This window comes from Bacteroidota bacterium (assembly GCA_018692315.1).
Taxonomy (GTDB): domain Bacteria; phylum Bacteroidota; class Bacteroidia; order Bacteroidales; family JABHKC01; genus JABHKC01.
The window spans coordinates 1-44,878 of the sequence record JABHKC010000004.1; the positions used below are offsets into that span (position 1 = coordinate 1).

General features: G+C 31.9%; 32 protein-coding genes and 1 tRNA gene. 16 read left to right on the plus strand and 17 right to left on the minus strand.

All coding sequences use genetic code 11. The features are described from left to right. The first annotated feature begins 253 nt into the window (after positions 1-253). Positions 254-2,149 (plus strand): hypothetical protein, encoded by a 1,896-nt coding sequence (locus HN894_00150; protein ID MBT7141716.1) that lies wholly within the window; start codon positions 254-256, stop codon positions 2,147-2,149. Between the two features lie 48 nt (positions 2,150-2,197). Here the strand turns inward: HN894_00150 and HN894_00155 are convergent, their stop codons facing one another. Next, positions 2,198-3,859: a S41 family peptidase gene (locus HN894_00155; protein ID MBT7141717.1), complete on the minus strand. Its 1,662-nt coding sequence runs from the start codon at positions 3,857-3,859 to the stop codon at positions 2,198-2,200. A 171-nt stretch (positions 3,860-4,030) separates the two neighbouring features. Here HN894_00155 and HN894_00160 point away from each other — a divergent pair, with 171 nt between their 5' ends. The 3 genes from HN894_00160 to amrB are packed head-to-tail and all read left to right on the plus strand — an operon-like array spanning position 4,031 to position 7,217. Further along, positions 4,031-5,509, plus strand: a complete 1,479-nt coding sequence (locus tag HN894_00160) for an MBOAT family protein (protein MBT7141718.1) — start codon at positions 4,031-4,033, stop codon at positions 5,507-5,509. A 37-nt stretch (positions 5,510-5,546) separates the two neighbouring features. Further along, entirely contained in the window at positions 5,547-6,362 is an 816-nt protein-coding gene (locus HN894_00165; GenBank protein ID MBT7141719.1) for a hypothetical protein, read from the plus strand. Between the two features lie 24 nt (positions 6,363-6,386). Beyond that, entirely contained in the window at positions 6,387-7,217 is an 831-nt protein-coding gene (gene amrB / locus HN894_00170) for an AmmeMemoRadiSam system protein B (protein MBT7141720.1), read from the plus strand. Between the two features lie 28 nt (positions 7,218-7,245). On the opposite strand, the gene recO is transcribed toward amrB, so the two are convergent. Then, entirely contained in the window at positions 7,246-7,980 is a 735-nt protein-coding gene (gene recO, locus HN894_00175; protein MBT7141721.1) for a DNA repair protein RecO, read from the minus strand. A 327-nt stretch (positions 7,981-8,307) separates the two neighbouring features. Between recO and HN894_00180 the strand changes: the two genes are divergently transcribed. After that, positions 8,308-9,684 carry a tryptophanase gene (locus HN894_00180; GenBank protein MBT7141722.1) on the plus strand — a complete coding sequence of 459 codons (1,377 nt, stop codon included), beginning with the start codon at positions 8,308-8,310 and terminating at the stop codon, positions 9,682-9,684. A 152-nt stretch (positions 9,685-9,836) separates the two neighbouring features. On the opposite strand, the gene HN894_00185 is transcribed toward HN894_00180, so the two are convergent. Continuing rightward, a tRNA-Ile gene (locus HN894_00185) sits at positions 9,837-9,910 on the minus strand. A 208-nt stretch (positions 9,911-10,118) separates the two neighbouring features. Here HN894_00185 and hypA point away from each other — a divergent pair. Next, positions 10,119-10,460 carry a hydrogenase maturation nickel metallochaperone HypA gene (gene hypA, locus HN894_00190; protein MBT7141723.1) on the plus strand — a complete coding sequence of 114 codons (342 nt, stop codon included), beginning with the start codon at positions 10,119-10,121 and terminating at the stop codon, positions 10,458-10,460. Positions 10,461-10,474: 14 nt separating this feature from the next. Here hypA and HN894_00195 read toward each other — a convergent pair whose 3' ends face one another. The 7 genes from HN894_00195 to HN894_00225 all read right to left on the minus strand — a co-directional run bounded on the left by HN894_00195 (position 10,475) and on the right by HN894_00225 (position 19,752). After that, positions 10,475-12,178: a peptidase M3 gene (locus tag HN894_00195; GenBank protein MBT7141724.1), complete on the minus strand. Its 1,704-nt coding sequence runs from the start codon at positions 12,176-12,178 to the stop codon at positions 10,475-10,477. A gap of 73 nt (positions 12,179-12,251) precedes the next feature. Further along, positions 12,252-14,381, minus strand: a complete 2,130-nt coding sequence (gene rnr, locus HN894_00200; GenBank protein MBT7141725.1) for a ribonuclease R — start codon at positions 14,379-14,381, stop codon at positions 12,252-12,254. Between the two features lie 105 nt (positions 14,382-14,486). Then, a complete protein-coding gene (locus HN894_00205) occupies positions 14,487-15,842 on the minus strand; it encodes a GHKL domain-containing protein (protein ID MBT7141726.1) in 1,356 nt (451 codons plus the stop codon). Beyond that, positions 15,832-17,199 carry a sigma-54-dependent Fis family transcriptional regulator gene (locus HN894_00210; GenBank protein MBT7141727.1) on the minus strand — a complete coding sequence of 456 codons (1,368 nt, stop codon included), beginning with the start codon at positions 17,197-17,199 and terminating at the stop codon, positions 15,832-15,834. The genes HN894_00205 and HN894_00210 overlap by 11 nt, the downstream gene beginning before the upstream one ends. Before the next feature lie 383 nt (positions 17,200-17,582). After that, the gene (locus HN894_00215) at positions 17,583-18,503 is read right to left on the minus strand and encodes a calcium/sodium antiporter (GenBank protein ID MBT7141728.1); all 921 of its coding nucleotides are present in this window, start codon (positions 18,501-18,503) and stop codon (positions 17,583-17,585) included. Then, entirely contained in the window at positions 18,490-19,491 is a 1,002-nt protein-coding gene (locus tag HN894_00220; GenBank protein ID MBT7141729.1) for a sodium:calcium antiporter, read from the minus strand. Before HN894_00220 ends, HN894_00215 begins: the two co-directional genes overlap by 14 nt. 30 nt (positions 19,492-19,521) lie before the next feature. Next, positions 19,522-19,752 carry a twin-arginine translocase TatA/TatE family subunit gene (locus tag HN894_00225; protein ID MBT7141730.1) on the minus strand — a complete coding sequence of 77 codons (231 nt, stop codon included), beginning with the start codon at positions 19,750-19,752 and terminating at the stop codon, positions 19,522-19,524. Between the two features lie 374 nt (positions 19,753-20,126). On the opposite strand from HN894_00225, the gene HN894_00230 reads away from it, so the two are divergent. The 3 genes from HN894_00230 (at position 20,127) to HN894_00240 (ending at position 24,541) form a co-directional block, all read left to right on the plus strand. Continuing rightward, positions 20,127-21,632, plus strand: coding sequence for a glutamine synthetase (locus HN894_00230; protein ID MBT7141731.1), 1,506 nt, complete (start codon positions 20,127-20,129; stop codon positions 21,630-21,632). Between the two features lie 90 nt (positions 21,633-21,722). Next, a complete protein-coding gene (locus tag HN894_00235) occupies positions 21,723-22,904 on the plus strand; it encodes a PLP-dependent transferase (GenBank protein ID MBT7141732.1) in 1,182 nt (393 codons plus the stop codon). Positions 22,905-23,101: 197 nt separating this feature from the next. Then, positions 23,102-24,541, plus strand: coding sequence for a transposase (locus tag HN894_00240; GenBank protein ID MBT7141733.1), 1,440 nt, complete (start codon positions 23,102-23,104; stop codon positions 24,539-24,541). Positions 24,542-24,707: 166 nt separating this feature from the next. Here HN894_00240 and HN894_00245 read toward each other — a convergent pair whose 3' ends face one another. From HN894_00245 to HN894_00255, 3 genes are all read right to left on the minus strand, one after another. Continuing rightward, positions 24,708-25,661 carry a prolyl oligopeptidase family serine peptidase gene (locus HN894_00245; protein ID MBT7141734.1) on the minus strand — a complete coding sequence of 318 codons (954 nt, stop codon included), beginning with the start codon at positions 25,659-25,661 and terminating at the stop codon, positions 24,708-24,710. Positions 25,662-25,850: 189 nt separating this feature from the next. After that, complete coding sequence (locus tag HN894_00250; protein ID MBT7141735.1) at positions 25,851-27,134, minus strand: glycosyltransferase family 4 protein; 1,284 nt, start codon at positions 27,132-27,134, stop codon at positions 25,851-25,853. 182 nt (positions 27,135-27,316) lie between these two features. Then, positions 27,317-30,550 carry a peptidase S41 gene (locus HN894_00255; protein ID MBT7141736.1) on the minus strand — a complete coding sequence of 1,078 codons (3,234 nt, stop codon included), beginning with the start codon at positions 30,548-30,550 and terminating at the stop codon, positions 27,317-27,319. A 228-nt stretch (positions 30,551-30,778) separates the two neighbouring features. On the opposite strand from HN894_00255, the gene HN894_00260 reads away from it, so the two are divergent. Further along, on the plus strand, positions 30,779-32,146 hold the full coding sequence (locus HN894_00260; GenBank protein MBT7141737.1) for a GIY-YIG nuclease family protein: 1,368 nt from the start codon (positions 30,779-30,781) through the stop codon (positions 32,144-32,146). Positions 32,147-32,178: 32 nt separating this feature from the next. On the opposite strand, the gene HN894_00265 is transcribed toward HN894_00260, so the two are convergent. Next, positions 32,179-33,060 carry a radical SAM protein gene (locus HN894_00265; GenBank protein ID MBT7141738.1) on the minus strand — a complete coding sequence of 294 codons (882 nt, stop codon included), beginning with the start codon at positions 33,058-33,060 and terminating at the stop codon, positions 32,179-32,181. A gap of 68 nt (positions 33,061-33,128) precedes the next feature. Then, the gene (locus HN894_00270) at positions 33,129-36,092 is read right to left on the minus strand and encodes a serine hydrolase (GenBank protein MBT7141739.1); all 2,964 of its coding nucleotides are present in this window, start codon (positions 36,090-36,092) and stop codon (positions 33,129-33,131) included. 163 nt (positions 36,093-36,255) lie between these two features. Between HN894_00270 and HN894_00275 the strand changes: the two genes are divergently transcribed. After that, a complete protein-coding gene (locus tag HN894_00275; protein ID MBT7141740.1) occupies positions 36,256-36,807 on the plus strand; it encodes a hypothetical protein in 552 nt (183 codons plus the stop codon). Here HN894_00275 and HN894_00280 read toward each other — a convergent pair. Then, positions 36,799-37,860, minus strand: coding sequence for a hypothetical protein (locus tag HN894_00280; GenBank protein MBT7141741.1), 1,062 nt, complete (start codon positions 37,858-37,860; stop codon positions 36,799-36,801). The two genes, HN894_00275 and HN894_00280, sit on opposite strands and share 9 nt — an antisense overlap. Before the next feature lie 200 nt (positions 37,861-38,060). Between HN894_00280 and HN894_00285 the strand changes: the two genes are divergently transcribed. The 5 genes from HN894_00285 (at position 38,061) to HN894_00305 (ending at position 42,649) form a co-directional block, all read left to right on the plus strand. Further along, on the plus strand, positions 38,061-38,849 hold the full coding sequence (locus tag HN894_00285; protein MBT7141742.1) for a metallophosphoesterase: 789 nt from the start codon (positions 38,061-38,063) through the stop codon (positions 38,847-38,849). 63 nt (positions 38,850-38,912) lie between these two features. Beyond that, on the plus strand, positions 38,913-39,731 hold the full coding sequence (locus HN894_00290; GenBank protein MBT7141743.1) for a 2,3,4,5-tetrahydropyridine-2,6-dicarboxylate N-succinyltransferase: 819 nt from the start codon (positions 38,913-38,915) through the stop codon (positions 39,729-39,731). Between the two features lie 39 nt (positions 39,732-39,770). Continuing rightward, on the plus strand, positions 39,771-40,886 hold the full coding sequence (locus HN894_00295) for a glycosyltransferase family 4 protein (protein ID MBT7141744.1): 1,116 nt from the start codon (positions 39,771-39,773) through the stop codon (positions 40,884-40,886). A gap of 58 nt (positions 40,887-40,944) precedes the next feature. Beyond that, positions 40,945-41,256 (plus strand): MTH1187 family thiamine-binding protein, encoded by a 312-nt coding sequence (locus tag HN894_00300; protein ID MBT7141745.1) that lies wholly within the window; start codon positions 40,945-40,947, stop codon positions 41,254-41,256. A gap of 130 nt (positions 41,257-41,386) precedes the next feature. Continuing rightward, positions 41,387-42,649: a hypothetical protein gene (locus HN894_00305; protein MBT7141746.1), complete on the plus strand. Its 1,263-nt coding sequence runs from the start codon at positions 41,387-41,389 to the stop codon at positions 42,647-42,649. A gap of 89 nt (positions 42,650-42,738) precedes the next feature. On the opposite strand, the gene HN894_00310 is transcribed toward HN894_00305, so the two are convergent. After that, positions 42,739-44,658 carry a hypothetical protein gene (locus tag HN894_00310; GenBank protein MBT7141747.1) on the minus strand — a complete coding sequence of 640 codons (1,920 nt, stop codon included), beginning with the start codon at positions 44,656-44,658 and terminating at the stop codon, positions 42,739-42,741. Between the last annotated feature and the right edge of the window lie 220 nt (positions 44,659-44,878).

The following is a 44,878-nucleotide window of genomic DNA, read 5'->3' on the forward strand; positions in this document are numbered from 1 at the left end:
AGAATCATTCAAAATAAAATTCGGTAAAATTTAAAATTGAATAAAAAAATTAACTAAAACTCATCAATGTTAATATATTTGAGCATGAAAATTGTAGAAACGTTTATGAAAAAAAAGTTTATGAATTAATCAGGTTAGAAAGATTTTAATTGATTATAGAATAAAAAATAAAGAAGATTTAAAAGCAAACTCATATCTCAAAGAGGCTTTACCGAATATCTATTTACCAAAAACACAAGGCAATAGAGGTCAAATGGATGATAAGTCTATATTGTCACCGGCAAGTTTTGTTTCCACCGTCGGCGGCCTTAACGTAACCGACTTTGCTGATGGCCTGGCTCGTTTTATAGTTGAAAGAACAAAACAAGAATTAAGCATTGCCTTTTTTGAAAAATTCAAAAAAGAAATGAAAAAGTCGGAATATGACGACCTTAAAATTTTATTTCCCCAAACATATAATATTTTGAGTTTCTTGGATGAGGATATTTATCAGTTTAATGCTTACTTAAGTAGCATGAGAGAAGCATTTCAACAAGATCTGGCTAACTTATTTGTAAATTTAGAAGATGTTATTAATAGCGAAAAATATATGAGATATTTTAAAAAAAACGAAGAACTAAAGGCAATAATTCAAAGTTCTTTTTTTATTATTGACAACTTATCAAAAAATAAACATCCGGGAACTATATTTGATGAGTATTCTAAAAAGGAATATATTGATTCATTACATGAGAATATATCAGGTTCTGTTAAAACTCTTAATTTGTTTTCAAATTCATTAAAATCAAAATCAAAAGAGCATTATTGGATATCTCCTGATTCTTTGAAATTGCTTTTTGATAAAACAACTTTTAATATTTACCTTGGCCTGATATACCAACAAGCTAGCGATATTGAATTCAAAAAGACAACCCTTAGAATTATTCTTGACAAGTTGAAAAATCAGAATGATTCAATAGAACTATACAAACTATTCATAGAGGATTTTATTGATCACGCCAGCACTATTGAAGAATATCTTCACGAGATAACGAATAAAAAGAAAAGTGAGCGTACTTATAATGACTATTATAAATACTTCGATGCTACCCTTGACTTAATAGAGATAGCTGATCGTTTGAAAGAACTTCCTTATATTAACATAAAAGAATTTCCCGAATTTAATACTTATTGTTATGTCGCCAGAAGAATCGGTGATTTGTATTTAAATATAAATCAGAAAAACTACAGTTCAGCAATTGTTAATACTGTTTGTATTCTTGATACTTTATTTTCACAAAGTTTTACAAATGATATTAAAAAATACAATAAAATAAAAAGTGACATTCGAGCAAATAAAAAAACCGTAAAGAAAAATATCTCTTCTTTTGACAAAAAAAATTTGTATAAAATTACGAAAGAATCTAATGATAAAATTGACAAAAAAATTAGAAATCTTTCTGTAAAAGGAGAACCTTCTAAAGGTGAAATTAAGAAATATCATAATGAAATCATTAAAATAGTTGAAACTGAAATTAAAAAATACGAAAAATTAAATTATACAAGAGCCTTAATTTTCAAATATGGAACTTTTATAGCAAACATTGCTACGGCAGAAAATTCTCTGGAAGTACAAAATATTATTGAATCAACTGTTTTGCCTGCCGGTTCGGCAAGAATAAAAAGAGAAAGCAAATTCAATGTTTCATTAAATGCATACTGTGGATTATTTGTTGGTGGAGAAGTAATAAAAGATGTAGACAAACCTTGGACTTGTAAATATCAAAAAATAAATAGTTGGGGGGTTACAGCTCCAGTAGGATTAGCAATAAGCAAGGGTGCACTATTTAAAAAATGCAAAAACCATTCTTCCCATTCTATATTTGTTTCAATTATTGATCTGGGAGCTTTAGTCGCATTTAGGTTTACGGACACTCTCACTGAAAGTGTTCCAAATATTCAATTGAAAGATATTATATCACCGGGAATTTTTTATTCATTTGGTATTCCAAAAAGTCCTTTATCATTTAATATTGGTTATCAAATTGGACCATTATTAAGAGAAGTCAAGATGGAAGAAGGTACTTTTGGCGATAGTTATTCTAGATTTAGTATAGCATTGACTGTAGATATCCCAATTGTAAACTTTTACACTAAACCAATATATTAAACAAGCGAATTTGTTTCGCTATTAATACCAACACGGTTCAGCATAGTTCTATTTCAATATTTTATTATACTCATCATTATCACCCAACAAGCTAATTGCCTTTTTAATATCATTGTCATATTCGAAAGATTTCTGGATACGACCTTTTTGATAATAATATCTACTAACAATTTCTTCGCTTAAAATCTCAATAAGCTCATCTTTAAATATTTGAAGGTCTTTGTTTTTATCGTGCCTAATTTTTTCGTAAAGTGCATCAAATTCTTCTTTTGCCATATCAAAATATTTTTCCTGTTCGGCAATTTTTTTCAGCTTATTGAAATTATATTCGCTATTCGATTCGTAATCGAAATCTTTATCTGATATGTAATTCTTGAAATCTTCATAATCTTTGTCAGCGAAAACAAAATCTTTTGCAGATACAATAGAATCGTGTTTAAGACAATATTGTGTAGCAAAATCGAAAATATGATTTTTCAAGACAAGGCTGATACTAATATTGCTAATTGTTTTTGGCTCAGTAATAATATCTGGCATTATCCCACCGCCATCATATACTTTTCTGCCATTTTTTGTAGAAAATTGTGTTATTATAGAATCAGCAATTTTGCCTACACTTCCATCATCATTTCTGTTTGAATAATCAAGAGCCTGTATGCACCTGCCACTCGGAATGTAATATTTTGCAGTAGTAACTTTTAGTTTTGAATTGTAGCTAAGGTCTCTCGTTGCCTGAACTAATCCTTTTCCAAAAGTTCTTTGCCCAACAATTACACCCCGATCGAGATCTTGAATAGCGCCCGAAACAATTTCTGATGCCGATGCCGAACCGCTATTTACGAGAACTATAATTGGAATTTCTGAATCATAGGCTGGCATTGTAGATTTATATGTTTTGTTCCACTGCTTTACTTTTCCTTTTGTACTAACAATTTCCTGATCTTTTTCAACAAAAAGATTTGCAATTTTTACAGCTTCCATTAACAAACCACCCGGATTGCTTCTTAAATCGAGAATTATTGATTTTGCATTACGATTTTCTTTTAAATCAATCAATGCTTCTTTAACATCATTGCTGCAATTCATAGTAAACTGCGATAAACTTATATACCCAATCTCTTCGTTCAACATATCAAAATATGGAACACTTTTTATTTTAATTTCCTCTCTAATAAGAGTTTTCGTAAATTTATTTTCTTCGCCCGGACGTTCAATAAGCAAGTCAACCGGAGTATTTGGCTGCCCTTTTAGAACTTCGCTAATCTCGTCCGAGTCTTTACCCTTTATAGATTTTTTGTCAACTTCAATTATTATATCACCGGCTTTTAGTCCGGCTTTCATTGCTGGCGAATCTTCATAGGGTTCAGCAATTAATGTAAAATCACCGGAATTTCTAATTAAGGCACCAATTCCTCCATACTGACCGGTTGTCATAAATTTATAATCCTCAAGTTTCGATTCGGGAATATAAACTGTGTATGGGTCTAATGATTTTAGCATCTGGTCGATACTGGTTTTTACTAATTTGCCGGCATCGGTTTCGTCAACATAAATTAAGTTAAGTTCCCGAAATAGTGTATAATATATATCCAGATTTTTTACAATTTCAAAATCATCGTTATCGAAACTTACCAATACAAATCCTGAAAGGACCAGAACTATTGTTGCAATTCTGATTTTTGTACTCTTATAAATTTCCTTCAATCTCATAATCAAACATTTTAAATTTTCTTAAACTACAAAACTATATTTATTTTATTTGATTATATTTTTTATTCGATTTTTATAAAAATAAATGTGTAAAATTTTTTAATTTGTAAATAATCCGAAAGCTAAAATGCCACAATTTATATATTTGTAAGTTTTTTGTAAAAAGATAATATGTTATTTAATTCGATAGAATTTGCAATATTTTTGCCAATTGTTTTTGTTTTATACTGGTTTGTAACAAACAAAAACCTCAAACTCCAAAATATTCTTTTGCTGGTAGCAAGCTATGTTTTTTACGGATGGTGGGACTGGCGTTTTCTTTCCTTAGTTTTTGTAAGTTCGCTTGTCGATTACATAATTGGGATAAATATTGAAAAAACCGAAAAAAAACTAAATCGGAAAATTCTTCTTTTTGCTAGTTTGTTTGTCAACCTAGGCTTTCTAGGTTTTTTCAAATATTATAACTTTTTTGTTGATTCTTTTATTGATGCCTTTTCGTTTTTCGGAATGCAATTTCAAGCCCGAACTTTAAATATTGTGTTGCCTGTCGGAATTAGTTTCTACACATTTCAGACATTGAGTTACACATTAGATATTTATAAGCACCGCCTAAAACCTACCGAAGATATTATTGCTTTTTTTTCGTTTGTAAGTTTTTTCCCTCAACTTGTAGCCGGACCAATAGAAAGAGCATCTAACCTGCTGCCCCAATTCACGAAAAAACGAAAATTCGATTTGCTTCAAGCAAAAGATGGAATGAGACAAATTCTCTGGGGGCTTTTCAAAAAAATTGTAATTGCCGATAATGCAGCCACTTTCGTAAACGAAATTTTTGAAAAATCGGATACTATGCCCGGTAGTACGCTGTTTATTGCTGCAATACTTTTTGCATTTCAAATATATGGCGACTTTTCCGGATATTCCGATATTGCAATTGGCACAGCTCGTTTGTTTGGTTTCAAACTGATGAGAAATTTTGCTTTTCCGTATTTCTCAAAAGACATGGCGGAATTTTGGCGAACATGGCACATTTCCTTATCTACCTGGCTTCGAGATTATTTGTTCCTGCCAACAGCCTACTGGACAATGAACAAAATAAAAAATCCAAAATTCCTAAGCATAAAAGCCGAAGTTTGGGGCTATGTAGTTGGCATTTCGTTCACATGGTTTTTGGGCGGACTCTGGCATGGCGCAAAATGGACATTCGTACTGTGGGGTTGTCTGCATGGATTATATCTCGTTGTTTCGCATATTACTAAAAAATTCAGGAAAAAAACCTTACGAAAACTAAAAATTAAAAAGAAAAATCCAGTATTAGTTTTTATACAAACAATTGGTACATTTTTTCTTGTAACAATTGCATGGGTTCTTTTTAGAGCAGAGAATGTCGGTCAGGCTTTTTCAATTTTTAACACAATCTTATCAGAAAGTTTTTTTGAGACTCCAAATTTGAAAGGAAAAGTTTTACTTTCAGGCATTTTTATAATCTTTCTCGTTGTTTTTGAATACATTCAGCGAAAAAAAGAACACGCACTCGAAATTCAAAAGTGGAATTTAATTTTCCGATGGAGTTTTTATTTTTTCGTTCTTTTTATAGGTGTATTTTTTGGGAATTTTAACGAAGTCGAATTTATTTATTTCCAGTTTTAAGATGAAAATATTTCTAATTAAAATAATATTATTTTTTGTGCTCGCATTTATTATTCTTAGCACGATTGCAAATCTTGTAATTCCTTCAGGGAAACCGGCTATTTTATCGGAGCAATGGTACAATGTTTACGAACGAATAGTAAGAAGCAAAAAGAAAATAGATTCGAAAACAATTTACATAGGAGATAGTGTTGCAGATCAGATTTTTAACTTTAAAAAAACAAGAAATTCGCTGACTTGCAATGCAGCAATTCTTATGGCAGGACATTACATTCTTACTTACAATGCCATTGAAAACAATCCACAAATCGAAACCGTAGTTTTGGTAAGCGTACCGCAAGAAATAAATACAAAATTCGAAAGAAAGCAAGTTTATAATAATTTCACTTTGCCTTTTTTTACCTTTGAAAATCTGAAACATTTTGATTCCTTTCTTTATTCAAAATTTGACCAATTTCCGAGAAGTTATCTTGTGCTTCCAATGGCCAGCAAAATGCTACCGCTCTCCGATATTGATTATGCACAAGGTAAAAAACGTTCAGACCGAGATATTTTGTCGGATGTTTCAATTCATTATCTTCTAAAACTGAATGATTTATGCGTAGCAAATAATATTGAACTCAAAATAATTTCGCCTCCTGTTTCCGAAAAATTATATAAAAAAACAAATAACTGGAAAAAAATGAGAACCCAAATTAGAGAACTAAATTTGGATTATCTGTTTGTCGATTATTTTAAAAATATCAGATATTTAAGCGAAGATAAATTTAAAGATGGGCTACATTTGAAACGAAGATATCTTCAAGAGAGTTTTTTAGACAGATATAAATTTAATATGATTGAAGAAAAATAATTTTCGTTGAAATATATGCAAAATATGAAAATACGTGAATCTTATGTAGCTGGCAAATTTTATCCGGCAAAAAAAAATGCAATTATCGACCAGCTTGATAGCATCAATATGCTCGAACGAAATAATATTTTGACAGAATATTCAGAAAAATCAATAATTGGCGGCGTAGTACCCCATGCAGGATATATGTTTTCTGCCTATCAAGCTACTCATTTTTTTGAAATAATAAAAAATTCAAAGGAGCAATTCGATACTGTTTTTATAGTTAATCCGAATCACACTGGTTATGAACCTGAAATAGCTTTAGATGAAAATGACTTTTGGGAAACTCCTCTCGGAATTGTTGAAATTGATCAGGATTTTCAAGAAGATTTAAAGTTGCCAAAATCTGCAAATGCCCATAAATATGAACATTCCGGCGAAGTGATGCTTCCATTTTTGCAACATTATTTAAACTATCAATTCAAAATTCTTCCAATAACAATTTCAAATCAGAATCCTGAAAATGCAAAAAAACTTGCAGGCTTAATTTATGAGTCAAATAAAAAATTCGGAAAAAAAATTCTAATTATTGCATCATCAGATTTTTCTCATTTTGTTGAACCCGAATATGGAAAACAAATTGATAGTTTAGTAATTGACGAAATATTAAAGTTTAACTCTGAAAAAGTTTATCAGACAATTAGAAAACACAATATTTCTATCTGCGGCTATGGACCTATTATGACTTTAATTGAGTATTCGAAACTACTTCTGGAAAATCCTAAAAACAAAATTCTAAAAATTGGACATTCCGGTGAAATTACGCCATCTACTGAAGTTGTGGATTATGTTTCAATATTGTTTTATCGCTAAGTCCAGAAAAAAGAACCAAAACAAATTTTCAATCATTAAAAACTTGCTTGAAAATTTCCAGCGATTTAACTTCTTTGAAAGATGCAATATGCAAAGAATAATACTGAATTATTGTAGCCAAAAGATTGTTTCTCGTTTTATTTGAAATAACAAAATCTTCTTGCTCATTAACAGAAATATTCAACAATTTGTAAAAATCAAAACTTAAAGTTTCATTGAGAATATACAAATGAGTTGAGTTGTTTGCAACAAATTCACCGTTCATCAAATCGAAATATTTCAAAGGTTCAGAGAAATTATTATTTGGGTAAAAACCAAGATATTTGCTCAAATTAAGCAAAAATATTAAATGAAAGTTTAAAAATTTGTTTTCAAGAGTATCAAAAAGCTTTATTGAATTAAATAGGAAATCGAACAAGTTTTTATTCGGTTCTTCTTCTTTAATTGTTTTGAATAAAACCTCCGCAAGAAAAATAGCCATTGAATTTTTATATATATCGTAAGGAATTGAAGAAAATGGTGCAATATTCTTAATTTCTTTTACCATTTGTAAATTCCGGGAATCTTTAAAATAGATTTCCATATCGAGCAAAAAAAGGGGCTGAAATAGATTTGCCCGAATTTTTGCATTTTTGCCCCTCACACCCTTTATGATAAATGCTAACCTGCCGAATTTTTCAGTATATATCTGAACGATAATACTCGAACTCAGATACTTAATTTGATGTAAAACAATACCATGCGTTGAATGCAATGCCGCCATATACTTATTCAATTTTTTAACTCATTTTGCAGTAAAACTAAAAATGTTTTTTGAATGAAAAAAGAATAAAATACAATAAGATTTAATCCGGAAATAAAAATTACAAACAACGAAACATTGATTTACAAAAGCTTTTATCCAAACAAAAAAATCAAATTGCAATTTTAAAAATATTGTTACATTTGCAATAAATATAAACTATGAGAGAGATTGTAAAAGTTAAAAATAGATTTATAAATATTATTTGTCCTTGCTTCTAAATAATATTTATCATTCCCACTATTTATTTTTATTCAAATTATCATTTTACTTAAAGAAAACAAAATTATGAAATTACCATTTGCAGAATCATATAAAATCAAGATGGTTGAGTCTATCAAAAGAAGCACTAGAAATGAACGAGAGAAGTGGATAAAAGAAGCTAATTACAATTTATTCAATCTGAAAAGTGAACAGGTTTATATTGATCTTCTTACCGATTCTGGAACCGGCGCTATGAGCGATAAACAATGGTCGGCAATGATGGTAGGAGACGAAAGCTATGCCGGAGCTAGTTCCTATTATAAGTATAAAAACATTATCAAAGAGCTTCTTGGTTTCGATTTCTTTCTACCAACTCATCAAGGAAGAGCGGCAGAGAATGTTCTTTTCTCGGTGCTCCTGAAGGAAGGAAATTTAATTCCCGGCAACTCGCATTTCGACACAACAAAAGGACATATTGAATTTAGAAAAGCCGTAGCAATTGATTGTACTATCGACGAAGCTTTCGACACAGAAATAAATCATCCTTTCAAAGGAAATATTGATTTAGAAAAATTGGAAAATGTTTTGAAAAACAATCCCACAGAAAACATCCCAATCATATGCGTAACAGTAACTTGTAATTCTTCTGGAGGCCAGCCTGTTTCTATGCAAAATCTCAAAGATGTACATAGTTTAGCACAGAAATACGGAATTAAGATTTTGTTTGACTCTGCCCGTTTTGCCGAAAATGCCTATTTCATAAAAATAAGAGAAAAAGGTTATGAAAATCATACAATTAAGGAAATTGTAAAAGAAATGTTTCAGTATGCCAACTATGTTACTATGAGTAGCAAAAAAGATGGCATTGTAAATATGGGTGGTTTTATAGCATTTGATGACGAACAGGTTTTCAAAAATGCTTCACTTTTTAATATCATGTTCGAAGGCTATATTACTTACGGTGGAATGTCGGGACGCGATATGAATGCCGTAGCTCAAGGTTTAGACGAAGCTACTGAATTTGATTATCTCGAAACACGAATAAAGCAAGTTGAATATTTAGGGAATAAGCTCGACGCATTTGGGATACATTTCCAGAAACCAGTAGGTGGACATGGAATTTATGTGAACGCAAATCATTTTTTTCCAAATGTCCCTAAAGACCAATATATTGCTCAAACTATTGCGGTAGAATTGTATCTTGAAGCTGGTGTTCGTGGCGTTGAAATTGGGACACTTTTAGCCGATAGAGATCCAGTTACGCGAGAAAACAGATACCCATCAATAGAATATGTAAGGTTAGCTATTCCACGGCGTGTTTACACGAACAATCATATGGATGTAGTGGCAGTTGCTTTGAAAAACGTATTCGACAGAAGGAAAGAAATCTCAACTGGATACAAAATTGTTAAAGAAGCTGAAATTATGAGACACTTTACTATTGAACTGGAAAAGATTTAGCAGCTATAAAAATCGCTGAACAAGTATTTCTTGTCTGATTAAACAAACAACTTGGCTATTTGTGAGAGCAATGATATAGATTTATACAATCGCCAATAAAATACAGCAATAAAAAAAAGCACTACCGAAAATTTCAGTAAGTGCTTTTTTTGTGGGCCCACCTGGGCTCGAACCAGGGACCACCTGATTATGAGTCAGGTGCTCTAACCAACTGAGCTATGGGCCCAATCTTTATTCAATTACAAATTAGGGCTGCAAAGTTACATTTATTTCTAAAAAAATAAAATTATTTATTTAATTTGATTTTTTTATTTTAAAACAAGTTTCAAAATACTGCCCTCCAATGCTTTAACAATTTTTTCTAAAATAATTATTTTAGAACTTCAAAATTATTTATCAAAAAACTAATTTTGTCCTCAATAAAAAAACGAATTATGCACGAATTAACTTTAGCAATGAATGTAGTTGAAATTGCAGAGGAAGAAGTTCGCAAATCAAATGCGAAAATTGTCAACGAAATTGAAATTGAAATTGGAACTCTTTCCGGCGTGATTCCAGAAGCTATGGAGTTTGCAATGACTGAAGCCGTAAAAAATACGGTTCTACATAATTCAAAAATTACATACCGCATAATTCCTGCAAAAGCAAAATGTATGAAATGTTCTACTGAATTTGTAGTTGAAGATTTCTACAATAGTTGCCCTAAATGCAGTTCTTTTGAAAATGAAATATTGCAGGGTAGAGAGCTAAAGGTTAGATCTTTAGTAGTAAATTAGTGACACTAATTAGATTAATTCACAAACTGCTTAGAAAAATATTGTGCAGAAAGCTTCTCGCCTGTAGCTTTTTCAATCAGATCGTTCCAATAGTATTGGTTTCCGGGCTTAAAAATATTTTCGATCAAATATTCTCCAATTTTATTATTGTTGGTATAACACTGATTTCTATAATCGTCAGATTTTACTACATTTTCGACAATATAATAATGAAGCTGCGAAGCAAAAACTTCTCCTAAAAGGTAATTGTGATACGAACATGGTTGAAAGACAATATGGCTTTTAGTAACCCAATCGGGGCTATTTCGTCTTGCCGGACGTTTTAAAAGTTGGTATTTCTGAACCAAATCCCACCAAAGTTTATTTAATGCCTGATCTGGATTTTCATACATACGCTTCTCGAAATTATACATTACCTGAGCAAATCGGCTAAAAACAAATTTCTCTAAACGTAGATTATTGCAACTCGATTCTGAAATATTTTGATATTCCTCGTCAGATATTTCAACAACATCTTTTAACCAAAGTGGATGTGAAGAAAACCTACTGAATAATGTTGCTATGGCATCATTTGTAAAAAAATGTGCAGGAGTTTTTAAAACGTAGGGTAGCGTGTCTTCTATATATTTATTGTATGCTGCAAATCCAAATTCGTATAAGACAGTATTCATCCAATAGTAGTTCAATTCAACATTACATAGAACTCTAACATCTTTTCCTCGCTCAATTACTCTGCAATCAGACTGCTGAACTTTGCCTGGCTTTTCATACAAATCGCTATTTTCTACAATTTCATCTATATCTATTCCTAAACTTTTGTAAAATTTCTTGGCGAGGTAAACAATATCCTTCTTTTTGTAATATTCATCAAGGTTTATTTCGTAAATTTCAGGAGCAACCTGAAAAAATCTGTTTTGATAGTGCCATGGCATAAGGTCTTCTTTTCGCTTTTTGTACTTTTTTGCCAAATAAGAATCTATCTCATTTTTCAGTTGTGTATAAGGTCCTTTAGTTAAGATATCTAATTCTTCATATAAATCCTCAATCTCCTTTGGGTCTTGATCATTTAATATCAAAGTCATTTCAAAGAAATTTTTAAATCCTAAGTTTTTGGCAATTTTATTTCTTAGTTTAACTAATTCCACAAAATCGTCCACTACAATATCCCCAACATTTTTACTTGCAATCCAAACCTCCTTCAATTCCTCAGAATCAGTAGAAGTTTTAAGAATATCTTCAATTTGGTTAATCGTAATTTCCTGATTTCGATGACGCGGACGATAGGTTGAAAACTTCCGCTCAACATCATTATTCAACATAATTAATTCGAGCATATTCCTTTCGTCAATTTGATGCATCAAATATTTATTATAAAGAATATCTAATTGCCTTTTCAACAATTTGTCGGTAATGTGTCCCGAATCTCTAATTTTTTTAATTTTCTTAAAACTCTCTTGATTTGAATATAGATTCACTAAAAGAATTTCGAGTGTTGTTGATTTTCGGTAATCAACTTCTTTCCCGGTAATTGATGCATTAAATGATGCCAGATTATATTCTTTCTCTAATAGAATCACTTTAGCTTCATAATCAGATATAAAATCTTTTAATTCTTGATTAGTGTTTTCAATTTCGCGTTGAGTACAGGAAAAAAGAAGTAGAGAAACTAAAATTAGAATAGTGTTTGAAATGGCAGAATGTAAAATTAATTTTTTCATGACTATATATTTTAATTATTCAACATTTTCAAAGTTAATGCTAATAAATCATATTGTCAATATTTTGTTAAAATTATTTTAAAACAAAATCAATTTGTTTCTTAATTATGTCTGCTCTTACAATTTCAATTTTAACATTGTCGCCAAGTTGGTATTTTTTTTTGTGATATTGCCCTACGATGCAATAATTTGCTTCGTCGAAAATATAAAAATCATCTTCTAAATTTCTGATGGAAACCATTCCTTCTATTTTATTTTCAAGCAGTTCAACATAAATCCCCCAAGGCGAAACTCCAGAAATAATCCCATAAAATTGCTCACCAATTTTGTCTTGAATAAACTCAATCATTTTATATTTGATTGAAGCTCTTTCTGCATTTGCGGCACTTTGTTCCATTTCCGAACAATGATTACACTTATCTTCGTAGGTTTTTGAAGATAAAGACCTGCCATTTTCTAAATAATGTTTAAGCATTCTGTGTACCATAATATCAGGATACCTTCTAATTGGTGATGTAAAATGCGTATAGAATGGAAATGCAAGTCCGTAGTGTCCAATGTTTTGGGTAGAATATTTAGCTTTTGCCATTGTTCGAATTGCAATGGTTTCAATTAAATTTTGCTCCTTTTTTCCTTCAAGCTGTTTGAACAGATTGTTTAGCGAAGACGAAATATTATTTGCGGAATTTGTTTTCAAGCCATAGCCAAATTTTTTCAGGAATTTCGAAAAATTGCTTATTTTATCAGGGTCGGGCAAATCATGAATTCTATATACAAATGTTTTTGGTTTTTTGCCAGTATCAACTTTTGAAATTATCTCTGCAACCCTTTTGTTGGCAAGCAACATGAACTCTTCGATTAAGCTATGTGTATCTTCATTTTCGCAAAATGAAATTGAAATTGGAAAAGATTTTTCGTCTAATTCAAATTTCACTTCTGTTCTATCAAAAGAAATTGAATTGTTATTGAAACGATTTTTTCTTAATATTTTAGACAATCCATCAAATATTTTCAATTCATTACAAAAAACGCCTTTGTCATTGTCTATAATTTGTTGAGCTTCAGCATAATTAAATCTCCTATCCGAATTAATTATTGTATTTCCGAACCATTGCTTTTTGATATTTGCCGAACTATCCATTTCAAAAACTGCCGAAAAACAAAGCTTTTCTTCATTTGGCCGAAGCGAACAAATTTTGTTTGAAAGTTTTTCGGGAAGCATCGGAATAACTCTATCGACAAGATAAACTGAAGTTGCACGATTAAATGCCTCTTTGTCTAAAACAGATCCTTGTGATACATAGTGAGTTACATCAGCTATATGTACTCCAATTTCATAGTTTCCGTTTTCGAGTTCTTCAATAGAAAGGGCATCGTCAAAATCTTTAGCATCAATAGGGTCAATGGTAAAAGTAGGAATATTTCTAAAATCCCGACGGCTCGCAATTTCACTTTCGCTAATTTTTTCGGGAATAGAATTTGCAATTTTTTCAACATTCTCAGGATATCTATAAGGTAAATCGAATTCGGCAAGAATAGCATGAATTTCTACTTCATTGTCGCCAGCATTTCCTAAAAGTTCCACAATTTTTCCAAGTGGATTTTTGGCTCCCACCTCCCATTCAATTATTTCTGCTATAGCTTTTTGTCCGTTTTTTGCATTATTCAAAAGTTTCAGCGGAACAAAAATGTCGAATGGCATAAATTTGCTATCAGGTATCAAAAAAGCAAAATTTTGTGAAATTTCAACAGTCCCAACGAAATTGGTTTTGTTTCTTTTTATAATTTCAACTACCTCTGCCTCGTGTTGGGTTTTTTTTCGTTGTGCAAACAAATAGACTTTTACAAGGTCTTTGTGCAGAGCATTGTTCAAATTCGCCACTGACACAAAAATTTCTTCTTTTATTTCATTTGAATGTATAGTAGCCCTACCTTTTGCAGACATATTCACGGTTCCTACAAAATATCCTTCTCTCACCTTATTTCTATACTTGCCGCGATAAACTTCTTCGAGTCTGCCACTTTCCTTCAATTCAGAAAGCACAGCCATTATCATTTGCTTTTGAGATAAATCCCTAATATTTAGCTTGTTTGCAATTTGTTTGTAGTTAAAAGTTTTTGAAGGACCATTTCTAAAAATAGCAACTATCTTGTTCTTTAAATATATTTTTGTTATACTTTTTGTTTTTTTTTTCTTCGACATATTTGTCATTTATTGTTATTGAATTACAGCTTTTTGTTAAGAAAAACTGAAATGATATTTTCTACTACTGCTACACGAATTTTGATCAATCTCTACGAAACCTATTTAAAAACGTAAAATCATTGTAGTGCCCTCATTTGGCTGTGAATTTACGGAAATTGTGCCGCCATGTAGTTTCAGAATTTGCCTCGACAGGCTTAGTCCAATTCCTGAGCCTTCGCTTTTTGTAGTAAAAAATGGAATGAAAATTTTATCTACTACATTTTCTAAAATTCCATCGCCATTGTCTGAAACTTCGACAACTAATCGCCCTCTGTCTGAAAGTTTTACATCAATTTCTATTTTCGGATTTTCAACATTTTGCAGAGCTTCGCATGAGTTTTTTATTAAATTTATCAACACTTGCTCCATAAGTTGGTCGTCAGCGACAAGTTCTAAATCTTCAGGAAATACTTTCAAAACAAATTGAATATTTTGTCTTTCCAAATCTCTCTCTAGCAATGAATAAATGTTATCTAAAAACTCCTTAATGTAGAATATTTTAAAATCGGGTTTAGGAATTCGAGTAAGACTTCTATATGTCTCCACAAAGTGCATCAAACCTGTGCTTCTTTTATTAATTGTTTGCATTGCCGATTGAATATCTTCAAGATTTTCGCTCAAAATATCCGACTTCTCTAAATCCTTTTCTCTCGTTTCATTTATAATTGTATTAGCAGTTGCAGTTAGCGAAACTATAGGTGTAATAGAATTCATAATTTCGTGCGTAAGCACCCTTATCAGGTTTTGCCAAGACTCTATTTCCTTCTCTTCTAATTCTTTATGAATATTTTGAATAGAAACAAGAATTATTAGTTGGTCCTTAATTTTAAATTCTTTACCGAAAATAATCAATTGTAGCACTTCATTATTATCATTCATTTTTATGAGTAATCGTTGCCCTGAAGTAAGATTCAGAAGTGCATCGACTAATTCTTTGCTTTGATCACTAAGGTCTCGGATATTTTTCAAACCTGTTTTCCGGAACAATCTTTTTGTAGCATTGTTAAACATCTCAACCTCACCATTTTTGCGGTATGCAATCATGCTTATTTCGATATGTTGAATTACATTCTGAAGGAAATAAAATTGTTCTTCTTTTTCGTTTCTGATTTTTTGAAACTCTTTTATTACACGATTGAATACGTCTTTCATATTGTCGAAAGACGACCCCAGGCCTTCAATACGAAAAGATCGCGTAAAATCAGAATATTTAATTGCTTCGAGAAAATCAGTTAAGAATTTGTTGGTTTTGGTTACAAACTGAAAAATCAGATATACCTGAAGAATAATTAGTAAACCTACAAATAAGGAGGTTGTATAAAATTTTGTATTCGATAATAGGTAGATGAATACAAAAATTAAAATTGAAAGTATTAGTATTTTAAGAAATACATTAAGCTTAAAATTCTTATAAACCATGCTTTTCTAATCTTCTATACAATGAAGTTCTGGTTAAACCTAATTCTTTTGCTGCATGGCTTACGTTACCTTTGTTTTTTGCGAGAACCTTGTTGATTATGTTTTTTTCAACTTCATCTAGATTATATGATTTAAGCTCTACTTCATTCGATTTAGTTTTCGATAATAAAATGAAATCCTCGTTTTCGAGTTTCGACGAATCGGTCATAATAACTGCACGTTCTATGGCATGTTGCAATTCTCTGATGTTTCCGGGCCATGCGTATTGTTCAAGCTTTTTTAAGGCGGAAGAGCTAATTCCTTTTACATTCTTTTTGTATTTTTTTGCCTGGATTTTCAAAAAATGATCTGCTAATAAGGCAATGTCTTCAACCCTTTCCCGCAAAGGAGGTAATTGAATTTCTACGGTATTAATTCTATATAGTAAATCTTGCCGAAATTCATCTTTTACGGCTAACTCATGTATAGAAGAATTTGTAGCACAAATCAATCTGATATCGAAAGAACGAGATTTGTTTGAACCAACTCTTATTACTTCTCTGCGTTCTATCACTGTCAAAAGTTTTGCTTGCAATGGCAAAGAAAGATTTCCAATCTCATCAAGAAAAAGCGTTCCTCCACTTGATATTTCAAATCTGCCGGGCTTTTCTTTTTTCGCATCTGTGAATGCACCTTTTTCATGTCCAAAAAGTTCGCTTTCAAATAAAGTTTCAGCAATTGAACCCAAATCAACGCTGACAAAAACATCATCTGTACGACGAGAATTTCTGTGAAGTGCTCTTGCAACAACTTCTTTTCCGGTGCCATTTTCTCCCAAGATTAAAACACTTGCATCAGTCTCGGCAACTTTTTTAATAGTTGCATATACTTGCATCATTGCAGGCGATTTTCCAATGAAATCTTTGAAAGGCTGATCAATTGCATCTATCAGACCTTTTTGTTTGCTTCTTAGATTTTGGTTTTCGATTTTCGATTTTCGAAGTTTTATTGCCGAAGAAATTGTTGCAATAAATTTCTCGTTTTGCCATGGTTTTATAACAAAATCAACTGCTCCTTCTTTAATTGCTCTAACAGCTTTTTCGGTGTCTCCATATGCTGTTATAAAAAGCACAACAGCTTCCGGGTCAATTTCAATGATTTTTTTCAACCAATCAAAACCTTCCTGCCCACTAATGGCATCTTTTGTGAAATTCATATCCAACAAAATCACATCATAACTGAAATTTTTCATTAATTCAGGTATCTGTTTCGGGTTGGTTTCGGTATGGATAAGTTCGACATGCTTTTTCAGCAATAACTTTACAGAAAATAAAATATCTATATTGTCATCAACAATTAAGACTTTTCCAAATTTCATGGTAGTATGTTATAGTAAATAATTATTTTCAAATATTTTTATACACTTAAACAAAATAAAATAAACTCATTATTGAGTTCAATATTATTAATTAAATTAAAATCTATGAAAATTACAAATTTTAAGCCAGAAATTAGCAAAAAATATTTATTTAAGTTATTTTGAAAAATTAGACATATCCTTTGGTGAAAATTCGATATACGATAGGAGCCCTCTAAAAATGCAAATTTCTTCGTTGTTTCGCAATTTTAAAATCCTCATTTATAATAGTAAACTCCGGTTTTCAAATTTCTTACGCCTTGAAATTTACTATTTTTAGAAGTCCCCGATAGGTATTAGCATAGATTTACAAATATTTCATAAAAGCAGGATAAATTTTTCTTTTAAATAAAAGTCCAAGCCCATCTTGCCAATCCTAAGCATATAAGGATAATTCCTTCTTTTCGGCTAATTCGCCAGCCAATTCGCATAAAAATAAGGACAATAAAAACCATTCCTGATAGCATCAAAAGATTTGGTCGTGCTGCTGCTTCTACCGGAAGTGGACGAATAATAGCCGCAAGTCCTAAAACTCCAAAAAGGTTGAATATATCGCTACCAATCAAGTTTCCTATTGACATTCCGTGATGCCCACGTAATGCAGCAACAATTGAGGTTGCAAGTTCGGGGGCTGATGTTCCGGCAGCAATAATTGTGGCTGCAACTACCCAATTAGAAACTCCCATAACTTCTGCAATATCTATAGACGATTCGACAAGAAAATGCGAACCGCCAAGGACCATAAGAAAACCTAATAGTAAGAGAAGAGTATCGAACCAACGAAGTTTTTCAGTTTCTGCAGGTGCTTCAAGCATTTCTTTCCTGAAGTATAAATATCCTAAATAAACAATCAGTAACGAAAAAAGAATAATTCCTTCGATTTGACTCAATCTTAAGTCCCATAAAAAGAATGTCAGCAAAAGAGTTCCGAAAAATAAAAATCCTCCGTCTCTACCAATAACCTTTTTATTTGTCATTAAGCTATGTACAACGGCTGTTCCCCCGAGAATAAATCCAAGGTTAAAAATATTTGAACCTACAATATTCCCTACTGAAATATCGCCAATTCCTTTCATAGCTGCTAGTATGGTAACACCAAATTCGGGAGCAGATGTTCCCATTGCAACAACTGTTAATCCAATTACCAATTCCGATATTTCAAATCGGCGAGCAATTTTGGCTGCCGAATCAACCAACCATATTGCTCCTTTCGAAATTGCAAAAATTGAAAATATTATTATTACTATATCTTTAAAAACTTCCATTTACAAGCCATACAATATAAAACACATAAAAGCCTACAAAAATAGCTCCCTCCCACTTTTTTATTATCCCACTTTTTGCTGTAGAATAGTAAATTACAAAGTAAACTATTTCCATAAACCTAGAGGAGATTTTTTTTCCAAAAGGAATCAAAAAAAACAACAATAAAAACGAAGCTCCCAGCATCCAATACAAATTTAAGTATAAGCTATCATTGATTATTTGTATGTTTTTAATAACACTGGTAATACCGAGAATCCCAAAAACATTGAAGATATTTGAGCCAATAATATTACCGATTGAAATGTCTGTTTCTTTTTTAAGGGCTGCAATTATTGAAGTTGCCAATTCGGGAACGCTAGTACCAAAAGCTACTAAAGAAACAGATATTACTAAATCGGAAATTCCTAAACCTACTGCAATTCCTGTTGCACCTTTAATCAACCATTCGGCACCAAAAACCAAACCTACCGATGATATTAATATAAAAACAATTGATAATCCTAATGAATATTCGGGTTTCTTAGATTCATTGTTTTTTTTAGTCTCTCGACGAGAAATATGAAGAGACATTAAGATATATAAAAGGAGTAATATTACAAAAAGTAAACCTTCCCAAAAAACCAATTTCGAATCTAAAAGAAAAGCGATAAGTAAAAGATTTGCCAAAAGCATTATATTCCAATCAATTTTGATTGTCGATTTTTTTACCGGAATAGGGATAATTAAAGATGTCAGACCTAAAACCAAAGCAATATTTGCAATATTTGAACCTATTACATTTCCAACCGAAATTTCTGGATGACTATTTATTGCAGCGCCTACACTTACCACAAGTTCGGGCATGGATGTTCCGAAAGATACAACTACAATTCCAATTACTAATGTTGACAATTTTAGATTTCTTGATAATTCCACTGCTCCTTTAACAAGGAAGTTGCCGCTGAAAGAAAGTGTCAATATGCCTACAAATAGTAAAATGTAATCCATAATGCAGATATAAGGTTTTATCTATTGGTTTTATAAATTACTATTTTTCTTAATTGTTTTTGATATTTCTTTAATGTCATCAACTACTTTTGATTCATTTTCAAATTCACGCTTGATATCGTTTGTTGCCTTGCGGAATTCTTTCATTCCTTTCCCAAAACCTTTGGCAATTTCAGGCAATTTTTTCGATCCAAACAACAACAGTATTACAATTAGAATGACAAAAATTTCGCCGCCGCTGATAAATACCACAAAGTTCATATATACAATTTTTTCGCAAATATATTGAAAAGTTGACATATTCAATAATTTGCATATGATTTATAAGGAATAATAATTTTCAGTTCAACATATATTATTTTTATATAGCCCTTTTTATGCAAGTTCTAAATCATCTATCCGAGAGATGCAATTTAATTTCACAAACTATCTGAAACAAATGAAATTCAGCATTTTAGTTGAGAATAAGGCATTAAATTTATTATTAAAAATTTCAAAATAAAATATTAAAAATTTGGCAACAGATAATTTCAATTTAGAATATATGGTATTGAATAAAAAAACTAATTTTGGAGTTTTAAAATATTTTTATTGATACTTGATTTTTTGTGCATTTAACAACAAAATATAATAAAATGAGAGCAGATGAAATAAAAATGAATCCTAACAAACTTGTTAAACATTTACAAAAAGCAGCAAGTCAATTCACAAAAGATGATATAATTCAATTTATTGTGGATAATAATATCGAAATGTTAAATTTCAGATATATTGCTGGAGATGGAAAGCTTAAAACTTTAAATTTTGTAATCACCAGTTTGGAACATTTAGATACAATTTTGACAGAGGGCGAAAGAGTTGATGGCTCAAGCTTGTTTTCATATATTGGCACAGGTTCTAGCGATCTATATGTTGTTCCAAAATATAGAACTGCATTTGTAAATCCGTTTGCCGAGGTGCCCACATTAGATATTTTATGCTCGTTTTATACTAATACAGGCGAACCACTGAAAAGCGCACCAGAGTATATTCTGAAAAAAGCACACCAGGTATTTAAAAATGCCACAGGATTCAAATTCAAAGCTCTGGGAGAATTGGAATATTACGTGATGAGCGAAAAATATGATCGTTATCCGGCAATCGATCAAAGAGGCTATCATTCTGCACCGCCCTTTACTAATTGGGAAGATTTGCGTATCGAAGCATTAAAAATAATTTCAGAATCGGGTGGAAAAATAAAATACGCACATTCCGAAGTTGGAAATTTTACTACAAATGAAGAATCGTTTGAGCAACACGAAATTGAATTTCTACCACAGGACGTAGAAGATTCAGCAGACCAGTTGGTTATTGCTAAATGGATACTTCGAATGCTTGGCGACAAGTATAAAGCAAGAATTAGTTTTGCTCCAAAAATTACTGTAGGAAAAGCAGGAAGTGGCTTACATATCCATATGCTGATAGAAAAAGATGGCAAAAATTTGATGCTTGAAAATAACAAATTGAGCGATATTTCGAAGAAAGTAATTGCAGGATTATTAGACCTTGCTGCACCATTAACAGCTTTTGGAAACACTATTCCTACCTCATATCTGCGTTTGGTTCCTCATCAGGAAGCACCTACAAATATCTGTTGGGGTGATAGAAATCGTTCGGTTCTGGTAAGAGTTCCATTAGGTTGGATAGGCGTAACAAACATGATTTTCGATGCTAATCCTCAAGACAAATCGCCTGCTTTGAGAGCAAGTTCGAAACAAACTGTTGAATTTAGGGCTCCGGATGGTTCAGCAGATATTCACTACTTACTTTCAGGCTTGGTAATAGCCGCACAACATGGTCTGGAAATGAAAGATTCATTGAAAAAAGCAGAAGACCTATATGTTGATGTGAATATTTTTAATGAAGAAAATGCCAAAAAATTAGCATCTCTTGATACTCTACCTACATCTTGTTGGGAATCTGCTTTAGCTCTTGACAAATACCGACAGTATTTCGAAAAAAACTCTGTTTTCTCTAAAGGTTCAATCGATAATATTATTGAAATGCTAAAATCGTATGACGACAAAAACCTAAGTGAAACACTTTTTGGAAATGCCGACGAGATTAGGCAATTGGTTGATAAATATTTACATTGTAAATAAAATATTAATATTCAATTTTTCTTTCACATAGAAATAATTTGAGTAATTTTGCACATATGTTCATAATTAATAATTTTTAAATAATAATAAATGGATACTAAAAATTCAGGATTTAACACAAAACTAATCCACAGTGGCGATTTCAAAGACGAATTTGGTAGTGCAGTTGTACCAATTTATCAAACATCAACTTTTGCTTTTAAGAATGCACAGCACGGTGCCAACTGCTTTTCAGGAAAGGAAAAAGGATATATCTATACAAGAATAGGTAATCCTACAATTGATGCTTTAGAAAATAAACTGGCAGAACTCGAAAATGGATATCGAGGAATTGTTCTCGCCTCGGGCATGGCAGCGGTTACAACAGTTTATATGGCATTTCTTCATCAGGGAGCTCACATGGTTAGTACAGGTGCAGTTTACGGACCAAGCCGTGGAGTTATAAAAAGTCATTTCGAGAAATTTGGAGTTGAAGCAAGTTTTATTGATACATCCAATCTCGAATTAATTGAAAAATCAATTAAAGAAAATACCAAACTTATATATTTAGAAACACCTGCAAATCCAACAATACAATTGACCGACATAGAGGAAGCATGTAAAATAGCTCATAAACATGGAATTACGGTTGTTGTTGACAATACATTTTCGAGCCCATATTTGCAAAAACCGCTTGATTTGGGGGCAGATGTTTCTTTACATTCTTTAACAAAATTTATTAATGGTCATGCAGATATTGTAGGTGGAGCATTAATTGCAAAAGATGAGGCTATATATAACCAAATGCGAAAAACAATGGTTTATATGGGCGGAAATATGGATCCTCATCAGGCATATTTAGTGAATAGAGGAGTTAAAACCTTATCATTGCGAATAGACAAAGCTCAGGAAAGCGCAATGAAAATAGCAGAGTATCTTCAAAAACATCCAAAAATTGAATGGATAAAATATCCAGGCTTAGAGTCGTTTGAGCAACATGAATTAGCTAAAAAACAAATGACTGGCTTTGGCAGCATGATAAGTTTTGGAGTAAAAGGAGGATATCAGGCAGGCGTTGTTCTTATGGATAATGTACATTTGGCAAAACTGGCTGTTTCTCTTGGAGGTGTTGAAACTTTAATTCAACATCCTGCGTCGATGACTCACGCAGCAGTATCTGCTGAAGATAAGCTCGAATCCGGAATTACTGATAGTTTAGTTCGTTATTCTGTGGGAATAGAGGATGTAAAAGATATTATTTCCGATTTGGAGCAGGCTTTGGAGAAAATATAATCTAAAGACGAAAATGTAAGTTTCGGCATCAAATTTTTACATACCGAAACTTGCATATTAATTACTCAAGTTTCGGAAGTAATTTCACTATTTTTCTTAGCGTCTGATAATCAATAAAAAAGTTTAAAAAAAAAGTAGCATATTAAAATTCAAAGAACTATCTTTGAGGGAGTTACTAATTCCAAAAGATAGGAAATATGCTACACATCAAAGATAGTCAAAAATTATTTGAGTTTACAAGTTATTTTAACAATTCTACACAGGCAATCTCAAACCTGATTAACATTTTTTCTGTATTCTCCTCCAAATCTATTACAAGAGATATTTTTGGTTTTAAAACAAAAGGATATTCTTATACAAATCTGTTGCAAATGCTTATTTTGATGCCTTTTCTCGGAGCAAAAAATATCCATAAGGTTTTCAGTTCTCATTATCAGGTATTTTATAAAGGAAAGAAGGACTGTCTGTACGACACATTACGTGATTCAAATATTAATTGGAGACGATTGTTAGTGAATTTTGCGAAACGTTTTATCAAAAAGGTAAATGAAAACAGCATATCAGAATGCCTCACATATTTTATTGTAGATGATTCTGACATGGAAAAAAGCACACCGTTTTTTGAATGTCTAAGTAGAGTTTTTAACCATGTAAGCCACACGCATGTATTTGCATACAAAGTGCTTACACTTGGCTATAGTGATGGTAAAAGTTTTATACCACTTGATTTTTCTCTGCACAACGAAAAAGGCAAAAAGAAAAACTATGGTTTAACAAGCAAACAGCGAAAAGAACAATACAAGAAAGACCGAAATCCGGCAAGTCATGGAGCAAAGCGAAAAAGAGAGATGCGTACAAAAAAGGGTAAGAGTCTGATTAAGATGATAAAACGTTCAGTAAACCATGGTATTATAGCTAAATATCTTTTAACCGATTCATGGTTTATATGTGAGAATATGATAAGTGAGATTAGAAATATAAAGAACGGAGCAATACATATTCTTTCAATGTGCAAGATGGATAAACGAAAATATTCATATGCAGATGGAGAATTCAATGCAAAAGACCTGTTGAAGCGAAAAAAGCAAAATAGAAAAAATATCATACGTTCGAAAAAACATAAAGTGTATTATATTGAACTTCAAGTAGAATACAAGGGATTTAAACTTAAACTATTTTTCACAAGGCTTACAAAACGGTCAAAATGGAGACTACTGGTTACAACAAATACGGCACTAACATTTACGCAAGCTTATGAAATGTATGTTAACAGGTGGGCTATTGAAGTGTTTTTCAAAGAATGCAAACAGCTTTTAGGGCTGGGCAAAAATCAGAGTAGAGACTTTGATACACAAATTGCTGCAACCACAATATGCTTTATCCAATACACAATACTTGCTCTTTACAAAAGAATTGAAAAATACGAGACTATTGGAGGTATCTTTGAAACTTGCAAAGACTCAATTACTGAACAGATATTTGCAGACCGGATAAAAGCTTTAATATTGGAGCTTATAGAAATATTGGTTCACATATTAGACCTATCAATAGAATTAGAAAAAATAATTTCAACAATTATCGAAAAAATGAAATTGACAACAAAATCAGGCTCATTTTTTCTACCCATAACAACATAGGTGGAACAAAACTAGTAGTATAGATGAAAAATGGAATTCGCAACTCTCTTATTGTTAAATGTATCAAAAATTACTAGAGCTGATTGTCAGAATGTTACAAGTGCTCAGAAAGTTGAGTTAATTAAAGTTTGAATTTTGATTAGAGGCAATTTTTATAATAAAATTCTCAATTTTTCAGATATTTGTGAAACCACTTCTTTATTTCCATATTAACTTCTTTTTTATACTCTGGTAATTTATTGGTACCACCTTCGTACATAATCAGTTTGTGCGGAATTTTATTTTTCAAAAACTCGCCAGAAAGATTCAAAACCGTTTGTGGTGCTGCCAAACTATCGGCAGTTCCATGCAATAGTAAAATGGATGTAGTTTTACAAATATTTTCACAAAAGTAAACAGCAGACCGTTGTTTCATTGCTTCTTCTGAAATTGAAATAAAATCGGGGATAATTTCCGGATAAACGGTTTCTACACTATCATTTCCAGCCATTGCATTATACAACAAATCTGACAATCCACCACCTACGAATGCAGCTTTTATCTTATCTGTTTTGCTTAATGCTAAATAAGTCATCATTCCGCCTCTATGCCAACCGTACATTCCAATTTTTGTAGTGTCAGCTTCATTAACTTGTTTTAATACATCAATCAATGTAAGGACATCATTAATATCATTTCCTCCAAATTCATCAATACCTTCATCACTACCAGATCCTCTATATTGACTTGCAATTACAAGGTATCCCCAACTTGCAATGGTTGCTAATTCTTTCATGGCAAATTCGTCTGTAATCATACCAAATTTACCAAAACCATCTCTATTGTAAATTATACACGGTAACTTGCCAGAATTTGTTGGAAATACAAGATAGCCGCTAATTAAATTTGTATCTGAAAAATATAATAATCTTTCAATTCTAATGTTGTCGATATACTCAAAATCAGGGTTTAAAATTGGGCCATTAGGTCCGTCGATAGTGAGAAGTTTCAATAAAGAAGTATCAGCATTTACATTTAAAATATCTCTGTATGCTAATTTGTTTTTTTGACTAAAACTATTATTCATAAAAAACATGAAAACAAGTAAGATAATTCCTTTTAAAACATTATTTTTCTGCATTTCAATCATATTCATAAATTACTATATGGTATTTTTGTATTTGAAATTTTGAGAAATAAATTTTTCAACATACAAATCATAATAAAGGCAAATATTGACTCATTGCTATTTTCTTAATTGTCTAATAATTGCACACTTTACACAAAAGGAAAGTGAAAAACTACCATTTCAGCTTCACTTTTTCAATTGCTATAAAGCTTTTGCTTTTTCTAATAACAGTTCCAATTTTTCTTGAAGTGTGTCATACGAAAAATGCTTTTTCCCAAGCATAAAATTATATTCTGTAATTTCTTTATTCAATTTTTCGTTGTAAATTATCTCTTTCATATCTGCCACAGCTTTGTCGGTAAGATTATTGTCTTCCAACATTACAGTTTTGAAACCTTTGCTTCCAATATCGGGCATATAAACAGGCTTGTAATTATTTACAAAAATGGCGGTTTTCGATAAAATTGCCTCAACAAAAGCATTTCCAAATCCTTCGTATGTACTGAAATATGTACATGCACGTGAATGAGCATAAGCATCAGATAATGAATAGGTTCTTGTATTTCCGCTCGACAAACCATAATTATTCACAATATGCGATGCAAAAATTACCTGACGAGGAATTTTCAATTGATGAATAAGGTCGATTAGTTCATTGTAATAAATAGCACCTTCATCGTCGGCTTGGCTACCTGTTATCACAAGTTTGATATTTTTATCGTCAAGAAGTGAAATTAGTTTTATAGCCACCTCAATTCCTTTTCGGCGAACAATTCTTGTGATTTGCGACAGAATCATATCGTTTTCAGAAAGTCCCAAATCTCTTTTCAAAAACTGATTGTTATGACTTAATTGTCCGAATGGAATATCAAAATTCATTACATTTGGTACAACTACTGAATCTCTGTTAAATCTTTCTTTCAATGTTTTCTGACCATGAAGATTAATTACCGCATGAAAAACATTAGGTAGTCGTAAAGGGAAATCGCATGCAACAATTTCATTGATTGCATTGTGAGGTGAAACATATCTTCCGCCCCTTTCCCATGCAAAATCGTGGTCGTGAGTGATAGTTGGTATTCCAAGCTTAATAACAGCTTTTTTTATTCCCAGCCCCATTTCGAGATGTGCAGGCAATGCTGATGCATTTTCCGAGAGAATGATATCTATTTTGTTTTCGTTTGCCCACTCTACAATTTTATTTCCAATATTATCAGAATAAAATTCAATATGCTCAAGAAGTTCTTCAATATTTACTTCCGGATGATGAAATGCTTTTTTTTGCCCCCAATAGCTTTCAGGAGAAAAAAACGACATTTCTACCATAAGTGTTTCATTTTTTGCGTCTAATTTTCTTTCTTGAAATTGTCCGGAAAGAATGTAGGTTTCGTGCCCCATTCGATTAAAAATTTCTATCCATTTTTCCGTTTCCAGTGCAACTCCGTCAACTCCACCAATTCTACCTATTATTATTCCTATTCTCATAATCAATATATTAATAAACATTCTCAGATTTCAAAATCATGGAAACAATTATACGAAAAAATTCTACGGTATGAAATATTAGCTAATAATTTTTGATTAATTTTAGTTTTCAATTTCTAAGCAGCCAAAATTAATGTACGTGAATATTTTTTGCCACAAAATATTTATTCAATTTTCAAGAATTACTCAATTTCTTTCAAAAGTTCTTCAACTGCTTTTAGAATTTGTTGGTCGATACCTTTTGTGATTTTTTCAAATTCATTTTTTACAACAAAATCGGGGACAAATTGTTTATTCTCAAGGATTTCACCATCGATATTTGTAACTGCCATGTTTGGAATTCCGAAAACTATCCCGTTTTGCAATCGTTCCCACCAAACAAAAGAACAAGTTCCAGGGACAGGCATACCAACTGTTTTGCCAATGCCAAGGTCACTATATGCAACAGGAACACAATGAGCATCGGAATAATTTGCTTCTGCCACAAGCATTAATGATGGTTTAGTCCAGCGTTTCCTCGACTCGAATCCAAGATTTTTTCCAGGATATTTAAATTCCATATATTTTTCGCCACTGAGAAAAGTTGTTAAATCGTCAACCAAATCACCGCCAGTATTAAATCGTGTATCAACTATTAATGCTTTTTTGTCGATTTCTTCGCCTAAAACATCTTCAATAAATTCACGAAAACTTTGATCGGACATTGATTTTACGTGCATATATCCAATTTTTCCATCTGATAATTTATGAACAATATCTCTGTTTCGTTTTATCCATCGCTTATATTCAAGCATATCTTCCTGAGCAAGCGAAATGGGTTTTATTTTTTCCGTCCAACGTGATTTTTCATTTGCATCAAACAATGAAAGAATCATAGTTTTCCCAGCTTTTCTATTCAAAAGTGTAAAATAATTAATATCCTTAGAAATTTCTACACCATCAATTTTTTCAATTATGGTACCTTCTTTAATTTTTGAGTTATTCTTCACCAAAGGGCTCCCTTCCATAATTTGTTCAATTTGAAATCCTTGGCCTTCATAATTTTGATTGTAAAAAACGCCAAACGAAGCAGTTTTGTCAGCTTTAGAATTTGCGGTTCTATATCTGGCACCTGTGTGAGAAACATTCAATTCGCCAAGCAATTCGGATAAAATGTCCTTGAAGTCGTAATTATTTGTAAGGTTTGGAATAAATTGCCTGTAATTTTCCGAATAATTTTCCCATTCAATTCCTTCCATGTCTGGAAAAAGAAATTTCTTTTCCACTTGACGGCTTATGTGATCGAACAAATAAAGGCGTTCGGCACTTTCATCCAAAAGCATCTCACCATTAATTTGTACTGGTTTTTTCTTGCCGTTTGATAAATCAACTTTGCTGATTTTGCCATTGCTCAAAACAAGAAGATGTTTCTCATCCTTATCTAAAAATATTTTGCCCGGACCACCTTTAAATTTTGTTAGCAATTTCGTTTCTTTGGTTCTAAGATCGGTTTGCCACAGGTCGTAAGCCTTTTCTATTTTAGCAAAATAAAGCAATTTGCCAGCTTTTTTAGTAACGACAGCATCAGAAATATTTGCCGAGAAAATTGTCAGCTTTTTCTTTCTTTCGGTTAAACCTGAAAAGTCGATTTTCACTGGAGTAAGTTCCTTTTCTTTATCTTTTTTCTTCTTTTCTTTTTCGTCCTTTTTATCTTTGCTATCATCCTTTTTCTTGTCTTTATCGTCAATCAATCCAAACTCTTCTTTGCTAAGATTAAATTTATCGAAGGACTTTTTGTTTAGGAACATCCCAAAAATATCTACTTCGGCAAAACCACTATTTGCTACACTTTTTAAACCTTGTTTGTTCGACATCCAAAAAAGCATCTCTCCGTCTTGTGTCCAATTTGGTGAGAAATCATCAAACCCGCTTTTCGATAAATTTAGAATTGGTTCTTTTCCTGTTGAACTAATCAATCCTATTTCCGGTGTCCAAAAACCTGTTGGGAAAAATTCAATTAAAAACCATTTTCCATCAGGACTCCACTCAAAATGCTGATCGCCATCGGCATACGAAAAATTATTTGCACCATCGTGAATTACTCTGATTTTCTTTGATTTAATTTCAATTACTTTCAACACAGTTCGTTCTTCGAGAAATGCAACTTCTTTTCCATCAGGAGAAAATATCGGTTGAAAAGTCTCCGAATTTGTTACAAGTAATGGTTCTTCTGAGAGTTCGCTGGCAGTAACAAAATATTTTTCGTTTTCGAGAACCAAGGCTGCTGTGTATAAATTCCATGAATTGTTTCTTTCGCCGGCATAAACTATAGAACGCCCATCAGGGCTTACATCAAGGCTTCTCTCCTTTTCAGGCGTTTTTGTAATTTGCTTTGTTAAAGTTCCATCAACCGTAGTAACAAATACTTCTCCACGATATATGAAAAATATTTCTTTGCCATTGGGTGAAGGCATTATTTCGCTGGCTCCACTCTTTACAAATAGAAGTTTTTCCTGCAAACTTTTGTCTGAAAATATTTTAATATCAATTTTGTTAGGAGCTCCATTTTCTATTTGTGTATAAACATCGCCATTATAACTAAAACACATTGTTCCATTGTCTGAAACACTCATATTTCTGATAGGATAAGTCGAAAATTTAGTGATTTGTTTGCTTTCGTTTGGTTTTGAAAGGGACGATTTGAATACATTAAAACTCCCTGACTGTTCTGATAAAAAATAAAAATTATCATCTCCAATTTGAATTGCATTTCTATCTTCGCCAACAAAATTTGTCAATTTTTTAAAAGTTCCATCATTTTTTCGAATCCAAATATCGCGAGTAATGGATGTTGTGTGATGCTTTCTGAATTTGTCTTCAAAGCCTTTTAGTTCGTCGAATAATAATTCGCCATTTCTTGTAAATTTAGCATCAATGGCCGGGATGTCAAATATTTTTCTTGGATTTCCTCCATCTATTTCAACTTCATACAATTCCGGTAGTCGATGATGCAATAAAGAGCTTGAATTATCTATACGATTTGAGCTAAAAATTATGCCCGAATTATCATTATTAAAATCGCAAGGAAAATCATCACCAGAATAATATGTAAGTCTATTAGGAACTCCTCCATTTTTTGAAATTACAAATACATCGAAATTGCCATGCCGGTTTGACGCAAACACAATTTTTTCATTGTCGTTCGACCAAATCGGTTTATAGTCATATGCAACATTTGAGGTAAGTTGCTGTGCCTGACCACCCTCAACCGAAACTTTAAACAAATCGCCATTGTTAGAAAAAACTATTGTTTTTCCATCAGGCGAGATTGAAGGATAACTATACCACTTTACCAATGAATTGGCGGTATTTACCTGTGCCACGGAAATTTTAAATACAAATAATAAAACTACGAGTAAGAATCTTACTAATTTCATTCTGTTAGTTTTTGATGGATATAAATTACAAAACCAATATGGATTATTGATTACGAAAATCTTCTTATTAAGTTCTATAACTTTCATTCAATAAATTTATAGTGCCAAAATTATATAAAAAACTGAAAAATCTACTAATATATAAGGTAGTTATTTTCTCAAAATAATTCTGAGTTTTATAAGATCTATAAATTTTTTCTATAAATGAAAATCATATTTTTGCAGCCGATGTATGCAATTATTGATATAGAAACAACAGGCGGGAGTTTTAGGCAAGAAAAGATAACAGAAATTGCCATTTATGTTCACGATGGTGAAAAAGTAATTAACGAATTTTCTAGTCTTTTGAATCCCGAAAGGTATATCCCTCAATATATTACAAAAATTACTGGTATAACTAACGAAATGGTTGCAGATGCACCAAAGTTTTTCGAAATTGCAAAAACTGTTTTTGAGCTTACAGAAAACTGCATATTTGTTGCTCATAATGTTAGTTTCGATTATAATTTTGTAAAGAAAGAATTTAAAGAACTTGGTTTCGATTATCACAGAGACCAGTTGTGCACAGTGAAACTTAGCAGAAAATTGCTTCCCGGAAAACCATCCTACAGTCTTGGAAATTTGTGTAAGTCATTAAGAATATCTAATAATGCCAGGCATAGAGCAGCAGGCGATGCATTAGCTACTGTAAGCTTGTTTGAGATTTTATTATCGGCAGATAAAAATGCAAATAACTCAATTCCTGTCCAGATAAATGATTCTGTAAAAAAGAAAATTCTAAGTTCAGAAAAAGAGCTAATAAAAAATTTACCTAACGAAACAGGAATTTACTATTTCTACAATTATAAAAACGAGATTATTTATGTTGGCAAAAGCAAAGATATTTACAAACGCGTGTTGAGCCATTTCCAGAACAATAGTTCGAGGCGAGCCATTGAGATGAAAGAAAATACTTCTTCCATTGATTGTGAAGTTACAGGAAACGAATTGATTGCTCTTTTAAAAGAGTCTTCCGAAATTAAAAAGCATAAACCTTTGTATAACAGAGCTCAGCGCCGAACTTTTCACAATTATGGGATTTATAATTTTGTAGATGGAAACGACTATATACAACTCAAAATTGACAAAAACAAAAGCGATGACGTGCCAATCACAAGTTTCTCGTCTCAGGTGAAAGCCACTAAATTCCTTTCGGAAGCAGTTGAAAAACATATTCTTTGTCAGAAATTGTCGGGTTTATATCAAAGCAAAGAATCGTGTTTTCAATACGGCATAAATAAATGCTTGGGAGCTTGCATAGGCAAGGAGCAGCCTGCAAGCTATAATGTTAGAGCAGAGGCTTTTATAAAATCCTTCGATTACGATCACCATAGTTTTTTCATAATCGACAAAGGCAGGCATGCTGAAGAAAAAGCCTTAGTCAAAATAGAAAAGGGAAAATATATTGGTTTTGGATACACCGACATAAACCTTTTTAGCCAAAATATTGAGTACCTGAGCGATTGCATAAAACCATATGAAGACAATCGCGATATTAAACTTATTATTAATTCTTATTTGAAAAAGGGAAAAGCTGAGAGGATTTTGCGGTTTTGAAAATAATAATAATAGTCAGTGAAGTAAAATGTTTACAAGCCCCGCATCCATTCCTCACGCAAATCTGAATTTTCCGGATTTATCAGCACTTTGTTTATATCTGAAAGTAATTTGGCTTTGTCTCTGTTTAATATACCTTTTAAAATCAGATAGTTTGAGGCATGGTCGCTGCGAAAAACAGTATTTTTCAGATTTAGATTTTCTATAAATATTTGCATTTCTTCAATCAATTCAAATTTAGAAAGCTGAACAAATTTATCCTGAAATTTTTTGATATAATGCTCAACTCCAAACGGGTAGCTTAAAACTAAAGTTGAAAGAAATTCGGGTTCGATCTGATTTACAATTTTTGCAGAATTTATAGCGTGATTTTCTGAGTGCTTTTTTCCGCCTAAACCATTCAAAATCATAACAGAAAGTTTTATTCCGGCTTTTCGGGCTTTTATAAGTCCATCAATTGTAGAATTATAAGTTTCGCCTTTATTTATGATTTTCAGCAAATTATCATCACCGGTTTCTATTCCTACATAGAGCAATTTTAATCCGGCATTTTTCAATTCAATGAGTTCATCCAGCGATTTCGAGTTAATATCTTTTGGGAGAGCATAGGCTGAAACTCTTGCTATTTTTGAGAAATTGTTATTTAAAGAATCTAAAATCGTCATTAATTTTTTTGCTGACAGAACCATAGCATTTCCATCGGCAAGAAATATTTTTCGATAATTTGGGGAATACTTAGATATATTTTCAATTTCTTGAAGTACATCTTCAGCTTGTCTAACTTGAAACTTTTTTGAAGAATACATCTCGCAAAAAGAGCATCTGTTCCACGAACAACCAAGCGTAAGCTGCAAAATCAATGAATAAGCCTCGCTGGGTGGACGAAATAATGGTTCTGAATAATTAATGTTCATTTGATTTCAAATTACCTTTTATATTTTTGAGTTTTAATAACTTACAATAATGATTCTACAAATTCATTTTAGTAGATTGCATCATATATAATTTCCTGAATTCGGGTTCGAACATTAGTTTTAATTAGCTTAGAATTATTAGCATCGGGATAAACTCTGTTTGAAAGAAAAACATAAACGATCTGCTTTTCCGGATCTGCCCATGCAATTGTTCCGGTAAATCCGGAATGTCCGAAACTTGTGCCAGATATTCCCTGAAAAGTAGGTCCATCCTTAGAATAATCCATTTCGGGTTTATCGAAGCCTAAGCCACGTCTGTTGCCTTCATCACAAAACATACATTTTGTAAAAAGTTCTATTGTCTCTTTTTCAAAATACATTTTTCCACCATAAGTACCATCACTCAAATACATTTGCATAAGCTTTGCAATATCGTTAGCATTTGAGAAAAGCCCGGCATGTCCACAAATTCCTCCCAACATTGCAGCTCCCGGATCATGAACAAATCCTCTTACAATTTGTTTGCGAAATTCTTTATCATTTTCGGTAGGAGCGATTCTACTTTCATTAAATTTTTTAAGTGGATTATAGGTTAAAGTTCTTGTTCCTAAAGTTTTATAAAACTCTAAATCAACAAATTCGTTCAATTTTTGTTCTGTTATGTTTTCAATTATCTTGTAAAAAAGATAAAATCCAAGGTCGCTATATTTGTATTCTTCTTTTTTCCAAAGCTCAGATTCTGCTATCTTTAGAAAAATTGAATCCTTATAATTTTCAGTAATATACAAATTTTCAGCAACCTGAATAGAGTATTTTTTCGTCTTTTTGTTTGAATAAATCTGTGAATTCAGAGTACTATTATCAATAGTTTCCTCATAAAAAGGAATCCAGGGAGTTAATTGGGCATGATGTGTAAGTATATCAACAATAGACATATCCTTTTTATTAGTTGTATCAAGGAATGGCAAATATTCAGAAATTTTTGCATTAATATCAAATTTCGCTTGCTCGTAAAGCTTCATCAAACTTGGCAGAGTTGCAGCAATTTTTGTAATTGACGCTAAATCATATATATCGGAATTTTCGACTAAATGGTTCTTTTCATAGGTAAAATGCCCAAACGATTTATTATAAACTACTGTCCCATTACGACTTACTAAAATCTGACATCCCGGCATAGCTTTATTTTCGATAGCCTCGAAAACTACAGAGTCAATTTGCGATAGTTTCCTGGAATCCAGATTTTCTTCTTCCGGGATCGAGTATCGGTTCCTGATTTTGTCATAATTCATAATCCCAACACCTTCAGTAAACTCCGAATTCGCAGAAACAGGCAATCTTCCAATAGCCGGAATCCCACCAAATATTAATTGAGCAGAAAAATCCTGGCTCAATTTTGAATTATTGTAAGAAACAATTATTGATTTCAAATTCCTGTGATTTGATAATAAATCTAAAGCATAAGGATTTGCAAACAAATCTAAAACAACACATTTTTCTACCGACAGTTTTTCAATAAAATCGATACTATTTTGAGAAATCCCAAATTTTTTTGCAGGTCGGCGATCCGAACTTAAAACACCAACTACTATCAAATTGTAGGAAGATAATTCATTTATCAGTTTATTAAATTCTCCTACAGGAGCATTTTTGTTTATATAAAAATCTTTTGTTTCGGCATACAAACTTAAAGTCTCCTGAAAATGTGAAGGTTTTCCAGAACCAATAGAAAGTGAGGCAATTTTCAAAGTATCAAGAGATTCTAAAGGTAATAAACTACTTTCGTTTTTTACAAGACTTATCGAAGCTTCGGTTAAATGCCTATTAATCAAGCTTGAAGAAGTTGAGTTTAAATCTTCAAATAAATTCTTCGTTTCGATTGGTTTATATTTATCAAGCTCAAACCAGCGTTTGGCAGCCAAAACTTTTTTACATCGCCTATCGATTTCGTCCATAGAAATCAAACCACTTTTTATAGCTCTTTTTATTTTTCGAATGGCTTTCGGAATATTTTCAGGATAAAGCAAAATATCATTTCCGGCAATAAGTGCCTGAACTTCAATCTCCCCAGGTTCAGAATAATTTGTGATACCTTTCATATTCAGGGCATCGGTAAAAATAAGACCATCAAATTTCATTTTCGATTTCAGCAAATTTTCTACAATTTTTACAGAAAGAGTCGAAGGAAGATTTTTTGTTGTATCGAGCGCCGGAATGTTCAAATGTGCCACCATTACTCCACCCAGTCCGGCTTTTATCAACTGTCTGAAAGGATATAGCTCGATATCACTAAGTCGTTCTTTTGAATGATTTATTGTTGGAAGCATTTCGTGTGAATCGGAATCGGTGTCGCCATGTCCGGGAAAATGTTTTGCAGTTGCAAGAATCCTATTATCCTGTAAACCTGCCATATATGCAAAACTTTTTCGAGAAACATTTTCTTTGTTTTCGCCAAACGAGCGGCTATTTATAACAGGATTTTTAGAGTTATTATTAATATCGACAACAGGAGCAAAATTGATATGAACACCAAGACGTTTTAATTGTTTTGCAATTTCTACACCCATTTCGTAAATCAATTTGTTGTCTTCTATTGCCCCAAGCATCATTTGTCGTGGAAAAGACACAGTGCTGTCGAGCCTCATTCCGAGCCCCCATTCAGCATCCATTGCAATCATAAGTGGAATTTCAGAAATAGACTGATAATAATTTGTCAAATCTGCCTGCCTAAGCGGACCGCCCTGAAAAAATATCAATCCTCCGATTTTATACTTTTTTATCATCCTTGCAATTTCTTTTTTGTGCTCCTCATCTTTGTTGGAATATGCTGCAACCATAAAGAGTTGGGCAATTTTTTCGTCGGGACGAAGTGAGTTAAAAACTGAATCGACCCATGCTGAGTGGTCAGACAAAAAAGGTGGTGCAATTTCTTTATGTTTAAGAATGATTCCGGTATTTTCTGCTTTGAAGCTATATGCTACAAAAACTATAGCTGTCAAAATCACTATTTTAAATTTGAAAAATCTATTCATTTACTTCGATTTCTAAAAAATTCAGCCTGCAAAATTATAATTTGAGCGGCATTAAAAAAATGAAACTATTTTTGTGTCTATTTTATTGAAAAATGAAAGGTGTTTTTTTTGCAATAAAAATGAAAAAAAATATCTCTATTAAATTCTTTAACAAATAATAAAGATGTATTTCCCAAATCTATTATTGATAGGTGGTGCAAGTAGGAATGTCGGAAAAACGACTTTTAGTTGTAATCTCATAAGACATTTCAGCGAAAAAAAATTAAACATCATCGCACTCAAAATCAAAACAGTTTATAAAAATGACAGTTTTTTTCATGGGAAAGATAATTTTCCTGATGGTTCTGATTATAACATTATTGAGGAAACAGACAAAAACAGTAGCGAGGACAGCTCAAAAATGCTAAAGAATGGAGCAAGGCAAGTTTTTAGAATTAGAACAAAGAATGATTTTATTGAAGCTGCTTTTTTAGAATTACTTAAAAAAATTGGGAGTAATTCAATTATTGTTTCAGAATCAAATAGTTTAAGACAATATTTTAAACCGGGAATATTTTTAATGATAAAACATTTGCATTCATCAGAAATTAAACCAAGCGCCAAAAGGCTTGAAAAACATGCAGATAGAATAATTTTTTCTGATGGAAAAAATTTCGATTTCGCTCCTGAAAATTTAGAATTTATTGGAGGTGAATGGAAATTGAAGTTACAATAGTTCCAAAACTTTATTTTTTAGAGCTAAATATTCTTCATCGTTAAGTGTTCCAATATCTTTCAATCGTTCAATTTTTTCGAGCTTAATCAAATTTATTTCTATTTCATCTTTCTTTAATCTTGATTCGGGAAGCATTTTTTCATTCACTCTATCGCTTAGCGAATCTATTTCTCTTTGGGTTTTTGCAAGATTTTCTTTAAACACTTCAATTTTCGATTTCAAATAATCGTTTTCACTTTTATACTTAGAAAGCTCGTTTTCGCTATTTTGACTATTCGATTCCAATTCAATATTTTGATTTTGTAGTTCTTCAATTTTTTCGGAAAGTTCGTTTTTTGTATTTTCAAATACCGTATTATTATACTCAATATCAGATTTTGTATCTTCGACAAATTGTTGGTTCAAAGCAGTATTCTTGTTCAATTCCAGCAATTGTTCTTTTCTCTCGTAAAGCTCTTTTTGTAAGATATTAAATTTTTTGTTAATGTTTGTATAAGCTTCTTTCGTACTAACATTTTCAGATTTTTCTTTACTTAACTCTGCTTTAGTTCTCGACAGCATTAGCCCGGTTGTATTTTTATACTCCTCCAAATTTTCTTTGTCAGTGATTACTTGTTTTGAAGTTTTGATTGCTCGTTTATAATTCGTAATAGATAACCAAAGGAATATTAATGTAAACACTCCTAAAATGGCAAATATTATATAAAAATTTAACTCTTTTGATTTTTTGTCGGCTTTAAAATCTTCATGGTTTTCTGTCAATTCAATTTTTTGTTTACTAAGATCTGTATTGCTATTGTTTAGCTCTATTTCTTTTTTTCTAAGATACTCGACGATTCTGTTTGATTGAATTAGCTCTTTCAAAATCGAATCGTTTATAGCAAACAATAGTTGAATTCTTTGGTACTCAACCGAGTTTGAATCTAATTCTAATTGTTTTATTTCATTCTTCAATTTATCAAGATTTGTTATAGTTAAATCGTAAGATTCTTGAGAATATCCGAACAAAGCAAAACATAAAATTGCAATAAGCAGAGGAATAATTCTTTTCATAATTCATTTTTTACTAAAAAATTGAAAGTGCTAATTTAGGTATTTTCATTTAGCAATAAAACTTTCGCTATATTATTTAAAATATTTTTAGATATATTTTTCATTCTGTAGAGTTGAAAATACTATATTATATATTAAGAAAATTCAAAATCATAATAAATGATTTTTCGGAATGTTATATTTTTACAAAAAATATTTTTATGAAACTGGGAATTATTTCTGACATACACGAAGATTATATCAGCTTGCTAAAAGCAATGGAGATATTGAACAGCAGGCAGGTAGATGAAATAATTTGTCTTGGCGATATTGTTGGCTTTAGTGTCCCTTTCTATGAATATCAGAACACACGAAATGCCAATGAATGTATTGCAATTGTAAAAGCAAATTGCCAGATTTCTGTGATTGGTAATCACGATTTGTATGCAATTAGAAAAACGCCAAAAAAAGCAGGAGACTTTAACTTTCCCGAAAATTGGTTTGAACTTGATTATGATAAAAGACATGAAATATCGGATTTTCAATTATGGCTATACGAAGAAAACGAACTTTCGGCAATGTTAAACCAAAGTTCAAAGCAGTATTTATTGAGCCTTAAAGAATCTGAAATATCAAATTATGGTGGACTAAAAATATTTTTTACACATTATTTATCGCCAGATATTACCGGTTCCACTAAATCTTATATTACTAAATCCTCAGATTTTGAAGAACATATTGAACTAAGCAAGAAAAATAATTGCAAATATGGTTTTATTGGTCATGCTCACATGGATGGATGTTTGCTTGCAAGCAGAAAAAAATACAGCCTGAAAACCTTTGGTAAATTTAAAGTGAAAAATCAGCTTCAAACCATAGTTTCTCCATGCATTGCCAGAGGTAAACATCATAATGGTTTCTTAATTTTCGATACCAAAACTTTTGAGATAGAGGCAGTTTCCTTACAATCGAAATGGGAAATTATTAAAAACATGAAACTAATAGGATAAAAACTGCAATTTGTCATTAGCAATTTACTCACTACTTTTGCAGGAAATAAATTTTTTTTGAAAATGAAAAATAGATTAGAAGATACAATAAATAAAATTTGGCAGGACAGGTCATTGGTTAAAGAAGAATCGGCAAATCAAGCAATTATTGAAACTCTTGAAATGCTTGATAAAGGTAAATTAAGAATTGCTGAAAAAATTAACAATGAGTGGAAAGTCAATGAATGGATAAAAAAAGCTGTAGTTCTATATTTTGTAGTTCAAAAAATGGAAGTTACAGAAGTCGGGCCATTCGAGTTTCACGATAAAATTGCTTTAAAAAAGAATTATAAAGAGCTCGGGATAAGAGTTGTACCTCATGCCATTGCAAGATATGGAGCCTATATTTCAAGCGGCGTTGTATTGCTTCCTTCTTACGTAAATATCGGTGCATATGTCGATTCGGGAACAATGGTTGATACTTGGGCAACAGTTGGAACATGTGCTCAAATTGGGAAAAATGTACATTTGAGTGGCGGTGTTGGAATTGGAGGAGTTTTAGAACCAATGCAAGCTACACCTGTCATTATTGAAGATAATTGCTTCATTGGCTCGCGGTCAATCGTAGTCGAAGGTGTTATTGTTGAAAAAGAAGCAGTTCTGGGAGCAAATGTTGTGCTCACAAAATCGACAAAAATTATTGATGTAAGCGGAGAAACTCCTAAAGAATTTTCAGGTAGAATACCGGCGCGATCGGTTGTGATACCCGGATCTTACAAAAAATCTTTTCCTGCCGGCGAATATAATGTTCCATGTGCACTAATCATTGGTAGCAGAAAACAATCGACAAATATGAAAACTTCGCTTAATGAAGCTCTTAGAAATTTTAATGTTGCTGTTTAAATATTGCTGTATATTTTTTTCTGACACATTTTGTAAGATATGAAAATTGGATTCGATGCAAAAAGAGCTTTTTTCAATAAAAGCGGATTGGGAAATTATAGCAGAAGCACGATAAGTTTGCTTCAGAAGTATTTTCCCGAAATCGAATATTTTCTTTATACACCATCATTAAAAACCGCTGTGAGTTTCAATTTAAATAATAGTACAAAAATTGTTTCTCCAAAATACCTAAATAAAATATCACCTTCTTTTTGGCGAACTTTTAATCTGTCGAAACAAATTGAAAAAGACGAAATAGAAATTTATCACGGATTAAGCAATGAATTGCCAAAAAATATTGCAAAAACTAAAACCAAATCAATTGTTACTATTCACGATTTGATTTTTTTACGATACCCCGAATTTTATTCCAAAATCGACAGAAAAATATATCTCAAAAAATTCCGACATGCTTGCCTTGAAGCAGATAAAGTTTTAGCAATCAGCAAGCAAACGAAAAACGACATCGAAAATTTCTTAGAAATTGATAAGTCAAAAATTGAAGTCGTTTATCAAACTTGCGATTCGTCTTTTGCAATTGAAAAAATGGAAGTTGAAAAATCTGAGATAAGGCGCAAGTATAATTTGCCGGAGAATTATTTGTTGTATGTCGGGACTATCGAAGAGAGAAAAAATCTATTGACAATTGTAAAGGCATTGCACTTGGGAAAAATTGATATTCCTTTGATTGTTATAGGAAAATCTACAGAATATTTAAAAAAAGTATTATCATATATTTCAGAAAATAATATGAAAAATATTAACATTTTGAAAAATGTTGATTTTGTTGACTTTCCTGCGATTTATCAAATGGCTGAAATTTTTATCTATCCATCGGTTTTCGAAGGTTTTGGAATTCCTATAATAGAAGCATTATATTCAAAAACTCCGGTCATTACTACAAAAGGAGGATGTTTCAACGAAACCGGAGGACAAAATTCCTTGTATATTTCTCCATACAATGTTTCGGAAATGACTGAAGCAATCAATAGAATTTTGTACGATACCAATTTGCAAAAAACGATAGCTGCTTCAGGTTTTGAATTTGTTCAAAAATTTAATGAAGACATAGTAGCTTCAAATATTTTTTCTCTTTACCAAAAATTGTTATCGTAATAATTATTCAATTAAACAATTATTCAATTAAACAATTAAACAACTAAACAATTAAAACATGTCAGTATTATTAGAATTTTCGATGTTCCCAACAGATAAGGGAGACAGTGTGAGCAAATATGTAAGCAAATTGATAGATATGATCAGGAATAGTGATTTTCCATACAAACTTACAGCTATGGGCACCATCATCGAAACCGAAACTATGGATGAAGCTCTTGGAATTGTAAAAAAATCGCATGAAATTCTCGCAGAAGATTCAAATCGAGTATATTCATCAATAAAATTAGATATTCAGAAAAATAAATCGAATCGTTTAGAAGGAAAAATTGCTTCTATTGAATCGAAAATTGGTATCGTAAATAAATAGTGGTAATAAGAAAACGTCAAATACTGCCTTGTCTTTGACGCTTTCTTAATAAGCACTTGAAAATAGATAGTTTTTTTAGAGACACTAAATAGTTTTATTAAAATCGTCAAATAGTAAATATTCAGCAAATATGAATTTCAGGAAACAGAATATCTTTTTATTTTCGATAATTTTAACTTGTTTACTCTTTTCTTGCAAAGATTCCAGATGGGGAGGACAATCGCCTCTAAAAAAAGTAAGTACTCATAATCAGCCCATTCAGCAACAATTGAAAACAACTTTTGATATTGGAAATGGGATTTATGCCTCAAACGAATTTGCAGGAGCCAGACTTAATGGAATTGTCCTATCGAATGATACAATTGTTGCATTAATAAATCCGGAAAATACACCAATAAATAGCAGCCCTTGGTATTCGTTCAAAATTTGGAGCAATTCAGAACAAACTATACAATTAAGACTTAGCTATCTGCATGGTGTTAAACATCGATATTATCCGAAACTTAGCCACGATGGCATAGTATGGAACAATCTTGATTCTGCAAATTTCTCGAAAGGATTTGTAAAACCTGAAAATAATGAGAGAGAATTGGCGGACAATATTACTATCAAACTTTCGATTGGGACTGATACATTATGGATTTCGGCGCAAGAATTAATTACATCGAAACACGTTTTAAATTGGACCGAAAAAATGGCAGCAAAACCATTTGTGTCCTTTACTGAAATTAGCAATAGTACCGAAGGCAGACCAATAAATATGCTAAAAATTGGCAATAGCGACGATAAAAAAATGATAATCGTTCTGGCAAGGCAGCATCCTCCCGAAGTTTCGGGCTATTTGGCAATGAAATCTTTTGTAGAAACTATTTGCGAAGAAAATGATATTGCCATAAAATTCAGAAAACAATACAATACTTACGTAGTACCGCTTGTAAATCCTGATGGAGTTGATAATGGACATTGGCGGCACAATTCAGGCGGGATTGATTTGAACCGAGATTGGGAGCATTTTAATCAAATCGAAACACAGCTAATTAGAGATTTCATGCAAAATAAAATTCAAACAAGTGGCGGAAAATTTTATTTTGGAATCGATTTTCACTCAACTTGGGAAGATATATATTATACTATCAACCCGAATTTGATGGGCAACATGCCAGGGCTTGTTCCAAAAATGATTGATTCGACAAGTAAAGAAATCCAAGACTACGAAGCAAATATCCTCCCTACTGAAGATGATGTAAACAAAATTAGTTCGCTCACATATTTCTTTTACGAGTTTGGTGCAGAATCATTAGTTTACGAATCGGGCGACGAAACTCCAAGACATTTCATTGAAAGAAAAGCAGAAATAACTGCACAAAAATTAATTGAGTTAATGTTAGAATAAGAACTTTTTAGAAGGTCCCTCAAATAAGTTTTGGACTAATATTCATCTTTCCAAAAGTTTTTGAACTTTTGGAAAGATGCTGCTAAAATCTAATTCGCCGGATAAAGCAAAGTATCAGCCGCCAGCATTTTTATTTGGTAGCCTTCGCCGGGGTTCATGTTTCCTATGTTGTTGATACCGTACATTGGCCAATAAACCAAACCGGAACCATTTTTCACTACATATAAATTAGATGTAATTCCTGCAAGCATACTTCCGATAGCTCCACTATTTTGGCGAAGATAGCCAATTATGCTCCAATCTTGATTTAGGGCTAATGGTGACCACTGTGGGAAAGCCGCAATTCCAGATATTTCAAGAATATTAAAGGTGTTCATTTTTATGATATAACCTTCGCCAAGCAGAAAATCGCCTATGGTATTTACATTATACACTGGCCAAAAAGTCTGCCCGACATCGTTTTTCATAAGTACCATATCAGAGGCTACATCGACAAAAACCGTATCGCAATCGGGGACGTAAGGATCTACATAGCTCGAAATAATTGACCAGCCCTGATTTAGATTTATAAAATGTTTGGTATGGTCGGGGATGTATTGAGTTGCTTTTAATAAAAAAACATCTAAACTGCCAGGGAAAAAGCTAGGAGAACTAAGACTGTCAAATTGAACGTCTGGATTTCCAAAAAACCTGCCCGCTATAAATATGTTGTATTCATCATCAACTACAATTTTGTTTGGTTTTACACCATGTGATGTCTCGAGAGGCATTATCCATTGTTTTTCTCCTGTTGTGCTAAATTTACAAAAATATGGTGCTTCAAGTGGATTATCAATTGCCGTATTAATTGTGTCAGAGTCAAAATATAATGTGTCATTATTGTAAATATGAAAAGTTAAATAGGCATTATCGTCTTTATCGCATGCAATGGCAGGCTCTCTATTTCCATCAAGGTGCCCTGCGTTATTAGTATATTTTGTCCATAACAGATTCCCATTTGGACTAAGTTTAACTAAAAATGAATTGTCATTATAAAAACCAGTACCGGAGGCAGATGACCAAATCGTATCATTATTTATAAAAAATGTAGTACATTTAGATCTACCGCAAAGCAAGATATAGTTCGAACTATCAACTTCTAAATCATATAAATTGCTTGCCAAATCGCCCCCAAATGGAACATTCCATAGAAGATTTCCATTAGTATCAAATTTTAAAAGATAAGTAACATAACTATTATTTGCAGGCAAAGTGCTACCGCCAACATTTAAAGGTGTAACATTGTATCTTTGAATATAATATATGTCTCCAAAAGCATCAACTACAAGGTCAGTTGGCTCATTATTAGCAGACGAGAAGATTCTTTTTATCCAAAGCTCATTGCCAAGCGAATCGTATTTTGCTATAAAAGCATCTTCGCTGCCCGAATTTCCAATTGTTGTACCTGCGAAGCTTAATGTTGGGCTGTCGTAATAGCCGGTAATAATAACATTTCCATTATTATCTATAACAATATTTGAAGCATAGTCATCCCCAGAGCCTAATATTACTTTTAATGAAATTGGATTTCCTAATGTATCTTGTTTTGTAACAAAAACATCTCTGGTCTGAGTAATGGGTGTTGTTGAGCTACCATAATTGTATGAGCCCCAAGTAGATCTTGACATGATTGAGTACATGAAACTACTGCTTTCTTGGAATCCTGATATGGAGGAAGTAAGTATATCTGGTACCTTAATGATTGAATTAATGTTTCCATATTCATTAAAATTAAACAGACAATTATTACTTCCAATAAAAAAAGTATCAATTAGAAATATGGTATCTGAATTTCCTGCAGCAGGCGATTCAATCACTAATTTGATGCCGCCATTGCTATTTGAGTAAATACATTTAGGATGATCATCATTTTCATTCCCCATTGTTCTAAGCCAGTCATAACTAATAATCTGTGTAAATCCAAAAAGGAAGGAAAAAATTAGATATAGAAGGATTAAATATTTCTTCATAATCATATTAATTTAATAAACGATTTTTTAGTTTCTAATAAGACGTTTTTCAAAAGTTATTTCGTTTTTCAAAAATAAAACAAATTTTGTGTAAAGTCAAACTCAAATGAATTTGTTTTTGCCAATTTTGAAAAGCTTACTGCAATTTGGGTAAATTATTTTCGAGTTGTTTTTCGCTGTGTCGTATAGACCTGACATGTTTTCAAAACCTGTCAGGTCT

Coding starts and splice junctions, on each gene's coding strand:
- HN894_00150 (MBT7141716.1), top strand. CDS start 254: ATGGATGATAAGTCTATATTGTCACCGGCAAGTTTTGTTTCCACCGTC.
- HN894_00155 (MBT7141717.1), bottom strand. CDS start 3,859: ATGAGATTGAAGGAAATTTATAAGAGTACAAAAATCAGAATTGCAACA.
- HN894_00160 (MBT7141718.1), top strand. CDS start 4,031: ATGTTATTTAATTCGATAGAATTTGCAATATTTTTGCCAATTGTTTTT.
- amrB (MBT7141720.1), top strand. CDS start 6,387: ATGAAAATACGTGAATCTTATGTAGCTGGCAAATTTTATCCGGCAAAA.
- recO (MBT7141721.1), bottom strand. CDS start 7,980: ATGGCGGCATTGCATTCAACGCATGGTATTGTTTTACATCAAATTAAG.
- HN894_00180 (MBT7141722.1), top strand. CDS start 8,308: ATGAAATTACCATTTGCAGAATCATATAAAATCAAGATGGTTGAGTCT.
- hypA (MBT7141723.1), top strand. CDS start 10,119: ATGCACGAATTAACTTTAGCAATGAATGTAGTTGAAATTGCAGAGGAA.
- HN894_00195 (MBT7141724.1), bottom strand. CDS start 12,178: ATGAAAAAATTAATTTTACATTCTGCCATTTCAAACACTATTCTAATT.
- rnr (MBT7141725.1), bottom strand. CDS start 14,381: ATGTCGAAGAAAAAAAAAACAAAAAGTATAACAAAAATATATTTAAAG.
- HN894_00205 (MBT7141726.1), bottom strand. CDS start 15,842: ATGGTTTATAAGAATTTTAAGCTTAATGTATTTCTTAAAATACTAATA.
- HN894_00210 (MBT7141727.1), bottom strand. CDS start 17,199: ATGAAATTTGGAAAAGTCTTAATTGTTGATGACAATATAGATATTTTA.
- HN894_00215 (MBT7141728.1), bottom strand. CDS start 18,503: ATGGAAGTTTTTAAAGATATAGTAATAATAATATTTTCAATTTTTGCA.
- HN894_00220 (MBT7141729.1), bottom strand. CDS start 19,491: ATGGATTACATTTTACTATTTGTAGGCATATTGACACTTTCTTTCAGC.
- HN894_00225 (MBT7141730.1), bottom strand. CDS start 19,752: ATGAACTTTGTGGTATTTATCAGCGGCGGCGAAATTTTTGTCATTCTA.
- HN894_00230 (MBT7141731.1), top strand. CDS start 20,127: ATGAGAGCAGATGAAATAAAAATGAATCCTAACAAACTTGTTAAACAT.
- HN894_00235 (MBT7141732.1), top strand. CDS start 21,723: ATGGATACTAAAAATTCAGGATTTAACACAAAACTAATCCACAGTGGC.
- HN894_00240 (MBT7141733.1), top strand. CDS start 23,102: ATGCTACACATCAAAGATAGTCAAAAATTATTTGAGTTTACAAGTTAT.
- HN894_00245 (MBT7141734.1), bottom strand. CDS start 25,661: ATGCAGAAAAATAATGTTTTAAAAGGAATTATCTTACTTGTTTTCATG.
- HN894_00250 (MBT7141735.1), bottom strand. CDS start 27,134: ATGAGAATAGGAATAATAATAGGTAGAATTGGTGGAGTTGACGGAGTT.
- HN894_00255 (MBT7141736.1), bottom strand. CDS start 30,550: ATGAAATTAGTAAGATTCTTACTCGTAGTTTTATTATTTGTATTTAAA.
- HN894_00260 (MBT7141737.1), top strand. CDS start 30,779: ATGTATGCAATTATTGATATAGAAACAACAGGCGGGAGTTTTAGGCAA.
- HN894_00265 (MBT7141738.1), bottom strand. CDS start 33,060: ATGAACATTAATTATTCAGAACCATTATTTCGTCCACCCAGCGAGGCT.
- HN894_00270 (MBT7141739.1), bottom strand. CDS start 36,092: ATGAATAGATTTTTCAAATTTAAAATAGTGATTTTGACAGCTATAGTT.
- HN894_00275 (MBT7141740.1), top strand. CDS start 36,256: ATGTATTTCCCAAATCTATTATTGATAGGTGGTGCAAGTAGGAATGTC.
- HN894_00280 (MBT7141741.1), bottom strand. CDS start 37,860: ATGAAAAGAATTATTCCTCTGCTTATTGCAATTTTATGTTTTGCTTTG.
- HN894_00285 (MBT7141742.1), top strand. CDS start 38,061: ATGAAACTGGGAATTATTTCTGACATACACGAAGATTATATCAGCTTG.
- HN894_00290 (MBT7141743.1), top strand. CDS start 38,913: ATGAAAAATAGATTAGAAGATACAATAAATAAAATTTGGCAGGACAGG.
- HN894_00295 (MBT7141744.1), top strand. CDS start 39,771: ATGAAAATTGGATTCGATGCAAAAAGAGCTTTTTTCAATAAAAGCGGA.
- HN894_00300 (MBT7141745.1), top strand. CDS start 40,945: ATGTCAGTATTATTAGAATTTTCGATGTTCCCAACAGATAAGGGAGAC.
- HN894_00305 (MBT7141746.1), top strand. CDS start 41,387: ATGAATTTCAGGAAACAGAATATCTTTTTATTTTCGATAATTTTAACT.
- HN894_00310 (MBT7141747.1), bottom strand. CDS start 44,658: ATGAAGAAATATTTAATCCTTCTATATCTAATTTTTTCCTTCCTTTTT.